General features: G+C 68.9%; 53 protein-coding genes (1 of these 53 only partly in view). 36 read left to right on the forward strand and 17 right to left on the reverse strand.

Annotated features, from left to right (window positions below):
• Window positions 1–160: 160 nt before the first annotated feature.
• Window positions 161–295: a hypothetical protein gene (locus B5F84_RS09740; RefSeq protein WP_255375233.1), complete on the reverse strand. Its 135-nt coding sequence runs from the start codon at window positions 293–295 to the stop codon at window positions 161–163.
• Window positions 296–445: 150 nt separating this feature from the next.
• Window positions 446–1,198 carry a tRNA threonylcarbamoyladenosine dehydratase gene (locus B5F84_RS04370; RefSeq protein ID WP_087321272.1) on the reverse strand — a complete coding sequence of 251 codons (753 nt, stop codon included), beginning with the start codon at window positions 1,196–1,198 and terminating at the stop codon, window positions 446–448.
• 195 nt (window positions 1,199–1,393) lie between these two features.
• Between B5F84_RS04370 and B5F84_RS04375 the strand changes: the two genes are divergently transcribed.
• The 3 genes from B5F84_RS04375 to B5F84_RS04385 all read left to right on the forward strand — a co-directional run bounded on the left by B5F84_RS04375 (window position 1,394) and on the right by B5F84_RS04385 (window position 5,997).
• Window positions 1,394–2,689 (forward strand): substrate-binding domain-containing protein, encoded by a 1,296-nt coding sequence (locus B5F84_RS04375; RefSeq protein WP_087321274.1) that lies wholly within the window; start codon window positions 1,394–1,396, stop codon window positions 2,687–2,689.
• A 140-nt stretch (window positions 2,690–2,829) separates the two neighbouring features.
• Window positions 2,830–4,338 (forward strand): sugar ABC transporter ATP-binding protein, encoded by a 1,509-nt coding sequence (locus B5F84_RS04380; RefSeq protein ID WP_087321276.1) that lies wholly within the window; start codon window positions 2,830–2,832, stop codon window positions 4,336–4,338.
• A 12-nt stretch (window positions 4,339–4,350) separates the two neighbouring features.
• On the forward strand, window positions 4,351–5,997 hold the full coding sequence (locus tag B5F84_RS04385) for a galactoside ABC transporter permease (protein WP_087321277.1): 1,647 nt from the start codon (window positions 4,351–4,353) through the stop codon (window positions 5,995–5,997).
• Window positions 5,998–6,282: 285 nt separating this feature from the next.
• Here the strand turns inward: B5F84_RS04385 and B5F84_RS04390 are convergent, their stop codons facing one another.
• Complete coding sequence (locus B5F84_RS04390) at window positions 6,283–7,365, reverse strand: aldose epimerase family protein (protein ID WP_087321279.1); 1,083 nt, start codon at window positions 7,363–7,365, stop codon at window positions 6,283–6,285.
• Window positions 7,366–7,532: 167 nt separating this feature from the next.
• On the opposite strand from B5F84_RS04390, the gene B5F84_RS04395 reads away from it, so the two are divergent.
• The 13 genes from B5F84_RS04395 (at window position 7,533) to B5F84_RS04455 (ending at window position 22,035) form a co-directional block, all read left to right on the forward strand.
• On the forward strand, window positions 7,533–8,561 hold the full coding sequence (locus B5F84_RS04395; protein WP_239378249.1) for a LacI family DNA-binding transcriptional regulator: 1,029 nt from the start codon (window positions 7,533–7,535) through the stop codon (window positions 8,559–8,561).
• A gap of 75 nt (window positions 8,562–8,636) precedes the next feature.
• Window positions 8,637–10,310 (forward strand): formate--tetrahydrofolate ligase, encoded by a 1,674-nt coding sequence (locus B5F84_RS04400; RefSeq protein WP_087321281.1) that lies wholly within the window; start codon window positions 8,637–8,639, stop codon window positions 10,308–10,310.
• A 16-nt stretch (window positions 10,311–10,326) separates the two neighbouring features.
• Window positions 10,327–10,968, forward strand: a complete 642-nt coding sequence (locus tag B5F84_RS04405; protein ID WP_087321283.1) for a cyclodeaminase/cyclohydrolase family protein — start codon at window positions 10,327–10,329, stop codon at window positions 10,966–10,968.
• The gene (locus B5F84_RS04410; RefSeq protein ID WP_087321285.1) at window positions 10,961–11,815 is read left to right on the forward strand and encodes a bifunctional 5,10-methylenetetrahydrofolate dehydrogenase/5,10-methenyltetrahydrofolate cyclohydrolase; all 855 of its coding nucleotides are present in this window, start codon (window positions 10,961–10,963) and stop codon (window positions 11,813–11,815) included. The genes B5F84_RS04405 and B5F84_RS04410 overlap by 8 nt, the downstream gene beginning before the upstream one ends.
• Window positions 11,812–12,645 (forward strand): formate/nitrite transporter family protein, encoded by an 834-nt coding sequence (locus B5F84_RS04415; RefSeq protein ID WP_087321287.1) that lies wholly within the window; start codon window positions 11,812–11,814, stop codon window positions 12,643–12,645. Before B5F84_RS04410 ends, B5F84_RS04415 begins: the two co-directional genes overlap by 4 nt.
• Before the next feature lie 3 nt (window positions 12,646–12,648).
• A complete protein-coding gene (gene folE / locus B5F84_RS04420; protein ID WP_087321289.1) occupies window positions 12,649–13,248 on the forward strand; it encodes a GTP cyclohydrolase I FolE in 600 nt (199 codons plus the stop codon).
• Window positions 13,249–13,286: 38 nt separating this feature from the next.
• Window positions 13,287–14,693: a Mur ligase family protein gene (locus B5F84_RS04425; RefSeq protein ID WP_087321291.1), complete on the forward strand. Its 1,407-nt coding sequence runs from the start codon at window positions 13,287–13,289 to the stop codon at window positions 14,691–14,693.
• A gap of 65 nt (window positions 14,694–14,758) precedes the next feature.
• On the forward strand, window positions 14,759–15,190 hold the full coding sequence (locus B5F84_RS04430) for a zinc ribbon domain-containing protein (RefSeq protein ID WP_075280274.1): 432 nt from the start codon (window positions 14,759–14,761) through the stop codon (window positions 15,188–15,190).
• Between the two features lie 323 nt (window positions 15,191–15,513).
• Window positions 15,514–17,277: a threonine--tRNA ligase gene (thrS, locus tag B5F84_RS04435; protein WP_087321293.1), complete on the forward strand. Its 1,764-nt coding sequence runs from the start codon at window positions 15,514–15,516 to the stop codon at window positions 17,275–17,277.
• A gap of 2 nt (window positions 17,278–17,279) precedes the next feature.
• On the forward strand, window positions 17,280–17,657 hold the full coding sequence (locus tag B5F84_RS04440) for a PLP-dependent transferase (protein ID WP_087321295.1): 378 nt from the start codon (window positions 17,280–17,282) through the stop codon (window positions 17,655–17,657).
• Between the two features lie 189 nt (window positions 17,658–17,846).
• Entirely contained in the window at window positions 17,847–20,468 is a 2,622-nt protein-coding gene (gene adhE / locus B5F84_RS04445) for a bifunctional acetaldehyde-CoA/alcohol dehydrogenase (protein WP_087321297.1), read from the forward strand.
• A 42-nt stretch (window positions 20,469–20,510) separates the two neighbouring features.
• Complete coding sequence (locus B5F84_RS04450) at window positions 20,511–21,284, forward strand: aminoglycoside phosphotransferase family protein (protein WP_087321299.1); 774 nt, start codon at window positions 20,511–20,513, stop codon at window positions 21,282–21,284.
• 115 nt (window positions 21,285–21,399) lie between these two features.
• On the forward strand, window positions 21,400–22,035 hold the full coding sequence (locus B5F84_RS04455; RefSeq protein ID WP_087321301.1) for a hypothetical protein: 636 nt from the start codon (window positions 21,400–21,402) through the stop codon (window positions 22,033–22,035).
• Here the strand turns inward: B5F84_RS04455 and B5F84_RS04460 are convergent.
• From B5F84_RS04460 to B5F84_RS04475, 4 genes are all read right to left on the reverse strand, one after another.
• Window positions 22,032–22,532, reverse strand: a complete 501-nt coding sequence (locus B5F84_RS04460) for a dihydrofolate reductase (RefSeq protein ID WP_204205502.1) — start codon at window positions 22,530–22,532, stop codon at window positions 22,032–22,034. The two genes, B5F84_RS04455 and B5F84_RS04460, sit on opposite strands and share 4 nt — an antisense overlap.
• 129 nt (window positions 22,533–22,661) lie before the next feature.
• The gene (gene thyA / locus B5F84_RS04465) at window positions 22,662–23,510 is read right to left on the reverse strand and encodes a thymidylate synthase (RefSeq protein WP_087321303.1); all 849 of its coding nucleotides are present in this window, start codon (window positions 23,508–23,510) and stop codon (window positions 22,662–22,664) included.
• A gap of 28 nt (window positions 23,511–23,538) precedes the next feature.
• Window positions 23,539–23,973 (reverse strand): (deoxy)nucleoside triphosphate pyrophosphohydrolase, encoded by a 435-nt coding sequence (locus tag B5F84_RS04470; protein WP_087321305.1) that lies wholly within the window; start codon window positions 23,971–23,973, stop codon window positions 23,539–23,541.
• Between the two features lie 9 nt (window positions 23,974–23,982).
• Window positions 23,983–24,699 carry an acyl-ACP thioesterase domain-containing protein gene (locus B5F84_RS04475; RefSeq protein ID WP_087321307.1) on the reverse strand — a complete coding sequence of 239 codons (717 nt, stop codon included), beginning with the start codon at window positions 24,697–24,699 and terminating at the stop codon, window positions 23,983–23,985.
• 208 nt (window positions 24,700–24,907) lie between these two features.
• On the opposite strand from B5F84_RS04475, the gene B5F84_RS04480 reads away from it, so the two are divergent.
• The 3 genes from B5F84_RS04480 to B5F84_RS04490 are packed head-to-tail and all read left to right on the forward strand — an operon-like array spanning window position 24,908 to window position 26,960.
• Complete coding sequence (locus tag B5F84_RS04480; protein ID WP_143786052.1) at window positions 24,908–25,963, forward strand: Gfo/Idh/MocA family oxidoreductase; 1,056 nt, start codon at window positions 24,908–24,910, stop codon at window positions 25,961–25,963.
• The gene (locus B5F84_RS04485; RefSeq protein WP_087321311.1) at window positions 25,960–26,655 is read left to right on the forward strand and encodes an AzlC family ABC transporter permease; all 696 of its coding nucleotides are present in this window, start codon (window positions 25,960–25,962) and stop codon (window positions 26,653–26,655) included. The genes B5F84_RS04480 and B5F84_RS04485 overlap by 4 nt, the downstream gene beginning before the upstream one ends.
• Window positions 26,652–26,960, forward strand: coding sequence for an AzlD domain-containing protein (locus B5F84_RS04490; RefSeq protein WP_087321313.1), 309 nt, complete (start codon window positions 26,652–26,654; stop codon window positions 26,958–26,960). The genes B5F84_RS04485 and B5F84_RS04490 overlap by 4 nt, the downstream gene beginning before the upstream one ends.
• A 63-nt stretch (window positions 26,961–27,023) precedes the next feature.
• On the opposite strand, the gene B5F84_RS04495 is transcribed toward B5F84_RS04490, so the two are convergent.
• Entirely contained in the window at window positions 27,024–27,995 is a 972-nt protein-coding gene (locus tag B5F84_RS04495; protein ID WP_087321315.1) for a diacylglycerol kinase family protein, read from the reverse strand.
• Window positions 27,996–28,108: 113 nt separating this feature from the next.
• Here B5F84_RS04495 and rnd point away from each other — a divergent pair, with 113 nt between their 5' ends.
• From rnd to B5F84_RS04550, 11 genes are all read left to right on the forward strand, one after another.
• The gene (gene rnd / locus B5F84_RS04500; RefSeq protein ID WP_087321317.1) at window positions 28,109–29,239 is read left to right on the forward strand and encodes a ribonuclease D; all 1,131 of its coding nucleotides are present in this window, start codon (window positions 28,109–28,111) and stop codon (window positions 29,237–29,239) included.
• An 87-nt stretch (window positions 29,240–29,326) separates the two neighbouring features.
• Window positions 29,327–30,031 (forward strand): zinc metallopeptidase, encoded by a 705-nt coding sequence (locus B5F84_RS04505; RefSeq protein ID WP_087321319.1) that lies wholly within the window; start codon window positions 29,327–29,329, stop codon window positions 30,029–30,031.
• Between the two features lie 2 nt (window positions 30,032–30,033).
• On the forward strand, window positions 30,034–31,434 hold the full coding sequence (gene xseA / locus B5F84_RS04510; RefSeq protein WP_087321320.1) for an exodeoxyribonuclease VII large subunit: 1,401 nt from the start codon (window positions 30,034–30,036) through the stop codon (window positions 31,432–31,434).
• Window positions 31,412–31,684, forward strand: coding sequence for an exodeoxyribonuclease VII small subunit (gene xseB, locus B5F84_RS04515; protein ID WP_087321322.1), 273 nt, complete (start codon window positions 31,412–31,414; stop codon window positions 31,682–31,684). The genes xseA and xseB overlap by 23 nt, the downstream gene beginning before the upstream one ends.
• Window positions 31,685–31,714: 30 nt before the next feature.
• Window positions 31,715–32,059 carry a histidine triad nucleotide-binding protein gene (locus tag B5F84_RS04520; protein ID WP_087321324.1) on the forward strand — a complete coding sequence of 115 codons (345 nt, stop codon included), beginning with the start codon at window positions 31,715–31,717 and terminating at the stop codon, window positions 32,057–32,059.
• A gap of 100 nt (window positions 32,060–32,159) precedes the next feature.
• Window positions 32,160–33,329: an acetate kinase gene (locus B5F84_RS04525; RefSeq protein ID WP_087321326.1), complete on the forward strand. Its 1,170-nt coding sequence runs from the start codon at window positions 32,160–32,162 to the stop codon at window positions 33,327–33,329.
• Between the two features lie 168 nt (window positions 33,330–33,497).
• Complete coding sequence (locus B5F84_RS04530; RefSeq protein ID WP_087321328.1) at window positions 33,498–34,466, forward strand: glutamate ABC transporter substrate-binding protein; 969 nt, start codon at window positions 33,498–33,500, stop codon at window positions 34,464–34,466.
• 37 nt (window positions 34,467–34,503) lie between these two features.
• Window positions 34,504–35,163, forward strand: a complete 660-nt coding sequence (locus B5F84_RS04535; protein ID WP_087321330.1) for an amino acid ABC transporter permease — start codon at window positions 34,504–34,506, stop codon at window positions 35,161–35,163.
• Window positions 35,160–35,993: an amino acid ABC transporter permease gene (locus B5F84_RS04540; protein ID WP_087321331.1), complete on the forward strand. Its 834-nt coding sequence runs from the start codon at window positions 35,160–35,162 to the stop codon at window positions 35,991–35,993. The genes B5F84_RS04535 and B5F84_RS04540 overlap by 4 nt, the downstream gene beginning before the upstream one ends.
• 14 nt (window positions 35,994–36,007) lie before the next feature.
• Complete coding sequence (locus tag B5F84_RS04545) at window positions 36,008–36,781, forward strand: amino acid ABC transporter ATP-binding protein (RefSeq protein ID WP_087321334.1); 774 nt, start codon at window positions 36,008–36,010, stop codon at window positions 36,779–36,781.
• Window positions 36,782–36,783: 2 nt separating this feature from the next.
• The gene (locus B5F84_RS04550) at window positions 36,784–37,548 is read left to right on the forward strand and encodes a gamma-glutamyl-gamma-aminobutyrate hydrolase family protein (RefSeq protein WP_087321335.1); all 765 of its coding nucleotides are present in this window, start codon (window positions 36,784–36,786) and stop codon (window positions 37,546–37,548) included.
• Between the two features lie 311 nt (window positions 37,549–37,859).
• Here B5F84_RS04550 and B5F84_RS04555 read toward each other — a convergent pair whose 3' ends face one another.
• The gene (locus tag B5F84_RS04555) at window positions 37,860–38,351 is read right to left on the reverse strand and encodes a GNAT family N-acetyltransferase (protein WP_087321337.1); all 492 of its coding nucleotides are present in this window, start codon (window positions 38,349–38,351) and stop codon (window positions 37,860–37,862) included.
• Between the two features lies 1 nt (window position 38,352).
• On the reverse strand, window positions 38,353–39,237 hold the full coding sequence (locus B5F84_RS04560; RefSeq protein ID WP_087321339.1) for an aldose 1-epimerase family protein: 885 nt from the start codon (window positions 39,235–39,237) through the stop codon (window positions 38,353–38,355).
• Window positions 39,238–39,481: 244 nt separating this feature from the next.
• Here B5F84_RS04560 and pckA point away from each other — a divergent pair, with 244 nt between their 5' ends.
• A complete protein-coding gene (gene pckA, locus B5F84_RS04565) occupies window positions 39,482–41,086 on the forward strand; it encodes a phosphoenolpyruvate carboxykinase (ATP) (protein WP_204205503.1) in 1,605 nt (534 codons plus the stop codon).
• A gap of 253 nt (window positions 41,087–41,339) precedes the next feature.
• Here pckA and pta read toward each other — a convergent pair whose 3' ends face one another.
• Window positions 41,340–42,326, reverse strand: a complete 987-nt coding sequence (gene pta, locus B5F84_RS04570; protein ID WP_087321341.1) for a phosphate acetyltransferase — start codon at window positions 42,324–42,326, stop codon at window positions 41,340–41,342.
• Window positions 42,327–42,525: 199 nt separating this feature from the next.
• Between pta and glf the strand changes: the two genes are divergently transcribed.
• Both glf and B5F84_RS04580 read left to right on the forward strand, forming a co-directional pair.
• Window positions 42,526–43,728 (forward strand): UDP-galactopyranose mutase, encoded by a 1,203-nt coding sequence (gene glf / locus B5F84_RS04575; RefSeq protein WP_087321343.1) that lies wholly within the window; start codon window positions 42,526–42,528, stop codon window positions 43,726–43,728.
• Between the two features lie 61 nt (window positions 43,729–43,789).
• Window positions 43,790–44,824 (forward strand): glycosyltransferase family 2 protein, encoded by a 1,035-nt coding sequence (locus B5F84_RS04580; protein WP_087321345.1) that lies wholly within the window; start codon window positions 43,790–43,792, stop codon window positions 44,822–44,824.
• Window positions 44,825–44,974: 150 nt separating this feature from the next.
• Here B5F84_RS04580 and B5F84_RS04585 read toward each other — a convergent pair whose 3' ends face one another.
• The 5 genes from B5F84_RS04585 to ppk1 all read right to left on the reverse strand — a co-directional run bounded on the left by B5F84_RS04585 (window position 44,975) and on the right by ppk1 (window position 51,228).
• Entirely contained in the window at window positions 44,975–45,982 is a 1,008-nt protein-coding gene (locus B5F84_RS04585) for a P1 family peptidase (RefSeq protein ID WP_087321348.1), read from the reverse strand.
• Window positions 45,975–46,607 (reverse strand): Maf family protein, encoded by a 633-nt coding sequence (locus B5F84_RS04590; protein WP_087321349.1) that lies wholly within the window; start codon window positions 46,605–46,607, stop codon window positions 45,975–45,977. The genes B5F84_RS04585 and B5F84_RS04590 overlap by 8 nt, the downstream gene beginning before the upstream one ends.
• Before the next feature lie 70 nt (window positions 46,608–46,677).
• On the reverse strand, window positions 46,678–46,863 hold the full coding sequence (locus B5F84_RS04595; RefSeq protein WP_087225315.1) for a ferredoxin: 186 nt from the start codon (window positions 46,861–46,863) through the stop codon (window positions 46,678–46,680).
• 535 nt (window positions 46,864–47,398) lie between these two features.
• Complete coding sequence (rlmD, locus tag B5F84_RS04600) at window positions 47,399–48,727, reverse strand: 23S rRNA (uracil(1939)-C(5))-methyltransferase RlmD (protein WP_255375234.1); 1,329 nt, start codon at window positions 48,725–48,727, stop codon at window positions 47,399–47,401.
• Complete coding sequence (ppk1, locus tag B5F84_RS04605) at window positions 48,724–51,228, reverse strand: polyphosphate kinase 1 (RefSeq protein WP_087321351.1); 2,505 nt, start codon at window positions 51,226–51,228, stop codon at window positions 48,724–48,726. Before ppk1 ends, rlmD begins: the two co-directional genes overlap by 4 nt.
• A 145-nt stretch (window positions 51,229–51,373) precedes the next feature.
• On the opposite strand from ppk1, the gene argF reads away from it, so the two are divergent.
• Entirely contained in the window at window positions 51,374–52,372 is a 999-nt protein-coding gene (gene argF / locus B5F84_RS04610; RefSeq protein ID WP_087321353.1) for an ornithine carbamoyltransferase, read from the forward strand.
• Window positions 52,373–52,883: 511 nt separating this feature from the next.
• Window positions 52,884–53,984, forward strand: a complete 1,101-nt coding sequence (locus B5F84_RS04615; RefSeq protein ID WP_087321355.1) for a hypothetical protein — start codon at window positions 52,884–52,886, stop codon at window positions 53,982–53,984.
• A gap of 456 nt (window positions 53,985–54,440) precedes the next feature.
• Here B5F84_RS04615 and trpS read toward each other — a convergent pair whose 3' ends face one another.
• Window positions 54,441–55,490: a tryptophan--tRNA ligase gene (gene trpS / locus B5F84_RS04620; protein ID WP_087321357.1), complete on the reverse strand. Its 1,050-nt coding sequence runs from the start codon at window positions 55,488–55,490 to the stop codon at window positions 54,441–54,443.
• Between the two features lie 141 nt (window positions 55,491–55,631).
• Here trpS and B5F84_RS04625 point away from each other — a divergent pair, with 141 nt between their 5' ends.
• Window positions 55,632–55,890, forward strand: the 5' end (the start) of a protein-coding gene (locus B5F84_RS04625; protein WP_087321359.1) for a 5-formyltetrahydrofolate cyclo-ligase. 344 nt of this gene lie beyond the right edge of the window; the window shows 259 of its 603 coding nt (coding positions 1–259); the start codon lies at window positions 55,632–55,634; its stop codon lies beyond the right edge, outside the window.

Raw genomic sequence — 55,890 nt, forward strand, 5'->3', positions numbered from 1 at the left:
CCATCGGGAAGACCATCATCGTGCTGATGGCCAGCGTGATGGCAAGGCGGCTGCTCTTGCCCGGCGTCACCAGGAAGCGGAACGCAAACCACTTGGCAAACCGGCTGGCGAGAAGAACGTCCAGCAGAATCGCCACCACGTAGGCCGGCGGGAAGCCGAGTCATGCGTCGGCCAGCGTTCCGGAGCCGAAGCTCCAGCCATGCACGCGAGCGACGTTGTAGACGGACATCCAGAGCACCATGCAGAAGCACATGATGATCGTAAAGATGAGGCTCTCGCGTTTGTTGGTGGGCATGGGGGCAGACCTTTCTCGACGGGACCCGCAGGGCGGGCGAATGCGAGGAGCTACCCTACCAACTTTCCACGTCGCGCGTAAGCGGTGATTTTGTGGCGGACGCCCCTGCGCGACAGATGCCCCGGAGGGTTCTGTCGCACGCGGCTTGCGTCACGCCCACCCCAGGAGGTCGCGAATCACGCGGCTGGCGAGCATCTGGCCCATGATGGGTGGCAGGTAGCTCATCGTCCCGAGAAGCGAGCCCTCGCGCAACCACTGCTCGTCGGAGATGGCCTCCATGCGTATGGGCTCCTCGTCCGAGAAGAGCACCCGCAGTCCACGGATGCCGCGGCGCCGGCACTCCTTGCGCATGACGCGCGCGAGCGGGCAGTTGATGGTGTCCTCGATGTGCGCGAACCGCAGGCGGCACGGGTCGAGCTTGTTGGCGCCACCCATTGCGGAGAGCTCGGGCACGCCGCGCTCGGCGCACCAGGCGGCAAGGCGGAGCTTCTGCGCCACGGTGTCGATGGCGTCCACCACGTAGTCGAGCGGCCCCAGCGCCTCCATCTGCTCGGGCAGCGCGTCCTTGTCCAGGAACGCGGTCACGGCGCGGACGTCCGCCTCCGGGTTGATGTCGAGCGCCATGGCGCACATGACCTCGGCCTTGGGCCGTCCGAGCGTGCTCGTGAACGCGAGCGCCTGCCGGTTGATGTTGCTTGGCGCCACCACGTCACGGTCGAGCAGCACGAGGTGCCCCACGCCGCCGCGCGCGAGCGCCTCGGCGCACGACGACCCCACGCCGCCAAGGCCGATCACGGCGACGCGCGCCTCCGAGAGCCGCTCGAGCCCCTCGTCGCCGAGGATGAGCCGCAGCCGGTCCTTTGCCGTCTCCGGCCTGTCCCGCCCCTCGTCAAGACCCTCCATCGAGCCCTCCTCGTCCGGTGGTTGACGCCGCCCGCGGGCGGCTCCCTCGCGCAACCGCTCATGCGGGCAAACCCTACCGTTTGCGGAGCGGCCTCGGATGCGCGGAACAGCGTTGGGACATGATGTTAACGTACTCATCAGGGTAAGGGCGTACGCCGACACGCGGCGTACGAAATAGGGAAAGGATACCGCACCATGGATATGTCACGTCGTAAGTTCCTGCAGGTCTGCGGCCTTGGTGTCATGGGCGTCGCGGGCGCGGGCGTGCTCGCCGGCTGCGACAACGGCGGTGAGACGACCCCGGCCGATGACTCCAACACCAGCGAGCCCACGGCCAACAACGAGAAGCCGGTCATCTTCTTCAACCGTCAGCCGTCCAACTCCACCACGGGCGAGCTCGACATGGCCACGCTCAACTACAACGACAACACCTACTACGTCGGCTTTGACGCCACGCAGGGCGGCGACCTCCAGGGCGAGATGGTCCTCACCTACATCAAGGCCCACGCCGCCGAGCTCGACCGCAACGGCGACGGCATCATCGGCTACGTCCTCGCCGTCGGTGACATCGGCCACAACGACTCCATCGCCCGTACCCGCGGCACCCGCAAGTCCCTGGGCACCGGCGTCGAGGTCGACGGCGCAATCAACTCCGAGCCCGTCGGCACCAACACCGACGGCTCCTCCACCATCGTCCAGGACGCCAAGATTACCGCTGACGACGGCAAGGAGTACACGGTCCGCGAGCTCGCCTCGCAGGAGATGAAGAACCAGGCCGGCGCCACGTGGGACGCCGCCACGGCGGGCAACGCCCTCACCTCCTGGGCCTCCTCCTTCGGCGACCAGATCGACGTCGTCGTCTCCAACAACGACGGCATGGGCATGTCCATGTTCAACGCCTGGTCCAAGGACAACAACGTCCCGACCTTCGGCTACGACGCCAACTCCGACGCCGTCGCGGCCATCGCCGAGGGCTATGCCGGCACGATCTCCCAGAACCCGGCCGTCCAGGCCTACCTCACGCTGCGCCTGATCCGCAACATCCTCGACGGCGTCGACATCAACACCGGCATCGCCACCGAGGACGAGGCGGGCAACGTCATCTCCGCCGACGACTACGTCTACAGCGAGGACGAGCGCTCCTACTACGCCATGAACCTCGCGGTCACCGCCGACAACTACCAGGACTTCATGGACTCCACCACCCTCTACGCCACCGCGCAGAGCCAGCTCGACGAGTCCTCGAGCCCCAACAAGAAGGTCTGGCTGGACATCTACAACGCGGCGGACAACTTCCTGTCCTCCACCTACCAGCCGCTTCTCGAGAAGTACGACGACCTGCTCAACCTCACGGTGGAGTACATCGGCGGCGACGGCCAGACCGAGTCCAACATCACCAACCGTCTCGGCAACCCGGGCGAGTACGACGCCTTCGCGATCAACATGGTGAAGACGGACAACGGCGCGTCCTACACCTCGCTGCTCGGCTAAGCCGTCCGATGCGGTCAATCCGCTGACAGAACGCCTTCGCAGGAGGGAGGAGGCTTTTCTCCTCCCTCCTGTCACGTACCTACGGCGTCGCGCGGTTCTTCCGCTGCGCGCCCCTCCGTTTGCAGTAAGGGGTGATACATTTGGCTGACAAGCAAGACGACATCATCCTCTCGATTCAAGGCATGAGCAAGTCGTTCGGACGCAACCGGGTCCTCAACCACATCGACCTCAACGTTCGCCGCGGCACCGTGATGGGCCTCATGGGCGAGAACGGCGCCGGCAAGTCGACCATGATGAACTGCCTGTTCGGCACCTACCAGAAGGACGAGGGCACCATCCTCCTCGACGGCCACGAGGTTGCCTTCTCCGGGCCCAAGGACGCGCTCGAGAACGGCATCGCGATGGTTCACCAGGAGCTCAACCAGTGCCTGGACCGCAATGTCGTCGACAACCTGTTCCTGGGCCGCTTTCCCACCAACGCGCTCGGCATCATCGACGAGGGCCGCATGCGCAAGGAGGCCTCCGACCTCTTCCGTCGCCTCGGCATGACGGTGAACCTCACCCAGCCGATGCGCAAGATGTCGGTCTCCGAGCGCCAGATGTGCGAAATCGCCAAGGCGATCTCCTACAACGCAAAGGTCATCGTCCTCGACGAGCCCACCTCCTCCCTCATGAGCCAGGAGGTCGACAAGCTCTTCGAGATGATGCGCATGCTCAAGAGCCAGGGGATCTCGCTCATCTACATCTCCCACAAGATGGACGAGATCTTCGAGATCTGCGACGACATCTCGGTGCTGCGCGACGGCGAGCTCGTCATGACCAAGCGCACCGAGGACACCAACATGAACGAGCTCATCTCGGCCATGGTCGGTCGCTCCCTCGACAACCGCTTCCCGCCGGTCGACAACACCCCCGGCGAGCCGATCCTCTCCATCCAGCACCTCTCCACCAAGTACGCGCCCAACCTCCAGGACATCACCTTCGACGTTCGCAAGGGCGAGATCTTCGGCCTCTACGGCCTGGTGGGCGCCGGGCGCACGGAGCTGCTCGAGACGATCTTCGGCATCCGCACGCGCGCGGCCGGCCGCGTCTACTTCCGCGACCACCTCATGAACTTCAAGAACGCCCGCGAGGCCATGGACTACGGCTTTGCCCTCATCACCGAGGAGCGCAAGGCCAACGGCCTCTTCCTCAAGGGTGACCTGACGTTCAACACCACGATCACCAACCTGGGCCAGTACAAGTCCGGCCCCTCGCTCTCGCGCCCCAAGATGGTCAACGCCACCAACTCCGAGATCAAGACCATGCACACCAAGTGCATGAGCCCCGACGACCTGATCTCGTCTCTCTCGGGCGGCAACCAGCAGAAGGTCATCTTTGGCAAGTGGCTCGAGCGCGGCCCGCAGGTCTTCCTCATGGACGAGCCCACGCGCGGCATCGACGTCGGCGCCAAGTACGAGATCTACGAGCTCATCATCAAGATGGCCAAGGAGGGTAAGACCATCATCGTGGTCTCCTCCGAGATGCCCGAGATCTTGGGCATCACCAACCGCATCGGCGTCATGTCCAACGGCCGCCTCTCCGGCATCGTCAACACCAAGGAGACGAACCAGGAAGAGCTCCTGCGCCTGAGCGCAAAGTATCTGTAAGGGGGATCACACATGCCTAACGCAATTCTTACCGTTGAGGAGGAGCTGGCGCTGCGCAAGCCCATCGACGACTACGTCGGCGGCATCCAGGCCAAGGTCGACGCCCTCCGCGAGAACGGCACCACCCGCGTCGTCGCCCTCCAGGGCGAGATCGAGGCCACCAAGCGCGACAAGATCCTGACCAAGGCTGAGCGCGACCGCGCCATCTCCGGCTACCAGAAGGAGCTCTCCGAGGCCAAGGCCGTCGAGTCCAAGAACAAGGCCCAGGTCGACGGGCTCATCAAGGATGCCGTCACCTACCTTGGCGCCCACTATGACAAGGACTACCTCTCCCGCGTGAAGGCCTCCTGCGCCCAGGAGCGCGTGGTCGCCAAGGAGAAGTACGAGAAGAACCTCGCGCGCCTCGAGAAGGAGCACCAGTCCAACCTCTCCGGCCTCACGGACCACGCGGAGATCAAGGACGAGAACTACGTCTACAAGAACCGTCGCTTCGACGCCAAGGTCGAGTACCAGAAGGACCTCCAGGCGGCCAAGGACCGCGAGCACGAGGCGTTCAGCTACCGCTATCACCTCATCGACATGCTGCGCCTCTCCAAGTTCACCCTCGGCGAGTCCCAGGCCCAGCGCTGGGAGAACTACAAGTACACCTTCAACACCCGTCAGTTCCTGCTGCGCAACGGCCTCTACATCGCGATCCTCGCGGTGTTCATCGCGCTGTGCATCGCGGCGCCGATCGTGAAGGGCACCCAGCTCCTCACGCCCGCCAACGTCCTCAACATCCTTCAGCAGGCCTCGCCGCGCATGTTCCTCGCGCTCGGCGTCGCCGGCCTCATCCTCCAGACGGGCACCGACCTCTCGATCGGCCGTATGGTCGGCATGGGCATGACCGCCTCCACGATCATCATGCACCAGGGCGTCAACACCGGCACCGTCTTCGGCGTCGCCTTTGACTTCACCTCCGTGCCCATCGTCGGCCGCATCATCCTGGCCCTGCTCGTCTGCGTGGTCCTGTGCGTCTTCTTTGCCACCATCGCCGGCTTCTTCACGGCCAAGTTCAAGATGCACTGGTTCATCTCCACGATGGCCAACATGCTGATCATCTTCGGCCTGCTGACGTACGCGACCAAGGGCGTCTCCTTCGGCTCCATCGAGCCCGCGATTCCCAACATGATCATCCCCAAGGTCAACGGCTTCCCGACGATCATCCTCTGGGCCGTCGCCGCGATCGCCGTCGTCTGGTTCATCTGGAACAAGACCACCTTCGGCAAGAACATGTACGCCGTCGGCGGCAACCAGGAGGCCGCGGCCGTCTCCGGCATCAACGTCTTCTGGGTCATGCTCGCCACGTTCATGATGGCCGGCGTCCTCTACGGCTTCGGCTCCTGGCTCGAGTGCATGCGCATGGTCGGTTCCGGCTCGGCCGCCTACGGCCAGGGCTGGGAGACCGACGCCATCGCGGCCTGCGTCGTGGGCGGCGTCTCCTTCACGGGCGGCATCGGCAAGATCTCGGGCGTCACGATCGGCGTGCTCATCTTCACCGCGCTGACCTACTCGCTCACCATCCTCGGCGTCGACACGAACCTCCAGTTCGTCTTCTCCGGCGTCATCATCCTGCTCGCCGTCACGCTCGACTGCCTCAAGTACATCCAGAAGAAGTAGTCGCCGCGAGTCCCCCTCCCTCCCGGGCGCCCGCCCGGGAGGGCCCCCATGCTTCTCCGCGCCGTCCCAAGCCTTCCTTTCCCTCGTTGCACACGGCGGGGTCTTTCCCGCAGAGCCCATGGAGGGACGGCGCCCGCGGGGCCCTTGCCACACTGGCAAGGGCCCCGCTCCCATGCGTCGCGGGGATGGCGCTTGGCATGAAAGGGCCCGGGCGGCGGCGAGAAGGGCGAGGGTCCTTCTCGCCGCCGCCCGGGCGCGCTTGCGAGGGGGCTGGCTGCCGCGGGACTACTCCCAGGGGCGGCCCGTGCCGAAGCGGTAGACGATCGTCGAGCGGTAGGGCACCTCGGGCGTGCAGACGGGCTGCGGCCAGTCGGGGTGGTGCACGCAGTCGGGGTAGAACTCGGGCTCGAAGGCAAAGCCCTGGCGCGGGCCGTACGTGGCGCCGTCCTTGGCGTCCTCGTCGGAGAGCCAGTTGCCGGTGTAGAGGTGCGCGCCGGGCGTGGTGACGAGAATCTGGAGGCTGCGGCCGCTCGAGGGGTCGTAGGCCGAGAGGCCGAGGCGCGGGGCCCCGCCGGGCTCAAAGCCGCGGACGCAGAAGCAGTGGTCGTAGCCACGGGCGCGGTGGAGCTGCACGTCGTCGGCGAGGATGTCCGTGCCGAGGCGTTTTGGCGAGCGGAAGTCGAAGGGCGTGCCCGCAACTGCAACGGGGTCGCCCTCGGAGACGGAGTCGGCACGGACCGGGATGAAGCGGTCGGCCTCAAGGAGCGCCTCCTGGCTCAGCACGACGGCGCGGTCGTGGCCCTCGAGGTTGAAGTAGCTGTGGTTCGTCATGTTGACAAAGGTCGGGGCGTCCGTCTCGCACCCGTACTCCACGGTGAGCTCTGCCGCGCCGTCGTGGCTCGCGAGCGCGTAGCGGGCGGAGAAGGTGCGGTTGCCGGGAAGCCCGAGCTCGCCGTCCGCAAGGGTGGTGGTCATGAGGACGGCGCACGCGGCCTCGTCGACCTGGGCGTCCCAGACGCGCTTGTGGAGGCCGTGGTCGAGGTCCGAGTGGAGGTTGTTTCGGCCGTCGGGACCGTCGTTTCCGGGGAGGTGGCAGACGGTGCCCCCCAGGGGCACCTCGGCGCGGTCGGTGCGGTTGGCGACGGGGCCGATGGTGGCGCCGTAGCAGGCGGGGTCGTCGAGGTAGCCCGCAAGCGAGCCAAAGCCGAGGACCACGTCGGCGGTGCGGCCCCAGAGGTCTGGGACCTCGACCCCCAGGAGCGTCGCGCCGAAGTCGGTGACGCACACGCGGGCACCGCCCGCCTCGAGCGCATAGGTGCTGACGGCGGAGCCCCCCGGGGCGCTGCCAAAGGAAGCCTTCACGACCACGGCGTGCCTCCCTTTCGTAGACGGGACGAAACGCGGCCGTTCGCCGTCGGTGGGCGAACGTGCGCAGAAATAATGTTAACGTACACATTGCTGGTGCTCGTCAGAACGCGGCGTTTCCCGTCATCGGCGGGAAATGCCATGCGAGTGGTCGGAAGGGAGGTGGCCCCATGGGAGCTCCGACGCTTCGCAGCCCCTCGTCCCGGCCCGTCTCCATGGCCGAGGTGGCCAAGGCGGCCGGCGTCTCGCAGCAGACCGTCTCCCGTGTGGTCAACGACCTGCCCAACGTGCGCGACGCCACGCGAGAGCGCGTCCGGCGCGCCATGGACGAGCTCGGCTTTCGGCCAAACTACTCGGGCCGCGCCCTGAGGTGCGGACGCTACAACTCCATCGGCCTCTCGCTCTACAACGTTGCGCAGTACGGCAACCTCGCCACGTTCAAGGGCATCCTCTCCGCTGCGCGCGAGCATCACTACGCCATCAACGTCGTGGAGCTCGGGACCGACGCGCCCGTCTCGCTCGCCGACGTCACGAGGCGGATGATGGGGCTTCCCGTGGACGGCCTCATCGTGAGCATGAGCATCCGGGCGAGCGACTTCGACGAGTTCCGCCCGCACCCGCGCCTGAGCACGGTCCTGCTCACCATGTACGACCACCCGCTCTGCACGACGGTCGACTCCGACCAGTACGCCTGCTCGGAGCTCGTCATGGATTACCTGCTCTCCCGCGGGCACCGGCAGATCAGGTTTGTGAGCGGTCCCGTCTACGTGGTCGACTCCATCTTCCGCGAGCGCGGGTGGCGCGACGCCCTCGAGGCGCATGGCATCCCCGTGGTCGAGCCCCTGCGCGGGGACTGGTCGGCGCGCAGCGGCTACGAGGCCGGCGCCCGGCTCGCCTCCGACCGCGAGATGACGGCCGTCTACGCCGCCAACGACCAGATGGCCGTGGGCGTCATCGAGGCGCTGCGCGACGCGGGACGACGGGTTCCCGAGGACGTGAGCGTGGTCGGCGTGGACGACTCCCTTGCCGAGACCCTTCCCTTCAGCAGCCTCACCACGGTGCGCTTTGACCTCTTCGAGCGGGGGAGGCGCGCCTTCGAGCAGGCCCTTCTCGGCTCGGCGCCGGGGCATCGTCCCGAGCGCATACGGATCGCCCCCACGCTCGTGGAGCGCGACTCCGTGCGCGACGCCCGTCTCTGAGCACCCCGTCGACCCGCCCTCCCGGCTCGCGGTATAGTAGAGGTCCGTGAAGCTCCGTGGAGGGGATGGCTGCCCATGGCCGACTACAAGTCCGACATCGAGATCGCCCAGGAAGCGAGCATGCTGCCCATCGTCGAGGTCGCCGAGAGGGCCGGCATCTCCGCCGACCTGCTCGAGCCCTACGGCCGCACCAAGGCGAAGGTCGACATCCACGCCCTGGCCAACCGCCCCGCGCGCGGCAAGGTCGTCCTCGTGACCGCCATCAACCCCACGCCCGCGGGCGAGGGCAAGACCACCACGTCCGTGGGACTTGCCGACGCCATGAACCGCCTGGGGCACCAGACGATGCTCTGCCTGCGCGAGCCCTCCCTGGGCCCGGTCTTCGGCGTCAAGGGCGGCGCGGCCGGCGGCGGCTACGCCCAGGTCGTTCCCATGGAGGACATCAACCTTCACTTCACCGGCGACTTCCATGCCATCGGCGCGGCCAACAACCTCTGCGCCGCCATGCTGGACAACCACATCAAGCAGGGCAACGCCCTTGGCATCGACCCGCGCCGCATCGTCTGGAAGCGCTGCGTCGACATGAACGACCGCCAGCTCAGAAACGTCGTGGACGGCCTTGGCGGCATCGCGGACGGATGCCCCCGCCAGGACGGCTTCGACATCACCGTGGCCTCCGAGGTCATGGCGGTGTTCTGCCTCGCCACCGACCTCGCCGACCTCAAGGAGCGCCTCGCGCGCATGGTGATCGCCTACACCTACGACCGTCGCCCCGTCACCGTGGCCGACATCCATGCCGAGGGCGCCATGACGGCGCTTCTCAAGGACGCCATCAAGCCCAACCTCGTCCAGACGCTCGAGGGCAACCCCGCCTTCGTGCACGGCGGCCCCTTCGCCAACATCGCGCACGGCTGCAACTCGGTGATGGCCACCACCACGGCCATGCGCCTCGCCGACTACGTGGTGACCGAGGCGGGCTTTGGCGCCGACCTCGGCGCGGAGAAGTTCCTCGACATCAAGTGCCGCGCCACGGGCATCGAGCCCGCCGCGGTGGTCCTCGTGGCCACGGTGCGCGCGCTCAAGTACAACGGCGGCGTGCCCAAGGCCGAGCTCACCTCCGAGAACCTCGAGGCCCTCGAGGCGGGCCTGCCCAACCTCCTGCGCCACGTCTCCAACATCAAGGACGTCTGGGGCCTCCCCGTCGTCGTGGCCATCAACGCCTTCCCCACGGACACCGCCGCCGAGCTCGAGCTCGTGGAGCGCCGCGTCCGCGAGCTCGGCGTGAACGTGGCCCTCTCCGAGGTCTGGGCCAAGGGCGGCGAGGGCGGGGAGGCGCTCGCCCGCGAGGTCGTCCGCCTCTGCGACGAGCCCTCGGACTTCCGCTTTGCCTACGAGCTCGACGGCGGTATCGCCGAGAAGATCGAGGCCATCGCCACGAGGGTCTACCATGCTGATGGCGTCGACCTCACCGCCCCCGCGCGGCGCCAGCTCGCGCAGCTCGAGGAGCAGGGCTTCGGGGGGCTGCCCGTCTGCATGGCCAAGACCCAGTACTCCTTCACCGACGACCAGACCAGGCTCGGCGCCCCGGAGGGCTTCCGCATCACGGTGAGGAACCTCCGCGTCTCGGCCGGCGTCGGCTTCATCGTGGCCCTCACGGGGGACATCATGACGATGCCGGGCCTTCCCAAGGTCCCGGCCGCCGAGAAGATCGACGTCACGCCCGACGGCCGCATCGTCGGCCTGTTCTAGCCGGCGGGGGGCCCACGTGAACGAGAGACTTACCGAGCTGGGGTGCGAGGAGTTCACCGAGCGCCTCGCGGCCCGCGAGAGCGTGCCGGGCGGCGGCGGGGCGGCCGCCCTTGCGGGCGCGCTCGCGGCCGCCCTGTGTTCCATGGCCGGCAACTTCACCCTCGGCAACCCGCGCTTCGCCGACGTCGCCGATGACGTCCGCCGCATCCTCGAGGACGCGGACGACGTCCGCTACCGCCTGCTCGAGCTCGTCGAGGAGGACGCCGAGGGCTTCGCGCCGCTCGCGGCGGCCTACGCGCTCCCGCGCGACGACCCCCGCCGGCACGAGCAGATCCAGCGCGCGACCAAGGGCGCCTGCATGGCACCGCTCGCGATGATGGGGGAGTGCTGCCGGGCCATCGTCCTTCTCGAGCAGATGGGGGAGCGCTGCTCCCGGCTGCTCGAGTCCGACGTGGCGTCGGGCGCGATGCTCGTCGGGGGCGCGCTCGCGTGCGCGAGCGTCAACGTCTTCGTCAACACCGCCGCGCTCGACGACCGCGTGATCGCCGGGCGCATCGAGGCCACGGCCGAGGAGCTCCTCTCGGAGTTCTCCCCGCGCGCCGAGCGCCTGGCCGCTCGCATGGTCGGCCGTGTCCGCGGGGAGGAGGCCCATGGCTGAGCTGCTGCGCGGGGCGCCCGTGGCCCGCGAGCTCGTCGCGTCCCTCGCGCCGCGCGTCGCCGCCCTCGCCGAGCGCGGGGTGACGCCCCGGCTCGCCCTCGTGCGCGTGGGCGAGCGCGAGGACGACCTCGCCTACGAGCGCGCGGCCGAGAAGCGCTGCCTGGCGGCGGGGCTTGCCGTGGAGCGCGTCGGACTGCCCGCCACCTGCCGTCAGGAGGAGCTCGTGCGCGCGCTCTCGGAGCTCGGCGCGCGTGCCGACGTGCATGCCGTCCTGCTCTTCCGCCCGCTCCCGGCGCATCTCGACGAGGCCGCCGCCTGCGCCGCCATCCCGCCCGAGAAAGACGTCGACGCCGCGACGGGCGCCTCGCTGCTCTCCACGCTCTCGGGCGCCGGCGCGGGCTTTGCCCCCTGCACGGCCGAGGCGGTCGTCGCCCTCCTCGACCACTACGGCGTCGCGCTCGACGGCGCCGAGGCCACGGTCGTCGGGCGCTCGCTCGTGATCGGCCGGCCGGTCGCCTCCCTGCTGCTTGCGCGCGACGCCACGGTCACGACCTGTCACACCCACACGCGCGACCTCGCCGCCTCATGCCGGCGCGCCGACGTGCTCGTGGTCGCCGCGGGGCACGCGGGCGCCGTCGGCGCCGCCTGCTGCCGCGAGGGGCAGGTCGTCGTCGACGTGGGCATCAACTGGGACGAGGAGGCCGCTCGCCTTGTGGGCGACGTCGCCTTTGACGAGGTTGCCCCCCTCGTCCGCGCCATCACGCCGGTGCCGGGCGGCATCGGCGCCATCACCACCGCCGTCCTGGCCCGGCACGTCGTCGAGGCCGCAGAGAGGAGCCGCCCATGAGGGTGACCGAGAAGCCGTCCTCTTCCTACAGCGGGGCAATGACCCCCGCCTCCATGGAGCTCAAGACCGAGCGCGTGGCCGAGACCAAGGCGGGGACCGACGCCGCGAGCGCCTTCGTGCTGGCCCTTCTCGCCGGCGCCTTCATCTCGCTCGGGGCCACCTTCATGCTCGTCGTGAAGTCTGACGGGTCGCTCCCCTTTGCCGCCTCCCAGCTTCTGGGCGGCTTCTCGTTCTGCGTGGGCCTCTTCCTCGTGCTCTCGGCGGGCGCCGAGCTCTTCACCGGCAACTGCCTCATGGTGCTGGGCCCGCTCTCCGGGCGCTTCTCGTGGGGGAGGCTCCTTGCGAGCTGGGGCATCGTGCTCGCGGGCAACCTGCTCGGGTCGCTTGCCATGGCCGCGCTCATCTTTGCCGCCGACGCGGGGTCTGCCAACGGCGGGGCCGTGGCTCAGGCGGCCCTCACCGTGGCCGAGGGCAAGGTCGCGCTCGACTGGGGCGTCGCCTTTGCCCGCGGGGTCCTCTGCAACGTGCTCGTGTGTCTTGCCGTCTGGGTGGGGCACGCCGCCACCTCGGTCACCGACAAGTTCTTCTCGGCGCTCCTGCCCGTCATGGCGTTCATGGCCAGCGGCTTCGAGCACTGCGTCGCCAACATGTTCTTCCTGCCCTACGCGCTCATGCTCGAGGCGTCCGGGCGCGTTGCGGGGTCGGTCGACCTGGCGGGCGTCCTCTCCAACCTCTCCGCCGCCACCTTGGGCAACCTCGTGGGCGGCGTGCTCCTCGTGGGCGTGTCGTACTGGTTCGTCTACGGGCGCGCCCGCGCCGGGAGGGAGTAGCCCATGTCATCGGCGGACGAGAGGAACGGCCAGGGCTTCGGGCCCATCGACAAGCCCCGCGTCGAGGCCGCCGTGCGCGAGCTCCTGCTCGCGATCGGCGAGGACCCCGACCGCCCGGGCCTTCTGGGCACGCCCGACCGGGTGGCCCGCGCCTGCGAGGAGGTTCTGGGCGGGATGCGCGAGGACCCGGGCGCGCACCTGCGGCGCCAGTTCCACGAGCCCGGCAACCAGGAGATGGTGATCGTCAAGGACATCCCGTTCTCCTCGCTCTGCGAGCACCACATCCTGCCCTTCACCGGGAGGGCGCACGTCTGCTACATCCCGCGCGACGGCCGCATCACGGGCCTCTCCAAGATCGCGCGCTGCGTCTCGGGGTACGCGCGGCGTCTCCAGGTTCAGGAGCGCCTCACCTCGCAGGTGGCCGACGCCATGGTGCGCGAGCTCGACCCGCTCGGCGTCCTCGTGGTGATGGAGGCCGAGCACACCTGCATGACCATGCGCGGCATCCGGGCCGCGGGCGCCCTCACCACCACCTCGGCCGTGCGCGGCTGCATGCGCGACCTCAAGACCCGCGAGGAGGCCCTGCGTCTGCTCGGCCTCTAGGCCGACCCAGGAGCCGCCCGCCCAAAGGAGCGAGAAGAATGTACCAGTTGCCCTTCGCCGTCCCTACGATCAGCTATGAGGAGGCCCTCGCCATCGTGCGCGGCGCCCTGCGCTTTGGGATCGAGCCCCTGCTCGAGACCGTCGAGGACATGCTCGCCGAGCTCGGTGACCCCGACCTCGCCTTCGACTGCGTCCAGATTGCGGGGACCAACGGAAAGACCTCGACCTCGCGCTTCTGCGCCGCCGCGCTCGCCGGCGAGGGGCTCTCCGTTGCCCTCTACACCTCCCCTGAGCTCGTGAGCTACACCGAGCGCATGGAGGTGGGCGGCGCGCCCGTCTCCGAGGAGGCCTTCGCGCGCGGCGTCTCCGCGGCCCATGTGGCCGGCGAGCGCGTGAACGCGCGCCGGCGCGCCGAGGGGCTGCGCCCCTATGACGTCACTGAGTTCGACACGCTCACGGTGGCCGCGATGGTCGTCTTTGCCGAGGCCGGTGTGGACGTGGCCGTGCTCGAGTGCGGCCTGGGCGGCCGCTGGGACGCGACGTCTGCCGCCAAGTCCATCCGCGCCGTCGCCGTGACGGGCGTTGGGCTCGACCACACGCGCATACTCGGGGACACGCTCGAGGCCATCGCGGGGGAGAAGGCCGCCATCATCGCCCCGGGGCGCGCCTGCGTGCTCGGCGTTGGCACCGCCACGCCGGCGAGCGTGGAGGACGTCTTCCTTGCGCGTGCGCGCGAGGCGGGCGTCGAGCCGGTGCTCTTGCGCCCGGAGGTGCCCTCGGACGCGGCGGGGGAGATGCACGAGGGGACGGTCCGCGAGCATCCGGGGCTTCCCCGCGCGTCCTATCGCATCACCCGCCGTCCCGAGCGCCTGGGAGGGCCGCTCGAGCTCACCGTGAGCACCCCGCGCGCCACCTACCCCGAGCTCGCGGCGCTCAAGCCTGCCTACCAGGCGGCCAACATCGCCTGCGCGGTCGCGCTTGCCGAGGCGTACCTCGGGCGCGCGCTCGACGCGGACGCCCTCTTCACCTCCGTCGTGCGCTGCCCCACGCCGGGCCGCTTCCAGCTGCTGCGCCCCGAGCCCCCCGTGCTCATTGACGCCTGTCACAACCCGCAGTCCGTCGCCGCGTTTCTCACGGCCGTCGACGCCGTGGCCCCGGCGCGCGCCGAGCGCCCGGTCCTTCTTGCCGCGGTGCTCGCTGACAAGGACGTGCGCGGGATCGTGGGGCTTCTCGCGGGCGCCTTCCCGCGCGTGGCCGTGACGCAGACGGCGAGCGCGCGGGCGCTTCCCGCGGCCGAGCTTGCCGCTCTGTTTGAGGCCGAGGGGTCCGAGGTGGTGGGGGTGTATCCGACGGTTGAGGCCGCGACGTCCTCATTGTGTGGAGAATCCTTCGTCGCCTGCGGTTCCATCACACTGGCCGGAGAGCTTTCGGCACTCATGCGCTAGCTTTTGGTATGATTGTTCGCTGACTCTGGCCCAGCCAAGACACGCGCGATTACTAAGGAGTCCCCATGCAAGAACTCTTCGACCAGCTCATCACCCCCGAGGTCCGCATGGTCCTCTACCTCATGGTCGTCTGCGTCGTCATGCTCTACATCCTCTCGATCGTCTACGTCATCCGTGACGCCCAGCGCCGTGGCGCCGAGCCCTGGTGGATGTGGGCCATCATCTCCGTCATCCCCATCGTGGGCCTGCTCGCCTACGTCATCCTGCGCCCGAGCTCCTACCTCATCGACCGCGAGGAGCAGGACCTCGACATCGCCCTGCGCGAGCACCAGCTCTCCCACTACGGCATCTGCCCCAAGTGCGGTGCGCCCATCGACCGCGACTTCGTGGTCTGCCCGATCTGCAACACGCAGGTCAGGAACGTCTGCCCCACCTGCCACCGGCCGCTGAACGCTGACTGGAAGGTGTGCCCGTACTGCCGCACCCGCATCCAGTAGCGGCCCGCAGGTTCTTCTCGGCACGCACGGCCCCGCCCAGGCGGGGCCTTTTTCGTCTGGCGGGCGCGCAGATGCTGCGAATCTGTTTCCCCGTGCATAGACGCGGCCCACTTGTGGTAAACCTATGGGCAGGCAATGACGAAAGGCGTGTCCTTGATGCAGCGCATCCTTGCACATAGCGCTCGAACGCAGACTATCTAGGCGTCTGTCCCTTCCCCGGGCCGGCAGGCCCCGGACAGGCGCCGCATATCGCTCGACGCTGCCAGATGGCGGCGTGCGGGCGTTTTTCATGTTCGGACACCATGCCAGAGAAAGGTATTCCCATGAAGGTCCTGTACAACGACGGCCACATCGACGAGTGCTCCGCCGACGAGGTCACCCACGTCGTCCGTCACAGCGCCGCCCACATCATGGCGCAGGCCGTGAAGCGCCTCTACCCCGAGGCCGACTTCGCCTACGGCCCCGCCACGGACAACGGCTTCTACTACGACATCGACCTGCCCGAGGGCCAGAAGATCTCCGAGGAGGACTTCCCGGCCATCGAGGCGGAGATGAAGAAGATCGTGAAGGAGAACCTCAAGTTCACCGTCTTCGAGCTCCCGCGCGCCGAGGCCATCGCGCTCATGGAGGAGCGCGGCGAGAAGTACAAGGTCGAGCACATCGGCGACCTTGACCCCGACGCCCGCATCACCTTCTACCAGCAGGGCGAGTACATCGACATGTGCGTGGGCCCGCACCTCACCTACACCAAGGCGCTCAAGGCCTTCAAGCTCACGGGCGTCTCCGGCGCCTACTGGAAGGGCGACAAGGCCAACAAGATGCTCACGCGCGTGAACGGCACCGCGTTTGCCACCAAGGACGAGCTCGACGAGCACCTGCGCCTGCTCGAGGAGGCCAAGAAGCGCGACCACCGCAGGATCGGCCGCGAGATGGACATCTTCATGATGCGCGACGAGGCCCCCGGCTTCCCGTTCTTCCTGCCCAACGGCATGACGCTCAAGAACGAGCTGCTCAGCTACTGGCGCGAGATCCACCGCGCCGCCGGCTACGTGGAGATCTCCACGCCCATGATCATGAGCAAGGAGCTCTGGAAGACCTCCGGCCACTGGGATCACTACAAGGACAACATGTACTCCACGATCATCGACGACGAGGAGTACTGCGTGAAGCCCATGAACTGCCCGGGCGGCGTGCTCGTGTACTCCTCCAAGCCTCACAGCTACCGCGAGCTCCCCATCCGCGCCGGTGAGATCGGCCTGGTCCACCGCCACGAGATGCGCGGCGCCCTGCACGGCCTCTTCCGCGTGCGCTGCTTCAACCAGGACGACGCCCACCTCTTCGTGCGCCCGGACCAGCTCACGGACGAGATCGTGGGCGTGGTGAACCTCATCGACTCGGTGTACGAGAAGTTCGGCTTCACCTACCACCTCGAGCTCTCCACGCGCCCCGACGACTCCATGGGCTCTGACGAGGACTGGGAGCGCGCCGAGTCCGCCCTGCGCGTGGCCCTCGAGAAGCTCGGCAAGGACTACGTGGTCAACGAGGGCGACGGTGCCTTCTACGGCCCCAAGATCGACTTCCACCTGGAGGACTCGCTCGGTCGCACCTGGCAGTGCGGCACGGTGCAGCTGGACTTCCAGATGCCGCTCAACTTTGACCTCGAGTACACGGACGCCGACGGCTCCAAGAAGCGCCCGATCATGCTGCACCGCGTGTGCTTTGGCTCCATCGAGCGCTTCATCGGCATCCTGATCGAGCACTTCGCCGGCAAGTTCCCCACGTGGCTCGCGCCCTGCCAGGTGAAGGTCCTGCCCGTCTCCGAGAAGAGCCGCGACTACGCGCGCGCCGTCACCGAGCGCCTGGAGGCCGCCGGCATCCGCGCCGTCCTCGACGAGCGTGACGAGAAGATCGGCTACAAGATCCGCGAGGCCCGCTCCGTGGACCGCCCTCCCTACATGCTCATCCTCGGCGAGAAGGAGGTCGAGGCCGGGACCATCTCCGTCCGCGACCGCTCCAACGAGACCGTATCCCGCTCGCTGGACGACTTCATCGCCGACGTCTGCGCCGAGATCGCCGAGCGTCGCTAGCGGTGGGCAAGACGAACCATACCCTTCGGAGGGCGTCCGCGGCTGAGGCTGCGGACGCCCTCTCCCTTGACGGCCTGGCGGTCCTCTCGCGCGCGCTCGGCCATGCGCGCTGGCGGGCGGTCTCCGACGCCGCGCAGGCCGTGGCGTGCTACCTCGCCTGCCACCCGCGCGTGGCCGCGGTGCGCTACCCGGGACTCAGGGCGGACCCCGACTTCGAGCATGCCGCAGGCACGCTCGAGAGCGGCTTCGGCCCGCGGGTGGCGCTACGTCTGGCCGGGGCGCCGGCAGGGGAGTGGGCCCTCTGGGAGGCCGATGGGCGCGACGCTCGCGAGCAGGCCCTTGAGCTCGAGGTTCTTCTCGCCGGGGGCGCCCGCACGTGAGGATTGCCGTCACGGGGGCGCCTCCTGCGGGCCTGCTTTCAGCTAACTTCCCGCATGACCTTGCGCCCTCATCTGGTCTGCTATACTTTCCAATGATTGGTGCGACCCTGTACCAAGGCGTTACGTGTCTTCTGTACGGTCGCGCTCCCCAACGGACGGGTGCGCGGCCTAAGGGAATAGGAGGAACGCATGGCAAAGAAGGTCCCGACCACGATCGACAGCGTCGAGGCGCTGCAGGCTCGCATCCAGGAGATGCGCGCCGCACAGGCTGAGTTCGCTACGTTCACCCAGGAGCAGGTGGACAAGATCTTCTACGCGGCCGCCATGGCCGCCAACAAGGCGCGCATCCCGCTCGCCAAGATGGCCGTCGAGGAGACCGGCTACGGCATCATGGAGGACAAGGTCATCAAGAACCACTACGCCTCCGAGTACATCTACAACAAGTACAAGGACATGAAGACCTGCGACGTCATCTCTGACGACAAGGCCTTCGGCTACAAGCAGGTCGCCGAGCCCATCGGCCTCGTGGCCGCCGTCATCCCGACGACCAACCCCACGTCGACGGCCATCTTCAAGACGCTCATCTGCCTGAAGACCAGGAACGCGATCCTCATTTCCCCGCACCCCCGCGCCAAGGAGTGCACCGCCGAGGCCGCCCGCATCGTCCGTGACGCCGCCGAGGCCGCCGGCTGCCCCAAGGGCATCATCGACTGGATCGACGCCCCCTCCCTCGAGATGACCAACGAGCTCATGCGCTCCGCCGACATCATCCTGGCCACCGGTGGCCCCGGCATGGTCAGCGCCGCCTACTCCTCCGGCAAGCCCGCCCTGGGCGTTGGCCCCGGCAACAACCCTGCCATCATCGATGACACCGCCGACGTTGAGCTCTCCGTCAACTCGATCATCCACTCCAAGACCTTCGACAACGGCATGATCTGCGCCACCGAGCAGAACGTGATCGTTCTCGACAAGATCTACGACAAGGTCAAGGCCGAGTTCCAGAAGCGCGGCTGCTACTTCCTCCAGGGCGACGAGGTCGCCAAGGTCGGCAACACCGTCATCATCAACGGCGGCGTCAACGCCAAGATGGTCGGCCAGCCCGCCCCCAAGATCGCCGAGGCCGCCGGCGTCTCCGTCCCCGCCAGCACCAAGGTGCTCATCGGCGAGGTCAGCTCCGTCGAGCCCTCCGAGCCCTGGGCCCACGAGAAGCTCACCACCATCCTCGGCATGTATCGCGCCACGGACTGGGAGGACGCCCTCTCCAAGGCCGAGCGCCTCATCGCCGACGGCGGCTACGGCCACACGAGCTCGCTGTTCATTGACACGCGCGAGACCGAGAAGATGGCCGAGCACGCCAAGCGCATGAAGACCTGCCGCATCCTCATCAACACCCCGGCTGCCCAGGGCGGCATCGGCGACATCTACAACTTCAAGATGGCCCCGTCCCTCACCCTTGGCTGCGGCTCCTGGGGCGGCAACTCCGTCTCCGGCAACGTTGGCCCCCAGCACCTGCTGAACATCAAGTCCGTCGCAGAGAGGCGTGAGAACATGCTGTGGTTCCGTGTGCCCGAGAAGGTCTTCTTCAAGAAGGGCTGCATGCCCGTTGCCCTGCGCGAGCTCTCCGAGGTCTACGGCAAGAAGCGCGCCTTCATCGTCACCGACTCCTTCCTCTACAAGAGCGGCTTCACCAAGAAGATCGAGGAGTCCCTCGACGAGCAGGGCATCTGCTACTCCAGCTTCTGGTCGATCTCCCCTGACCCCAAGCTCCAGGACTGCGAGCGCGGCCTCGAGCAGGTCAAGGCCTTCGAGCCCGACTGCATCATCGCCATCGGCGGAGGCTCCGCGATGGACGCCGGCAAGATTATGTGGATGATGTACGAGCACCCCGAGGCCAAGTTCGAGGACATGGCCATGGACTTCATGGACATCCGCAAGCGCATCTACACGTTCCCCGAGATGGGCCAGAAGGCCTTCTTCGTGGCCATCCCGACCTCCTCGGGCACGGGCTCCGAGGTGACGCCGTTCTCGATCATCACCGACGCCACCACCGGCACCAAGTGGCCGATCGCCGACTACCAGCTCCTGCCCAACATGGCCATCGTCGACACCGACAACATGATGACCCAGCCCAAGGGCCTGACCGCCGCCTCCGGCGTCGACGTGCTCACGCACGCCCTCGAGGCCTACGTCTCCATCATGGCGTCCGACTACACCGACGGCCTTGCGCTGCGCGCCATGAAGCTCGTGCTCACCTATCTTGAGCGCGCCTATGACGACGGTACCGACGTCGAGGCCCGTGACCACATGGCCAACGCGTCCTGCCTCGCCGGCATGGCCTTCGCCAACGCCTTCCTCGGCGTGAACCACTCCATGGCCCACAAGCTCGGCGCCTACCACCACATCGCGCACGGCCTGGCCAACGCCGTCATCCTCACCCGCGTCATGCGCTACAACGCGGCCGAGCGTCCGGTCAAGATGGGCACCTTCCCGCAGTACGACCACCCCAAGACCCTGGCTCGCTACGCCGAGGCCGGCCGCTTCTGCGGCATCCAGGGCAAGGACGACCGCGAGGTCTTCGAGAACTTCGTGAAGCGCATCGAGGAGCTCAAGGCTCACGTGGGCGTGCCCGAGACGATCGCCGGCTTTGGCGTCACCGAGGAGGACTTCCTCGCCACCATCGACGAGATGTCCGAGAACGCGTTCAACGACCAGTGCACCGGCGCCAACCCGCGCTACCCGCTCATCTCCGAGATCAAGGAGCTCTACCTCGACGCCTTCTATGGTCGCGAGGCCAGCTCCTACGAGGACTAGTCAGCACAGGAAACGTTCTTCTCGTTGCCGAAGGAGGCAGCAATGGAACTCTCTGACAGCAAGCAGGTCATCGTCGAGCGTCACAACAAGGTCGTCTACGTGGACGGCGACCGCATCGTGAAGGTGTTCAAGGCCGAGAAGCCGGCCTCCGACATCTTCAACGAGGCGCTGAACATCGCCCGCGTCATCGAGGCCGGCGTGCGCGTTCCCAAGGTCCTCGAGGTCTCCCAGGTCGCCGACGGTTCCTGGGCCCTCTCGACGGAGTACGTCCCGGGCGTCACCATGCGCTCGCTCATGGACGCCGCCGAGGGCACCCCTGAGTACGACAAGCTGCTCGAGCAGTTCGTCGACTTCCAGATCGAGGTCCAGAACACGCCCGCCCCGGAGCTGCTGAAGGACCAGAAGACCAAGATCGCCGGCATGGTGGGCAAGGTCAAGGACCTTGACCCGTCCGTGCGCTACGACCTCCAGATGCGCGCCGACCGCATGGCCCCGGGCCGCGCGATCTGCCACTGCGACTTCAACCCCTCCAACGTGATCGTGACCGAGGACGGCACGCTCTACGCGTGTGACTGGACCCACGTCACCCGTGGCCTCCCCGAGGCCGACGCTGCGATGACCTACATCCTCTTCAAGATGTATCACCCGGGTCACGCCGAGGGCTATCTCGACCTCTTCTCCAAGAAGGCCGACGTCGCCAAGCAGAAGGTGCACTACTGGGTGCCCGTCATGGCCGCCGCCGAGCTCTCCCGCAACCGCAAGGACGCCGAGGAGTTCCTCCGCAGCCAGGTGGACGCCGCCGTCGACACTGACTAGCGCCGCGACCGCGGACGTGACGTCCTGGGCCCGTCAACCAAGGTTGGCGGGCCCTTTTCCGTCCCGGCGCCCTGCGCTAAGCTAGGCGAGAAGAACATCGAGCGGGGGAGTGCCCATGGACAGACGCACGTTTCTGAGGCTTTCGGCCGGCGCCGTGGCGGCGCTCGCGATGCCGGTGGGGCTCGTGGGGTGCGCCTCCGAGGGCTCTCGGGCGGCCGAGGCCGTGAGGGCGCTTCTCACCTCCTACGTGGTCCCCGCCGAGGAGGGGGCCGAGGACGCCCCCGAGAGCACGTGGCCCGCCGCGGACTACGGTGACGCCGAGACCATGGAGCGGCTCGAGACCTACGCCGTCAATCCGGACGAGTGGCACCGCCACTGCTTCGCTCACTTCACCTTTGAGGTCGGCGAGGGCACGGTCGACGAGGAGACGGGCGAGGCCTCCGTCGCCGCCAACCTCACCAACGCCTGCCTTGCGACCGCGCTCGAGGGGGCCGGTCAGGACTACGCGGCCTGGTCGGAGACCCAGGAGGCGGAGGACGCCTATGCCGCGGGCGGGAAGGCCGCCCTCTTCGCTCAGCTCGTGAGCTACGTCTACGCGCGCCTCGACGCCGACGAGAGCCCCGTGACGACCACGGTCCAGGTAAGGTGCGAGAAGGGGGACGACGGCTCCTGGGCGCCCCAGGTGGCCGACGACGAGGCGTTCTTCTCGGCGCTCTACGGCGGCACGAGCGTGGCGGTGCCGACCCTTTAGGCGCGACGCCGATAGGTCACGAAGTCAAACGAGACACCCTCGGGCGTGACTCCGCCGGGGCGCACCTCGGCGACCTCCCACTCCGGGTCCGCGTCGAGGTCGGGGAAGCGCGTGTCGCAGGGCCGCACGCAGTGGTTGCGCGTGACGACGGCCTCGGCGCAATGGGGGAGAAGCTGCTCGTAGACCTGCCCGCCGCCGATGACCCAGACCTCGTCCTCGCCCGCAACCGCGGCCAGCGCCTCCTCCAGCGTGTGGACGACCTCCACGCCCTCGGGCGAGAAGGACGCGTCGCGCGTGAGCACGATGTTGCGCCGGTTCCTGAGCGGACGGCCCCCCGGAAAGCTCTCGAGCGTCCGGCGCCCCATGATGACGGGATGCCCCGTCGTGCAGGCCACAAAGTGCCGCATGTCTTCGCGGTTCTCGACGACCATCCCGCCGTCAAGTCCAATTCCCCAGTCGTCGCACACCGCCACGATCGCACTCAGCTTGCAGCTCATCTGTCATTCCTTTCCGCACGGCCAGGGCTCGGCGCATTGCCCCGCGCAGTTCTGCAGGCGCGCTCTTTGCGCCGAAGCTGTTTGAGCACGGGGCATTACCCCCGACCTTCTCGCCCACCCGCCGGACGGTCACACCGCGATCGGGATGTTCTTCACCTGCGGGCCGTGCTCGTAGTTCTCGACGATCAGGTCGTCGGTCGTGAAGTCGTAGAAGTTCGTGACCTCGGGGTTGAGGCGCACCGTCGGTGCCGGGAACGTGGGGCGCGAGATGAGCTCGCGAATGACGTCCACGTGGCGGTCGTAGATGTGGGCGTCGGCGATCATGTGGACGAGCTCGCCGGCGTTCATGTTGCTGACCTGCGCCACCATCATGAGCAAGATCGCGTACTGGCACACGTTCCAGTTGTTGGCCGCGAGCACGTCCTGGCTGCGCTGGACGAGCACCATGTTGAGCGTGGGGCGCTCCTCGCCCGGCTCCTGCGTCACGTTGTAGATCGCGTTGTAGGCGCAGGGGTAGAGGTTCATCTCGGAGAGGTCGGCAAAAGTGTAGAGGTTCGTCATGATGCGGCGCGAGTAGGGGTTCTCGCGCAGGTCCTTGAGGACGCGGTCCATCTGGTCGAAGTCGCCGTCGGGGTAGTGCGAGACCTGGCCCACCTGGTAGCCGTAGGCCTTGCCGATCGAGCCCGTCTCGTCGGCCCACTCGTCCCAGATGTGGGGCTTCAGGTCATGGACGTTGTTCGACTTGCGCTGGTAGATCCAGAGGACCTCGTCCATCGCGGACTTGAGCGCCGTGCGCCGAAGCGTGAGCGCCGGGAACTCCTCGCGCAGGTCGTAGCGGTTGCACACGCCAAAGCGCTTGATCGTGTAGGCGGGGGTGCCGTCCTCCCAGCGCGGGCGGACCTTCTGGCCCTCGGTGGTGGTGCCGTGCTCGATGATGTCGGTGCACATGGAGATGAAAAGGTCGTCGGCCCTGCTCATGGGGGTCCTTTCTGACGTGTGTGCGGCGCTAGAGGAGCTGGTCGGCGAGCGCCTCGTCCCAGTAGTAGACGAGGCCGCGCGCGAGCTCGACGTCTGCGGGCAGCCACGCGACGTCCATGAGCTCGTCGCGCGAGAGCCAGCGGAGCTCGTCGTGCACGCCCGGGCGGCAGGCGGGCTCGGCGCCCGCGCCGAGCCTCGTCACGAAGCAGTCCATGGTGAGGTGGAAGTCGGGGTAGTCGTGCTCGACGGTGTCGTAGAGCCAGGCGGAGCCAAGCTCGCAGCCGAGCTCCTCGGAGAGCTCGCGGCGCAGGGCCTCGACGGGCGCCTCGCCCTCCTCGACCTTTCCGCCGGGCAGCTCCCAGCCGCCCTCGTAGGCGCCGTCCGCGCGATGCGCCGCGAGGACGCGGCCGTCCCGGTGGACGATGCCCGCCGCCACGTGGACCGTTCTTCTTGCTGAATCCATGTGCTGCTCCTATCTGTCCCGGAGCCTGACGAGCGCAAAGCTCGCGCCGTCGGGCGCCGCAAGGTCGACGACCCATCCGGGGCCGTCCGGGTAGACGACGGGCGCGATGGCGTCGCCGAGCCGCGCCATGGCGCGGTAGCTCACGTCGACGCGGCCCGTGGGGACGCGCAGGCCGAGGGCCTCGAGGGCGAGCTCGGCGAAGAGGACGTACTGCGCGTTGTTGACGTGTCCGTTGGTGTCGATGCTCTGCGCGCGGACCACGAGCTCGGGGCAGGGCGTGCCCGTGCCCTCAGGGCGCAGCCGGCGCTCGGGCGCGCCGAGGTCGAGCGGCTCCTCGCCCGTGCAGTAGACGAGCTGGTCAGCGGGGACGCGGACGGCGCGGCCGCGGGCGGTGTCGAAGACCGCCCAGCGCGAGTCGGCACGCGCGAGGGTGCGCCCCTCGGCGGTCGCGAGCCGGAAGTTCCGGCAGGCGTGCGCCCGGGTCATCTCGTAGCACCACGTGGAGACGGTGACGGGCGTGCCGAAGGCGGGAAGCTCGTCGACCTCGATGTGCCAGGAGGTGAGCGCCCAGGCGAGGCCGCGGGGCGAAAGCGAGGCGAGGCCGCGGCCGAGCTCCTGCGACTGGAAGGTCGAGCAGTCCTGGAAGTAGTCGATCAGGGAGACGAGCGACAGACGGCCGGAGCCGTCGCACTCGCTGTAGCGCACCCTCGAGTCGAACGCGTACATCCCCACCCCGCTCTGATGACAAAGGCTGACAAAGGTGACAGGGCAAGCTGTCACGTTTTCCGTGGACAAGGTGGCGGGGCGGACATCTGGCCTCCGCCGCGACCCTGCGCGCAACGCACCAGACAAGACCTTAGCAGCTTCTCGCGCTCACCCACGAGAAAAGCACGGCGCTACAATCGAGAGACGATGTCGGGCGAGAGGGGGAGCCGTGGGCGAGCTGAGGTTTGCGACCGTGGGGACGAGCGCCATCTGCGAGCGGTTCCTCGAGGCGCTCGCCACGCTTCCGGACGCCCGTCACGTCGCGGCCTGCTCGCGCTCCATCGAGCGCGCCCGCGCGCTCGCGGCGAGGAGCGGCGCCGTGCTCTCGTTCGCCAGCCTCCGCGACCTCGCCCGCTGCGACGAGGTCGACGCCGTCTACCTCGCCACGCCCAACGGCCTTCACGCCGCCCAGGCGCTCGAGCTCGTGGAGGCCGGCAAGCACGTCCTCGTTGAGAAGCCGCTCGCCGCCAACGAGCGCGAGGCGCGGGAGGTCTTCTCGGCCGCCCGCCGCCGGGGCGTCGTCGTCCTCGAGGGGCTCCGCAGCCTCCACGTCCCTGCCTTCTCCGCCATCGAGCGGGTCGTCGCCGAGGAACTCGGCGCGGTCCGGCTCGTCACGCTGCGCTTCTCAAAGGTGACCTCGCGCATGGCGCGCCTGCGCGCCGGGGAGCGGGTCAACGTCTTCGACCCCGAGCTCGCGGGCGGCGCCCTCATGGACATCGGCGTCTACTGCGTGGAGCCCGCCGTCGCGCTCTTCGGCGCGCCCGACGAGGTGCGCGCGCTTGCCGTGACGGTGCCCGCCCCCGGGTGCGGCGCGCCCGTCGACCTGGCAGGGGAGGCCCTGCTCGGCTATGGGGACAAGGTGGTGAGCCTCTCCTTCGGGAAGACGAGCGACGACCTTGCCCCCTGCGAGGTGCAGGGGGAGCGCGCGACCCTGCTCTGGGACCACGTCTCCTGCCCCGCGCGCCTGCGCGTGTGCGCCCACGAGGGGACGGGCGGGCTCGCCTTCCGGCCCGAGACGGGCGCCCCCGTCGAGCTCCCAGTCGAGGAGCCCGCCGACGACATGGCCTGCGAGGTCCGCGACTTCGTGGACGCGGTGCGCGGGGTCCCCGCCGCCGTCGCGCTGAGGGAGCGCCTCGAGGGGGTCACCCTGGCGTCGCTTCGCGTCATGGACGAGATCCGCCGTCAGATCGGCGTGAGGTTCCCGGCCGACGAGGGGCGCGCATGAGGGCCCTCGAAGACCTCCGGGCGGCGCTCCCCGTCGCCCTTCCCGTCATGCTCGGCTACGTTGCCATTGGCATCCCCTGCGGCGTGCTGTCCGCCGAGGCGGGCGTGTCCGCGCCCTGGGCGTTCCTCATATCGGCGACCTACTACTCGGGCGCTGGGCAGTTCATGATGGCCTCGCTTGCCCTCTCGGGGACGCCGCTTGCGGCGATGGTGGCGAGCGTGGCCCTCGTGGGAACGCGCCAGCTGCTGTACTCGGCCGCGCTCGCGCCCTACCTCGAGCGCGCCCCGCGCCCCCTCGCTGCGCTCTTCGCCGCCACGGTGACCGACGAGAGCTTCGGCGTGAACCTCGAGCGCCTCGTCTCCGACCGCTCGTGGACGCCCGGGCGCGCCACGGCCGTGAACCTGTCGTGCATGCTCTCGTGGGCCGCCGCCAACGCGCTCGGCGCCGCGGTCGGCCCCGCGCTCTCCCTGCCCACGGAGGTCATGTCCTTTGCCATGACCTCCATCTTCATCTGCCTGCTCGCCACGCAGCGCTGGACGCCCCGGGCCGCCGTCGCGGCCGGCGTCGCGGCGTGCGGGGTCGTCACCCTCAAGCTCGCGGGCGCGGGGTCGCTCGCGGTTCTTCTCGGCGCGCTCGCGGGCGTGGCGGGCGGCATGGCGCTGCCGCTTGGGGCAGGGGGTGGGAAGCGATGAGCGGGTCGGACCTCGCCGTCTTCTACGGCTGCGTGCTCGCGTCGATCCTGGCCTGTCGCTGCGTGCCGATGCTCGCTCTGAGGGGCCGGCCCCTCTCGCCGCGCGTGGGCGAGGCGCTCGGCCTCATCCCGGCCGCGGCGTTTTCGGCGCTCGTGGCAAACGACCTCTTCGACCCGGCCGCAGGGGTCTCGGTCCCCGCGCTCGTCTCGGCGGCGGCGGTGGTGCTCGTCGCGCGCAGGACGGGCTCGCTCATCTGGTGCGCCCTTGCGGGGATGGCCTCGTTCGCGCTGCTCGGGGCGATCTAGCCGCGTCGGCGCCGCCGTCGGTGGCCGCAGGGCCGCGTTGGGGGGCTGTCCGGGGCTCGCCCCCTAGCGGGGGTAGGCGATGACGTCGGAGTCGCCGAAGCGGCTCGAGCCGTCGTCCTCCGAGCCGTAGGGGCTCATGGCGTCCACCACGATCCGCGCCGCGCCCGGGAGCACCCGGGCCTCGTAGGCGCGCACGAGGCCCGGGACCACGTCGCCGTCGACCTCAAAGGGCACGGGCTCGCTCACCTCGACGCGTATCTCGCGCCCGGTGAAGGCCTCGAGGTGCGGCCGGCCGAGGGCGCGGCCCGTTCGGTCCACGAGGCCGAGGGCGAGCGGGGCAAGGAGGTGGGCGGCGTCCGAGGTCTTGACCATGATGACGTCGAGCAGGCCGTCGTCCATGCGGCACCCGGGGACGAGCTCGATGTCCGCCTGGATCATCGCGTTGTTGGCCACGAGGCACGTGATGCCCTCGCGCTCGTGCGTGACGCCGTCGACGGTGATCGTGAAGCGCTCGACGGCGGGGCGCGGGTGCGCGATCGCCGCGGCGAAGTAGGCGGCCTGGCCCATCACGGCCTTCCTGGGAAGCGCCGCCTGCATGATCTGCGCGTCGAAGCCGGTGCCGGACATGAGGGCGAAGCCGCGCGTGTGGCGCTGGCCGCGCTCGTCGTCCCAGGAGACCTCGCCCAGGTCGAGGTCGTCGGTCTTTCCCACGCGGCAGGCGCGCGCGAGCGCCGAGGGCTCGGGGGCGTTGCCGATGTTCGCGGCGAGGAGGTTGGCCGTGCCGGAGGGGAAGACGCAGACGGGCGTGCCCGTCCCGCGCAGGGCGTAGAGCAGGGACGCCACGGTGCCGTCACCGCCCGAGACGACCACCATGTCAAAGTCGGCGACGTCCGCGCAGGCCGCCCGCGCGTCGAACTCCTCGGAGAGCATGCGCAGGACGCACTCGTCCCCGCCGTGGACGAGCGCGCGCTCGAACTGGAACACCGCGTCGGAGCCAAAGCCCGACCTCGGATTGTGGATGATGAGGGTGCGCACCGCTGTCCTCCCAGGGCCCCGCCGTCGTTTGGGTATCATGTTTCGTTGGCCGAGCCGCGGGGCTGCCGGCCAGACCCCATGTTACCCAATCCCCGCCGACAGAATCGAGCGCCGTGTACCTCTCCACCCAATCCGAGCTTGAGGCCTTCTGCGAGCTCGCCTCAGACGCCAAGGTCCTCGCCGTCGACACCGAGTTCCTTCGCGAGAAGACCTACTACCCGCGCCTCTGCCTCGTGCAGGTGGCGGCCGGCGAGCACGTGGCGGCCGTCGACCCCATCCTCATCGAGGACCTCTCGCCCCTGGCGGCCCTGCTCGAGGACCCGTCCGTGACCAAGGTCCTCCACGCGTGCACCCAGGACGTCGAGGTTCTTCTCGACGGCATGGGGTGCGCCTGCGCCCCCGTCTTCGACACGCAGCTCGCCGCCGCCTTCCTGGGGATGCGCCAGCAGGTGAGCTACGGCTCGCTCGTGGAGGCCTACTGCGGGGTGCGCCTGCCCAAGGCCGAGTCGCTCACGGACTGGTCGCGCCGGCCGCTCGACCCCGAGCAGCTCGCCTACGCCGAGGACGACGTCCGCTACCTCCCGGGGATCTACGAGCGCATGATGTCGCAGCTCGTCGAGGCAGACCGCCTCTCCTGGGTCGTGCCGGAGATGGCGGCGCTCGCCGACCCCTCCCGCGTGCGCCGGGACCCGCGAGAGGCCTACCTGCGCCTCAAGCGCTCGGGCTCGCTCACGCGCCGGCAGCTCGCGGTGGCGCGCGAGGTCTGCGCCTGGCGCGAGGCCGTGGCGGCGCGCCGGGACGTGCCGCGCAAGTGGGTGCTCTCCGACGAGGTGGTCGTGGAGGTCTGCAAGCGCGCGCCCACCTCCCCGGAGCGCCTGCGCCGCGTCCGGGGGACCGAGCAGCTCGGGGAGCGCGACGCCGCGACGCTGCTCGAGGCGGTCGAGGCCGGGCGCGCCTGCCCGGCCGACGAGTGCCCGCGCGTGACGAGGCACGCGCGCCCCTCGGCCGAGACCGAGGGGGTCGTCGACCTCATGAACGCGGTGCTGCGCCTCGTGTCCGAGCGCAGCGGCGTTGCCGCCCAGCTCATCGCGACCCGCGACGACCTCATGGACTTCCTCCAGGACCGCCCGGCCTCGCGCCTCTCGCGGTCCTGGCGCCACGAGCTCGCCGGAATCCCCCTGGGTCGGCTCCTGGACGGGGAGGTCGGCCTCACCGTCAAGGAGGGCCGGATCGAGCTGCTCTAGGCCCGTTCCGCGCCCCGGGGGCGACGCGCGAATTTGTGTCCGGTCAGGTGGGTAGAATGGACTCGTCCGCTCAGGAGGGAGTCAGGGATGCTGTACCCATACTACGGGTTCTACGGGTTTGACACGGGCTATCTCATCGTCGTGCTCGTGGCCCTCGCGCTCGGCGGCCTCACGCAGGCCTACATCAGAAGCACCTACCGCAAGTGGTCCCAGGTGGACGCCCACGTCCCCGGCACGGGCGCCGACGTCGCCCGGCGCATGCTCGACGAGGGCGGCGCCTCGCAGGTGGGGATCACGAGGGTCGCGGGCACCCTCACGGACCACTACGACCCGCGCGACAACCGCCTGCACCTCTCCGACGACAACTACCGCGGCGCCTCGGTGGCGTCGGTCGCCGTGGCCTGCCACGAGGCGGGCCACGCCGTCCAGGCCGCGCGCGGCTTCTGGTTCTACCGCCTGCGCACGGCGCTCGTCCCGGCGGTGAACTTTGCCCAGGGCTCCTGGACCCTCATCCTGCTCCTCGGCGTGGTGCTCAACTTCGCGGGGCTCGTCCAGGCGGCGATCGTGCTCTTCGCCGTCTCCGTGGTCTTCCAGCTCGTGACCCTGCCCGTGGAGATCGACGCCTCCCGCAGGGCCGTGGCCTACCTCTCCGCCCGCGGCTCGGGGCTTGACGAGAAGGGCGCGCGCGAGGTGCTCGTCGCCGCGGCCCTCACCTACGTGGCCGGCGCGCTCACCTCCATCGTGCAGCTCCTCTACCTCCTGGGCCGCTACGGCGGCCGCGGGGAGGAGTAGCCGTGTCCGCCGAGTCCTCCGAGCGCGCGCCGCTCTCCGTCTCCGACGCCGTCGCCCTTGCCAAGGGCGCCGTCTCCGCATGGCCCCGACTCGTGGTCACGGGCGAGGTGTCGGGCTTCCGCGGCCCCAACGCACGCTCGGGGCACTGCTACTTCGACGTCAAGGACGACGGCGCCTCGATGAGCGTCATCGTGTGGCGGGGGACCGCGGCCAAGATGGGCTTTGAGCTTCGCGACGGGCTCACCGTGCAGCTGACGGGCAAGTTCGACGTCTACCAGGCCTCGGGCCGGCTCTCCTTCGTGGCGAGCGCGGTCGAGGCCGCGGGCGAGGGGCTCCTGCGCCAGCAGGTCGCCGAGCTCGCGCGCGCCCTCGAGCGCGAGGGCCTCATGGCCCCAGAGCGCAAGCGCAGGATACCGGCGTTCTGCTCGCGCGTCTGCGTGGTGACGTCGCTCTCCGGCAGCGTCATCGACGACGTCAAGCGCACCCTCGCGCGCAGGAACCCCCTCGTCGAGGTCGACGTGGTGGGCTGCTCCGTCCAGGGGGCCGCGGCGCCGCCCACCATCGTCCGGGCGCTCCGCGTGGCCGCCGCCGCGCGGCCGGACGCCATCCTCCTCGTGCGCGGCGGAGGCTCCTTCGAGGACCTCATGTGCTTCAACGACGAGTCCGTCGCGCGCGCGATCGCCTCCTGCCCCGTCCCGGTGGTGACCGGCATCGGGCACGAGCCGGACACCTCCATCGCGGACATGGTCGCGGACCGGCGCGCCTCCACGCCCACCGCGGCCGCGGAGTCGGTGGCCCCCGCCATCGACGACGTGGAGCGCCAGATGCTCCAGCGGCAGGTCAGGCTTGGCCGCGCCATGTCCGCCGCGCTCGAGGTGCGCCGCCAGCGCGCCGACGCCGCGGCCCGGCTCATGGCGCGCGCCGTCGAGGCCGACCTCGCGCGCAGGGGCGTGGCTCTCGAGGCCCTGGGCAGCCGGCGCTGCCTCACGGACCCCTTCGCGCCCGTGAGGGACCGCCTCTCAGACCTCAACCAGACCGAGGAGCGCCTCGCGGAGGCCCTCCCGCGCTCCGTCGCGCGCCGGCGGGACGAGCTCGCGGTGCGCGCGTCACGTCTCGCCTCGCTCGGCCCCCGGCTCGTGAGGCCCGCCGAGACCACGCTCGCGCGCCTCGCCGCCTCGCTCGACGCGCTCTCCCCGCTCTCCGTCCTCGCCCGCGGCTACGCGATCGCGCGCGACGCGGGCGGGCGCGTCGTCAAGGACGCGCGCGAGCTTGCCGTGGGCGACGAGCTCTCCGTCCTTCTCGGGACGGGCTCGGTCTCCGCGTGCGTGACAGACATCAGCACCGGTTCGATGGGCGCCTCGGCGCCGGAAGGGAAGCGACATGGCAGAGAACGCGTATCGTGACGTCGACGAGATGACCTTCAAGGAGGCTTCCATCGAGCTCGAGCAGATCGTCCGGTCGCTCGAGGCGGGCGACCTCGAGCTCGAGGACTCCCTCGAGCGCTACGGCCGCGGTGTCGAGCTCCTGCGGAGCCTGCGCGAGCGCCTTGCGAGCGCCGAGCAGCGCGTCCGCGTGCTCGTGGACGCTACGGACGAGGACGCCGCCACCACCGACACGGCCTCGGCCCCCTCGACCGCCTACCTCAACGAGTAGCGCCCCTCCGGCGCGCGAAGGGAGACCCCCATGTCCGACTGCATCTTCTGCAAGATTGCCAACGGCGAGATTCCGAGCGAGTTCCTCTACGAGGACGACCGCGTCGTCGCCTTCCGCGACCTCAACCCCCAGGCGCCCGTCCACGTGCTCGTGGTCCCCAAGGCCCACCACGAGAACTTCATCGACGGCGTGCCCGCCGAGACCCTCGCCTCAATGGAGGAGGCCGTCCGCGCCGTGGCCGAGCGCACCGGCGTCGCGGAGTCCGGCTTTCGCTGCATCATGAACACGGGTGCCGCGGCCGGGCAGACCGTCATGCACCTCCACCTGCACGTCCTCGGCGGCCGGCCGCTCGGCGAGGGCCTGCTGCCCGCCTAGGCCCCCGGCCGGGAACGTCCCCGGCACTCCGTCCCCGTCGGCGTATGATAGGGGTGTGTTCGTATGCAGAGGGTGGGGGAGTCCCCACGAGAGGAGAGCCATGAACGTTCTTGTCATCAATGCTGGTAGCTCGTCGCTCAAGTATCAGCTCCTCGACGTCGACACGCGCGAGGTCTACGCGAAGGGCAACTGCGAGCGCATCGGCATCGACGGCTCCTTCGTCGGCCATCAGGAGATGGGCGGGGAGAAGCAGAAGCTCGAGGTCGCGCTTCCCGACCACAAGACGGCCATCCGGTACGTCTTCGACATCCTCAAGACCGTCGACAAGCCCATCGGGGGCATCGGCCACCGCGTGGTCCAGGGCGGCTGGTACTTCCCCAAGTCCGCCGTCGTGACCGACGAGACGCTCGCCTGGGTCCGCGAGGTCGCCCCCCTCGCGCCGCTTCACAACTACGCCGAGGCCGACGTCATCGAGATCTGCCGTGAGATGTTCCCCGAGCTCGGCAACGTCATCGTGCCCGACACCGCCTTCCACTACAACATGCCCGAGCACGCCTGGCGCTACGCCCTTCCGCGCGACGTCGTGGACGCCTACCACGTCCGCAAGTACGGCGCCCACGGCACGAGCCACCGCTTCATCTGGCGCACCGTCCATGAGCTCATGGGCGAGAAGACCCACAAGCTCGTGAGCTGCCACCTCGGCTCCGGCGCGTCTCTGTGCGCCATCGAGGACGGGCAGTGCATGGACACGACGATGGGCCTCACGCCGCTCGACGGCCTCATCATGGGCACCCGCTGCGGCACGCTCGACCCGGCCACGGTCTTCTACCTCAACCGCGTCGCCGACATGAGCATCGACGACATCGACACCATGATGAACAAGCAGTCCGGCCTCCTCGCCGTCTCCGGCGTCTCCTCCGACTCCCGCGACATCGAGGAGGGCGCGCACGGCGGCGACAAGAACTGCGAGATGGCGCTCGAGATGTTCTACTACCGCACCGCGCAGCTCTTCGCGGAGATGGCCGCCTCCATGGAGGGCGTGGACACCATGGCCTTCACCGCCGGAATCGGCGAGAACTCCGACGAGATGCGCGCCGGCGTGGCCGCGCGCCTTGCGTGGATGGGCGTCAAGCTCGACCCGGAGCTCAACAAGGTCCGCTCCGACGAGCCGCGCGTGATCTCCACGCCCGACTCCGCCATCACGGTCCTGGTGGTTCCCACCAACGAGGAGTACATGATCGCCCTCGACGTTCAGGAGCTGCTCGGCTAGTTCTTCTCGATGTCCTGCAAGGGGGCTCGGGCACCGCCCGGGCCCCCTTTTGATGGGCCTGACAATGGTTAGCTCTTGATTAAAGGGTGGCGGCGCACGGAATAGAAATCCTAGCTCGGTGGGTACAATTAGGGGGTCACAACGGCCACTTACGGAAAGGAATCCACCATGGCCCTCGATGACCTCATGATCAACCGTCGCCAGGCCCTCGGCCTCGGCGCCGCCGCCCTTGCCTCCCTGGGCCTCGCCGCCTGCGACTCCTCCGACGCCCCCGCTCCCGCCCCCGGCGGCGAGGAGGCCTCCGAGGAGACCCAGATCGACGCGGAGGCCTACGACGCCCTGATCGCCGCGGGCTCCGTCGCCACCGACGAGCAGATCGCCGCCTCGATGTGGGCGAGCAAGGTCAAGGAGGAGGGCACCCTGCGCGTCGGCGGCGTCCAGACGTCCATGCTCTTCAGCCTCCTCAACGAGAAGGACGGGAAGACCCGCGGCTTTGACGCCGGCCTCTCCCAGCTCCTCACGCGCTACGTCCTCGGCGACGAGTCCAAGCAGGAGATCACGCAGGTGACCTCTGACACCCGCGAGTCCGTCCTTCAGAACGACCAGGTCGACGCCGTCTTTGCCACCTACTCGATCAACGACGACCGCAAGAAGGTCATCTCCTTCGCCGGCCCCTACTACACCACCCAGCAGTCTATCCTCGTCATGGCGGACAACACCGACATCAACTCCATCGAGGACCTCGCCGGCAGGAACGTGGCCGCCCAGTCCGGCTCCACGGGCCCGGGCATCCTCGAGGAGGTCGCGCCCGAGGCCAAGGTCCAGGAGTTCAAGACGGACGAGGAGGCGAGGAGCGCCCTCTCGCAGGGCCGCGTCGACGCCTACGTCATCGACACCACCATGCAGATGGGCTCGATGACGCGCAACCCCGGTCGCTACCGCCTCGCCGGCGAGCCCTTTGGCCCGGTGGACGCCTACGGCATCGGCCTGCCGCTCGACTCCGACGGCGTCGCCTTTGTGAACGACTGGCTCAGGTCGATCGAGGACGAGGGCGTCTGGGAGGACCTCTGGAAGATCTGCATCGGCGACCGCGCCGGCATCGAGGAGGTCCCCGCCCCGCCCGCGATCGAGGCGTGATGATGGGCGCGCGTCCCCGCTCGCCGGAGGAGGAAGCATGGGGCTGAGCGAGCTTCTTGGGACCTACGGCCAGAACTATCTTGACGGCCTTCTGACCACGTGGGGGATGACGGCCGTCTCCTTCGTCTTCGTGATGGCGCTCGCCGTGCTCGTCACCGTGATGCGCGTGTCGCCCCTCGCGCCTCTGCGCGCGGCGGGCGACCTCTACGTGCAGGTGTTCCGCAACATCCCGGGCGTGGCCCTGCTCATCATCATCGCCTACGCGCTGCCGAGCCTACGGGTCGTCCTCGAGTGGCGTACCTGCGTGATCGTGACCACCATCCTTCTGGGGTCGGCCTTTGGCTCGGAGAACTTCATGAGCGGCATCAACACCATCAGCGTCGGGCAGATCGAGGCGGCCCGCTCGCTCGGGCTCACCTTTGGCCAGATCCTGCGGCGCGTGGTGATTCCGCAGGCGCTGCGGACCACGGTGCTTCCCATGACGAACCTCCTCATCGCGGTCATGCTCACCACGGCGCTTGGCTCGCAGGTGCCGCTTGACCCGCAGGAGCTCACCGGCGTCGTCTCCTACGTCAACACGCGCTCCACGGGCGGCATCCTCGCGTTTCTCATCTCGGCGCTTGGGTATGCCCTGACCGCCTTTGTCATCAGCTTCGTGGGCAACCGCGTCGACCGGAGGGTGAGGATCCTACGATGAGTGCCAGAGCAGTCTCCGCACCCTCCGTGCGCGACGCCCTCTTCGAGGCGCCCGGCCCCCGCATGAGGCGAAAGATCGTCGTAGGCACGGCGGTCTCCGCCCTCCTCGTGGCCCTGGGGCTTGCCGTCGTCGTTCGGCAGTTCTACGTCACCGGCCAGCTCGACGCGCGCTACTGGTCGTTCTTCCTTGAGTGGACCACCTGGCGCTTCCTGGCCCAGGGCTTCGTCGGCACCCTCGAGGTGGCCCTCACGGCGGGCGCCATCGCGCTCGTGCTCGGCCTGGTCCTCATGCTGGGCCGGACGAGCGGCGTGCGGCCGCTCTCGGCCGTCTGCCGCGTGGTCACCGACTTCTTCCGCGGGGTCCCGAGCCTCCTGCTCATCTACTTCTTCTTCCTGGTGGTCCCGCAGTACGGCGTCAAGATGCCCGCCTTCTGGATGCTCACGCTCCCGGTGGCGCTGGCCGCCGCGGGCGTGCTCGCGGAGGTCTTTCGCGCGGGCGTGAACGCGGTGCCCAAGGGCCAGGTCGAGGCGGCGCTCTCCCTTGGCCTCTCGCCCGCCCGCACCATGTTCAAGATCGTGCTCCCGCAGGCGGTGCGCTACGTCATCCCCTCGCTCATCGCGCAGCTCGTCGTGGTGGTCAAGGACACGACGGTCGCCTACGTGGTGAGCTATCCCGACCTCATGCAGAACGCCCGCGTCCTCATCACGAGCTATGACGCGCTCGTCTCCATGTACCTCGTCATCGCGCTCATCTACATCCTTATCAACTACGCCATCAACAAGGCCTCGGTCTACGTTGCCCAGAGGACCGGCGTCAAGATCATCCGCTAGAAAGGACGGAGCCCATGAGCCAGAGAACAACCGAGGGGTCCCGTTCCGGCGAGACCCCGGTCATTGAGCTTCGTCACGTCGAGAAGCACTTCGGAGACCTTCACGTTCTGCGTGACGTGAGCCTGTCCGTCCATCGCGGCGAGGTCGTCGTGGTGATCGGACCCTCAGGCTCCGGTAAGTCCACGATGTGCCGTGCCATCAACCGCCTTGAGACCATCGACTCCGGCGAGATCCTCATCGAGGGCGAGCCCCTGCCCCAGGAGGGCCGCGAGCTCGCCCGCATGCGGGCCGAGCTCGGCATGGTCTTTCAGCAGTTCAACCTCTTCTCGCACATGAGCGTCCTCGACAACGTCACCCTGGGGCCGCGCGACGTCCTTGGGCTCAGCCGCGAGGAGGCCGAGTCCCGCGCGATGGAGCTTCTCGCCCGCGTGGGCGTGGCCGAGCAGGCCCACAAGGTCCCGGCGCAGCTCTCCGGAGGCCAGCAGCAGCGCGCCGCGATCGCCCGCTCCCTGGCCATGCGCCCCAAGGCCATGATGTTCGACGAGCCCACCTCGGCGCTCGACCCCGAGATGATCAACGAGGTCCTCGACGTCATGGTGGAGCTCGCCCGCGGCGGCATGACGATGGTCGTGGTCACGCACGAGATGAGCTTCGCCCGGCGCGTAGCCGACCGCGTGGTCTTCATGGCCGACGGCCAGATCATGGAGGAGGGCGCGCCTGACGCCTTCTTCGACCATCCTCGGACCCAGCGCGCCCGGGACTTCCTCGACTCCATCAGGGGGCACTAGACATGGCAAAGCGCAACGAGCGACCCCTCGTCCTTATCGCCCCGCGTCTCACGGAGCTGCCCCGCAGCATCTGCATGCCCGAGCCCCTCGCCCCCGAGGAGGCGATCGCGGACTGCTTCGTCGACGCCATCATGGCGGCGGGCGGCGTGCCGCTGCTCATGGCCCTCACCGATGACGACGCCGTGCTCGATTGCTATCTCGGCCTGGCCGACGGCGTGGCGATTCCCGGCGGCCAGGACGTCGACCCGCGGCTCTGGGGCGACGAGCGTCCCTACGACCAGGCGCTCCTGTGCCCCCCGCGCGACGCCTTCGAGGTGCGCCTTGTCCGTCGGGCTCTCGAGCTTGACCTCCCGCTCTTCACCACCTGCCGCGGGACCCAGGTCATGAACGTCGCCCTTGGCGGGAGCCTCTGCATGAACGTGGCCGGCCTTGAGCCGCGCGAGGGGATGGCCCTCTGGCGCCACCAGGCCGTCCTTCACGATCCCGTGCACCCGGTCGAGGTGGAGGAGGGGAGCCTCCTCTGGAGCGCGGTGGGCGGGTCCGCGCTCGTGCAGGCAAACTCGAGTCACCACTGCTGCGTGGAGCGGCTCGGCGAGGGCGTGCGGCTCTGCGGCCGGGCGACCGACGGCGTGCCCGAGGCGATCGAGGTCGAGGGGCATCGCTTCGCGCTCGGCGTCCAGTGGCACCCCGAGTACACCTGGCGCACGGTGGCGTCCGACCTCGCGCTCTGGCGCGCCTTCGTCGAGGCCTGCGCCCAGACGTGCTGACGGCACGGCGGACTGGCCCCCGAGCGGGCCTTCCGGCCGCGGTTGTGCGCCGCGGTTACGTACACTTTCGCCGGTTACGTACGCCAAATCCGGTTACGTACACTCCGGCTCGTTACGTACAAGCCATGCCAGCCTGTTTACCTGCAGAGACGAAGACCTTGACCGCTGAGGCGGCGCCATTTCGTGTACGTAACCGGCATAAGTGTACGTAACCGGATTTGGTGTACGTAGCCGGTGGGGATGCACGTACCCGGCGAGAGCGCGGCCGCGGCGGGCGGCAGGCGAGAAGGACCTCGCGGCGTGCGGTCGCCCTAGCGGGCGAGGTAGTGGTAGGCGATGCGCGGCGTCCCGTCGTCGCAGGTGATGACGCCCCGTCGGACGAAGCCCGCCCGCTCGAGGACGCGGCGCATGGGAGCGTTGTCCTCATGGGTGTCCGCACGGACGTTGTCGTGCTCGGAGCAGAGAAACGCGAGCAGCGCGCCGCCGACGCCACGGCCCGGTGTGGCCACGGCGAGGCGGTGCATGACCCAGTAGGGGTCGTCCGAGAGCCAGGGCGCGCCCTCGATGGCGGCGTAGGTGCGGTCCGGCCCGGACATGACGCTCATGCAGGCAACGGGGCCCGACCCCTCGTCCCACACCCAGAGCCAGCCGCCGGCAAGGTCGCGCTCCGCGCTCGTCCTCCCGGGGTAGCCGCCCGTCCATTGGGTCATGTTGCCCTGCGCCCGCATGAAGGCGCGCGCCGCGTCGTAGATGGCGCAGACGGCGTCGAGGTCGTCTGCGGTCGCGAGCCTAATCGGCGACATCCTAGAAGGGCCTCATGGTGAAGGACCGCTCGCAGGATGCGCCGGGCGCGAGCGTGATGGTGCCGCGCTTCTCCTCGAAGACGTCCGACTCGTCATGGGCGGTCGCGCAGCCCACCCAGGGCTCCACGGCGACGAAGGGCGCCTCGGCGCTCGCCGTCCAGACCCCGAGGTAGTCAAAGCCGTTAAAGGAGAGCTCCACGCCGTGCCCGGCCGGCCCGCAAAGCGTGGCCCGGCGCTCGGGGACGTCAAGAAGAACCACGGTGAGCAGCCGCTCGAAAAGCTCGTGCGAGAGCGGCAGGCGGTCGGAGTCGCGCATCACCTCGGTCATGTGCTGGAAGTCCTGGAGGCCGTCGGCGTCGATCGCGGGCACCTCGGCGGTCCAGGGACGCGCGAAGACGAGCTCGTAGTCGTCGAAGGCCTCCCCCTCGCAGCCGGGCGCGGGAACGTTGAACGCGGGGTGGCCGCCCAGCGTGAAGGGAAGGTCGACCGAGCCGGTGTTGGTGACGGCGAAGGTCTGGCGAAGCGCGCCGGCCTCGATCGCGTAGGTCATGTTGAGGGTGAAGTCGAAGGGATAGGCGGAACGGGTCTCCTCGCTCGAGCGGAGCTCGTAGGTGATGCTCGACTCGGTCCTGGCCACGAGCTCGTGCTCGAAGAGGCGCGCGATGCCGTGGCGGCCGAGCGTGACCTCGCCCTGCGCCGAGCTCGCTCGCCCGCCCCTGAGGCATCCGACGATGGGGAAGAGGACGGGGGCGCGACGCGGCCAGAAGGCCGGGTCCCCCTGCCAGAGGTACTCGGCGCCTCCGAGCGTGAGGCTCATGAGCTGAGCGCCGGCGGAGTCGACGGTGGCGGCAAGGGTGCCGTCCGAGATGCTGGTGAGCTCCGACATGTTTCTCCTATCTCCAAATCCCAGATACTCATAATCTTAGCCCACATCCAAACCACATCGTCACTCTCGCACGTGAACGGACAAGATACTCCGATGAGCGGCGGCGCAATATGAAATTGGTTCGGTCTTTGTTAACTTTGGCCGAGCCCGCGGCTGTTTGGGGAACAATCTAGTGGGCGCGCAAGGCCGCGCCGAACGGTTGTCTGTCACATCGCGGCGGCCCGTCCGCCCGGAGGAGGTTGGCATGATCATCGAGGAACTGCAGCGCTACGGCATTGCCCACACGGAGGAGAAGACCGTCATCGACGCGTCCCCGGCCGTCCTTATCGAGACCGCCGTCGAGCGTGGCGAGGGCGAGCTCACGAGCACCGGCTCCCTCTCCGTCATCACCGGGCAGTACACCGGTCGCTCGCCCAAGGACCGCTTCATCGTGGACACGCCCGACGTCCACGACAAGATCGCCTGGGGCAGCGTCAACGTGCCCTTCTCCGTTGAGAGCTACCAGAAGATCAAGAGCGAGGTCATCGGCCACCTCTCCGAGCGTCGTCTCTTCGTGGTGCACGGCCTTGCCGGCGCCGACCGGCGCTACTCCCGCAAGATTTGCGCCGTCTGCGAGCTTGCGAGCCAGGCGCTCTTCGTCCACCAGATGCTCGTGCGCCCGGACGAGAAGGAGCTGCGCGACTTCGGCGAGGCCGACTTCGTCGTGATGGCCGCGCCCACGCTCAAGCTCGACCCCGAGGTCCACGGCACCCACTCCGAGGCCGCCGTCCTCATCAACTTCCAGGAGAAGACGATCCTCGTGGTGGGCACCCAGTACTCCGGCGAGATCAAGAAGTCGATCTTCTCGGTCATGAACTACCTCCTGCCCGTTGAGGACCACGTGCTCCCCATGCACTGCTCCTGCAACATGAACCCGCGCTCCCACGGCACCACGGTCTTCTTTGGCCTCTCCGGCACCGGCAAGACCACGCTCTCGGCCGCCGAGGACCGCCTGCTCATCGGCGACGACGAGCACGGCTGGGCCGAGGACAAGGTCTTCAACATCGAGGGCGGCTGCTACGCCAAGACCATCGACATCACGCCCGAGACGGAGCCCCAGATCTGGAACGCCATCCGCTTTGGCTCCATGTGCGAGAACGTGGTGATCGACGACGACACGCGCGTGGCCGACTACTTTGACACCTCGCTCACCGAGAACGGCCGCGTCGCCTACCCCGTCGAGTTCGTGCCGGGCGCCGTTGCCAAGGGCCGCGCCAAGCGCACCCCCGACGTCGTGATCTTCCTCACGGCCGACGCCTTCGGCGTGCTGCCCCCGATCTCCAAGCTCGATCGCGACGCCGCCATGTACCACTTCATGACCGGCTTCACCTCCAAGGTCGCCGGCACCGAGCGCGGCATCAAGGAGCCCCAGCCCACGTTCTCCTCGCTCTTTGGCGAGCCGTTCATGCCGCTTGACCCCAACGTCTACGCCCAGATGCTCGGCGAGAAGATCGACGCCGGCGGCGTGCGCGTCTACCTCATCAACACCGGCTGGACCGGCGGACCCTACGGCACCGGCAAGCGCATGAAGCTCTCCTACACCCGCAAGATGGTCGAGGCGGCGCAGTCCGGCATCATCGACGACTGCGAGTTCGTCCACGACGAGCGCTTCAACCTCGACGTGCCCACCACCTGCCCGGGCGTGCCCTCCGAGCTCCTCAACGCCCGCAACACCTGGGAGGACCGCACGGCCTACGACGAGATGGCCGAGAAGCTCGCCCAGATGTTCGTCGACAACGCCGAGAAGCGCCTCAAGACGATGGCCCCCGAGGTCCGCGCCGCCGGCCCCAAGCCCATCATGGGGAAGTAGGGAGAGCTATAACCTGCGACGGCGGACGCCGGCCCACGCGGCCTGGGTCCGCCCTGTCGCGCACCATCACCTAAGAGCACGAAGCCCCGGGCGGAAAGCCCGGGGCTTCGCGCGTTGCCGTGTTTGGAAGGAGGACCCCGTCCGCAGAACGGACCTGTGCCCACCGGGACAAACGGGGCGTTAACAAGAAGGCCCGGCAGCTCGAGCTGCCGGGCCAACGTTGCGCTTTATTTCTTTCCCAGCGCCCCGAGCGCTACTCGGCCATCTGGGCCTGGACGGACGTGATGGCGACGACGCCCACGATGTCGTCGGCGGAGCAGCCGCGGGAGAGGTCGTTCACCGGCTTGGCGATGCCCTGGAGGATGGGGCCGTAGGCCTCGGCACGACCAAAGCGCTGGACGAGCTTGTAGCCGATGTTGCCGCACTCGAGGTTGGGGAAGACGAGCACGTTGGCCTTGCCCGCCACCTGGCTCTCAGGGGCCTTGAGCGCGGCCACCTCGGGCACGATCGCGGCGTCGAGCTGAAGGTCGCCGTCGATGGCGAGCTCCGGCGCCTTCTCCTTGGCAAACTTGGTCGCCTCCTGGACCTTCTTGGCGGTGTCGCCGCCGGCCGAGCCCATCGTGGAGTAGGAGAGCATGGCGACCCTGGGCTCAACGCCGTCCATGAACGTGCTGAAAGAGTTGGCCGAGGCGATGGCGATCTCGGAGAGCTCGTCGGAGGTCGGCGCGATGTTAAGGCCGCAGTCCGCAAAGACGAGCGTGCCGTTGACGCCGAACTCCGGGGTCTGGGTGCACATGACCATGAAGGCCGAGACGAGCTTGGTGCCCGGTGCCGTCTTGAGGATCTGGAGCGCGGGGCGCAGCGTGTTGGCGGTGGAGTGGCAGGCGCCGGAAACCAGGCCATCGGCGTCGCCCATCTTGACCATCATGGTGCCGTAGTAGGTGGCGTCCATCATCTGCGCGCGGGCCTGCTCGATGGTCACGCCCTTCTTGGCGCGCAGCTCCGCGAACTTCTGCGCGTAGGCCTCGTGCCTGGGGGCGGTGGGCGAGGTCGGGTCGATCACGGTCACGCCCTCGACGTCGATCTTGGCCGGGTCGCCCAGGATGACGAGGTCGGCCAGGTCCTCGGCCACGATCTTGCGCGCGGCCTCGATGGTGCGCGGGTCCTCGCCCTCGGGCAGGACGATCGTCTTCTTGTAGGCCTTCGCGGCGGCCTTCATCCGGTCAAGAAACTCGCTCATCTTTTCCTCTCGATTCTTCCGAAACCGCAACATTGCCCGGCGCCCGGCCCTGCTTTTGTGCCCATACGGCGGGAGAGGGGCTCCACACGGGACCATTATAGGGCCGAGGTGCTAGAATCGTTCGCACGAATGGGCGAGCGCACGCTCTTCTCGCCCGCGCCGCCGTGGCGGCCCCTGTTGGATCATCGAGAGGACGCGTATGGGTATCGAGAACGGACTGCCTGCAGGCTTCAACCCGGAGTGCTATGACGCCATCGTCGTGGGCGCGGGCTATGCGGGGGCGGTCTGCGCCCGCCGCCTCGCCGAGACGTGCGGCTTCAAGGTCGCCATCCTCGAGCGCCGCGACCACATCGCCGGCAACGCCTACGACTACACCGACGAGGCCGGCATTCTCGTGCACAAGTACGGCCCCCACATCTACCACACCATGAGCGAGCGCGTGAACCAGTTCCTCTCGCGCTTCACCGAGTGGACCGACTACCAGCACAAGGTGCTCGCCAACATCCACGGCACGCTCATGCCGGTGCCCTTCAACCACCACTCCCTCAAGCTCGCCTTTGGCGAGGAGAAGGGCGAGCGCCTCTACCAGAAGCTCGTGGCCACCTTCGGCGAGAACAAGAAGGTCCCCATCATGGAGCTTCGCGAGAAGAACGACCCGGAGCTCGCTGAGGTCGCCGACTACGTCTTCGAGAACGTCTTCCTCCACTACACCATGAAGCAGTGGGGCCAGACCCCGGACCAGATCAACCCCGCCATTACCGGCCGCGTCCCCGTCTTCGTGGGAGACGACGACCGCTACTTCCCCGGCGCCCGCTTCCAGGGCATGCCGGCCGAGGGGTACACGGCGCTCTTCGAGCACATGCTCGAGCACGACCTCATCTCCGTCTTCCTGAACGTCGACGCCCGCGACATCCTGCGCGTGAGCGAGACGAGCGTGTCTGTCTGCGGCCGTCCCTACGGCGGCGAGGTCATCTATACCGGCCCCCTCGACGAGCTCTTCGGGCTCGACCTCGGCGCGCTGCCGTACCGCACGCTCGACATGGTCTTCGAGACCCTCGACGTCGACCAGTTCCAGCCCGTGGGCACGGTGAACTACACCACGAGCGAGGACTTCACCCGCATCACCGAGTTCAAGAACATGACGGGCCAGGTGGTGCCGGGCAGGACCACCATCATGAAGGAGTACTCCAAGGCCTTCACGCCCGGCTCCGACGAGACCCCCTACTACGCAATCATCGAGGACGAGAACCTCGAGCTCTATCGCCGCTACCGCGAGCGCGTCTCCGGCCTCGTGAACTTCCACTGCGTGGGCCGTCTCGCTGAGTACCGCTACTACGACATGGACGGCGTCGTGGCCTCCGCGCTCGAGCTGTCCGACGAGATCATCTCCCAGCACAACTAGCCAAGCACCTCATCTGCGGGCGGGCCGTCGCGGCCCGCCCGCTTGGCACGAAGGGCCCTTGATGAAGAAGACCGTCACGTTTGGCATTCCCTGCTACAACTCGGCCGCGTACATGGACCACTGCGTCTCCTCAATCCTCGAGGGAACGGGCTATGCCGACGACGTCCAGATCATCATCGTGGACGATGGCTCCACCAAGGACGAGACGCCGGCCAAGGCCGACGAGTGGGAGGCGCGCTACCCCTCGATCGTGAAGGCCGTCCACCAGGAGAACGGCGGCCATGGCGCCGCGGTCATGCAGGCCGTCTCGCACGCCGAGGGCGTCTACTTCAAGAACATCGACTCGGACGACTGGGTCGACGCCGACGCCGTGCGAGAGCTCCTCGAGACGCTCCGCCGCTTCATCTCCCTCGGCGAGCGCGTGGACCTTGTCATCACCAACTACGTCTACGAGCACGTCGAGGACGACACGCGCAACGTCGTGGACTATCGCCACGTGCTGCCGCGCGGCCGCGTCTTCGACTGGTCTGACATCGGGCACTTCATGATGTGGCAGTACCTGCTCATGCACGCCCTCACGTACCGCGTCGACGTCCTGCGCGCGGCCAACCTCCAGATGCCCCCGCACACCTTCTACGTAGACAACATCTACGCCTACGTGCCGTTCCCCAAGTGCCACAGCATCTATTACCTCGACGCCGACGTCTACCGCTACTTCATCGGGCGCGAGGACCAGTCCGTGAACGACCGCGTGCTCACGAGCCGCATCGACCACTACTGGCGCGTCGCGCGCATCATGATGCACGCCTATCACGTCTACGACGAGATCGGCGTGGCCAAGCTCCGCAGCTACATGATGAACTACTTCACCATCATCATGGCGATCTGCTCGGTCTTCTCGAAGAAGAGCGACCGGCCCGACGCGATGGACGAGCTGCAGAAGCTCTGGGACGAGCTCAAGGCCTACGACAGGCGCATGTACCGGCGCGCCCGACACGGCGTGGTGGGGCTTGCCACGAACCTGCCCGGCACGGTGGGCCGCGCCCTCACGCTGGCGGGCTATCGCGCCGCGCAGAAGCTAGTGAAGTTCAACTAGCGACTATCCCGTAGGGAAGCGCCCCCGCCCCCCTCGTCCCGCTCACTGCGCTTTGCGCAGAAGTCGCTGGACGAGAGGGGCGGGGGCGCTTCAGGTTGCGACGCCGTCTCACACCGCCGGGGACTTTACTGCCAGGAGGTTGTGCGGGGGCTAGAGGTCGCGGGCGGCGGGGTAGCCGTAGGCGCTCGTCGCGCAGAGCGCGCCGTCGACGATGGCGCGGCCAAGGGCGCGCGTGGCGAGGGCGCCGACCGTGTCGACGGGAGCCTCGACCGCTCCGGTGGCCATGACGAAGACGGTGTCGCCGTCGTTTGTCGTGTGGGTGGGGGAGATGGCGTGGGCGTAGGCGTCCGATGCCATCTGAGCGACCTTGGTGGCCTGCGCCTTGGTGAGCCGGGCGTTGGTGACGACGCACGAGATCGTGGTGTTGGTGCGCTCGAGCGGCATCTGCGCCGCACCCTCGACCAGCGCCTCGACGCTGCTCGCGAGGGCGCGCCCGCCCTCTGCGAGGAGGCCGGCGACAGGAAGCCCGGTGTCAGGGTCGCGGACGTCGCCGCAGGCGTTCACGGCCGCGACGGCGGCGCAGACGAGCTCTCCCGCCCGTTCGACGTCCTCGCCGAGGCCGCCCTTCATGGCGCGCCCGGGACCGGCGAGCTTGCCCACGGTGGCCCCCGTGCCGGCGCCCACGTTGCCGCGGGCGAGGGGGGCGCCCGGCCGGTCGAGCGCGGCGCACGTGGCGGCGCGGCCGTCCTCGGCGGTCGGCCTCACGCCTGCCTCCCCGCAGGCCAGGTCGAACAGGCACGCGCCCGACACGATGGGCACGCGCGCGACGCCCACGTCGAGGCCAACGCCGCGCCGCTCGAGCTCCTCCGCGACGCCGCATGCCGCCGCGAGTCCAAAGGCGCTTCCGCCCGAGAGGACGACGGCGTGGAGGACCTCCACGGTCTCCTCGGGTCGCAGGAGGTCCGTCTCGCGCGTGGCCGGGGCGCCTCCCCGGACGTCCACGGCGCCCGTGCAGCCCGCGGGGCAGCAGATGACCGTGCAGCCCGTGCCGGCCGCCTCGTTGGTGGCGTGGCCTGCAAAGACGCCGGGAATCTGGGTAACGCTCTCAACGGGGTTTTTCTCGCCCGGGCGATCGGTGACGGTGGGGAGGCTAGGCATGGGGACCTCCGATCCTGATGGCGTTTGCGACGAGGTCGCCGCGGTCCGGTGCCAGGGCCGAGAGCTCGCGGACGAGTCGGGCGACGGGCAGTCCGACGACGTTGGCGTAGTCGCCGGCGATGCCACGCACGAGCAGGCGCCCCGTCCCCTGGATGCCGTAGGCGCCCGCCTTGTCGCACGGCTCGCCCGTGGCGACATAGGCCCTGACCTGGTCCTCAGTGAGCTCCCAGAAGGTGACGTCGGTGGTCTCCACGAAGGAGGCCTCCGCCTGCCGGCAGGCACCCTCCCCGAGCAGGAGCGCGCACACGCCCGTTGAGACGTGGTGGGTGCGCCCGGAGAGCGAGCGCAGCATCGCCGCCGCGTCCTCGTCGTCCACGGGCTTGCCGAGCGCCTCGTCGCCCATCCAGACGATCGTGTCGGCCGCAACGAGCAGGCCGTCTGCGGGCGCGCGGTCGAGCGTGGCGCGCACGGCCTCGGCCTTCTCGCGGGCGAGGCGCCCCACGAGCTCGACGGGGGTCTCGCCGGGCGTGCGCGTCTCGTCGATGTCGGCGGGGACGACCTCGAGCGCAAAGCCGGCCTGGGCGAGGAGCTCGCGGCGCCGGGGCGACTGCGAGGCAAGTATCATGGTCCCTCCCTATAGAAAAAAGGCGGGAGCCGGAGCGGCTCCCGCCAGGCGTGCGATGACGTGCGCCGAGCTACTCGACCACGATGGCGGAGACGGGGCAGTTGTCCGCAGCCTCCTGGGCGGCGTCCTCGGCGTCCTCGGGAACGTCCTCCTCGATGGCAACGGCAACGCCGTCGTCGGAGATGGAGAAGACGTCAGGGCAGGTGCCCTCGCAGAGCCCGCAGCCGATGCACTCCTCGTTAACGGTAGCCTTCATGTTGATTCCTCTCTCTTGCCTGGGCCCCCTGCCCAAGTTCATTCTGTTTTTACACGTTTCGCGCCTGGCGCGCAACCGTCACGGCTATACGGTCCAAATTGGCATACGCCCGCCTTGAGCTGCGGGTTTATTCCTAGCGTCGATGGGGGATTTCGCAGCGGGAAACACCGCGCCGACGCCGGCGCGCGTCTGGGCGCAGGGCGCGTTTCTCGCAAACTCGCTCGATGTCACGATTCTGGGCGGAAAAGCGTGACTTCCGATGAGCTTGAGGGGCAAGCTCGCTCAAAGTATCGCTTTTTCGGACGAAGCGTGACTTCTGGTGAGCTAACCAGAGCAGCTCACACAAAGTCATGGAACTGGCGCCCAGGGCGTGACTTTGTGTGAGCTAGCGAGAATAGCTCGCGCAAAGTCACGAAATCGACCGCCGAGGCGTGACTATGCGCGAGCTTGTGGTGCTGACTCACACAAACTCACGGAACGGGCGCCCATAACGTGACTTAGAGCGAGCTGGCGAGAAGCGCGGCGGGGAGTGCGCCTACGCGCGCTCGAGCAGCGTCACCGTCTCCACGTGGAAGGTCTGCGGGAAGAGGTCCACGGGCGTGACGCGAACGGGGCGGAACGTGCCGGCCTCGGCAAAGCGCGCGAGGTCGCGCGCGAGCGTCGCCGGGTCGCAGCTCACGTAGGCGATCGCGCGTGCGGGCTGCTCGGAGAGGCGGCGCACCACGTCCGCGGCGAGCCCCGCGCGCGGCGGGTCCACCACGATGACGTCGGCGTCGGTGTCGGGGAACTCGCGGCCCGCGTCGCCGCCGATGGGGTCCACGTTGTCGAGGCCGGCCTTCTCGAGGTTGCGGCGCAGGTCGCGAACAGCGGGCCCGTAGGACTCGACGGCGCTCACGAACCCCGCGTGCCGCGCGAGCGGCAGCGTGAAGGTGCCCGCGCCGCAGTAGAGGTCCATCGCCTCCTCGTGGGGCTCCGGGCGCAGCGCCTCGAGCACGAGCTCCACGAGCTTCTCGGCCCCCTTGGTGTTCACCTGGAAGAACGAGGGGGCGGACACGCGCATGCGCTCGTCGCCCACGGCCTCGCCCCAGGACCCTGCGCCCGAGAGGCACTCGACGCCCGCGATCTTGCGGGCCTTGGCGGGGCCCTTCTGCATGACGCGCACCACGGAGGTGGGGCGCAGCGCGTCGGCGAGGACCTTGGCGACCTGGGCGCGCGGGAAGGGGCCCGGCCGGTCCCAGAGAGCTACCTCGAGCTCCTTGGTCCGGCGCGAGACGCGGATTCCCACCCGCTCGAGCTCGAGCCCGTGGCCGTTGGCGATGAAGGAGAGCGCGCCGGCGACGGACCTCACCGCACCCGCGTGCGCCTTGTCGAGCAGCATGCAGCTCTTGACGCGCACGACGTCCCCCTCGCCCGCGCCGTGCATGCCCAGGGCGAGCCTGTCCCCCGTGCGGGCCACGGCGAGCTCCACCTTGTTGCGGTAGCCCCAGGGCTCGCTCGGGGAGACGATGGGGGCAACGAGCCCCTCGGCCGTCTCGGCGCCCAGCCGCCCGATGCGCGCGAGCGCGTCGACGACCCCCGCGCGCTTGGCGCTCGCCTGCGCGGGGTAGGAGAGCGCCGCCCAGGGGCAGCCCCCGCAGACGGAGGCGAAGGGGCAGGGGGGCGTCACGCGGTCGGGCGAGGCGAGAAGGACCTCGCTCGCGCGCGCGTGCGCCCAGCGCTCCTCCTCGCGGTCAACGACGGCGCGGACGCGGTCGCCGGCGACGGCGCCGCTCACGAAGACGGTCTTGCCGTCGGCGTCGCGCCCGACCGCGTCGGGCCCGTAGGACATGCGCTCGACGTCGACCTCGACCTCGCGCCCGATCACCGGCCGTCACCCCCGAAGAGGGCGCCGAACGCCTGGCCAAAGAGATCGAGAGCGCGGGCGATCCGGCCGCGACGGTCGGATGTCGGGGCGGGCGCGGGCCTCGTGGGGGCAGCGGCCGCCCCGGCAGGGGAGACGGGAGCGTCCGTCGGCTCCTCGCCGGCGACGCCTGCGGCCCGAGGGGCCCCGGACGTCCCGGCCTGGCCGTCGGGCGCCGGCGCGCCCTCGTTCTTCTCGCCCGTAGGCTCGCTCGGCTCGGCAGGGGCGGGCGGCTCGACGCTCGCGAGGTCGGGGGCCGCCTCGGGCTCGGGGGCGGGCCGGTCCTCGTGCCGCGCGGCGGCGCGCTCGGACTCGGCGGCGCGGGCGCGCTCGTAGGCCTCGCGCAGGAGCACCTCCTGGCAGTTGATGCGCGGCGCGTCGTCGGGGGGGTCGAGGGGGACCCAGGTCCCCTCGGCGGTGAGCTGGCGCGCCTTCACGTTGTCGGAGAGCTGGAGGCGGATGAAGTGGCGGACGATCTCGGAGCACGCGGGGTCGCGCACGGGGTAGGCGATCTCCACGCGGCGCTCCGTGTTTCTCGTCATCATGTCGGCGCTCGAGAGGTAGATCGTGTCCATGTACTCGCCGAAGGCGTAGATGCGCGCGTGCTCGAGGAAGCGGCCGGCGATCTGGCGCACGACGAGCCCGTCGGTCCTGCCGGGGACGCCGGCCTTGATGCAGCAGATGCCGCGCACGATCATGACGACCTTGACGCCGGCCTCGCAGGCCTCGGAGATCTTGTCGATGACGTCGCGGTCGGTGAGGGAGTTCATCTTGAGGAAGACGCGCGCCGGGGCGCCCTCGCGGGCGCGGGAGATCTCGCGGTCAAGGCCGCGCATCACGAGCGGCTTCAGGCTCACGGGCGCCACGCCAAGGTGGCGGTAGGTGCCGCGGAGGTTGCCGAGGGAGAGGTTGCGGAAGAAGGTGTTGCCGTCCGCGCCGATTCCCTCGTCGGCCGTGAGCAGCATGAAGTCGGAGTAGAGCTTGGCCGTCTTCTCGTTGAAGTTGCCCGTGCCGAGGCACGTGATCCGGCTGATGCCGTCGCGGTCGTGATAGGTGATCTGGCAGATCTTGGAGTGGCACTTGAAGCCCTCGGAGCCGTAGATGACGGTGCACCCGGCGTCCTCGAGGCGCTCGGCCCAGGCGATGTTGTTGGCCTCGTCAAAGCGGGCGCGCAGCTCCATGAGGACGGTCACGTCCTTGCCCGCCTCGGCGGCCGAGATGAGGCTCTCGCAGAGGTGCGAGCTCTTGGCGACGCGGTAGAGCGTGATCTTGATGGAGATGCAGGCGTCGTCGGCCGAGGCCTCGCGCACGAGGCGCAGGAGCGGCGTCATGGACTCGTACGGGTAGGTGAGCAGGACGTCGTGGTCCTCGACCTGGCCGCGCATGGGGCGCGAGAGGTCGACCATGGGCGAGATCTGCGGCTCGAAGGGCCTGAAGACGCAGCTCGAGTGCACGTGGTCGGGGATGTGGGACTCGAGCCCGTAGACGTAGCCCAGCCCGATCGGGCGCGAGAAGCGGAAGATGCGGCGCGGCTCCAGGGAGAGCTCGTCGGCGATGAGCCCCTCGAGCGTCTTGCCGAGCTTGCCGCGGATCTCAAGGCGCACGGGCTGGAGGCGCTGGCGGAGCTTGAGGACCTTCTTCATGTGCTGGCGGTAGTCCTCCTCCTCCTCGACGCCCTCGCCGTCCGGGTCGATGTCGGCGTTGCGCGTGACGCGCAGGACGGCCGAGCGCTTGGGGACGTACTCGCCGAAGCACTGGTCGAGGCAGGTCTCGAGCACGTCCTCGAGGAGCGTGTAGCGCCAGGCCTTGGGCGAGGAGGGCAGCGGCACCACGCGCTGCTCGGTGGCGGGGACCTCGATGATGCCGAGCAGGCCCGACTCGTCCTCGCCGTCGAGCGAGCACGCCACGAAGAGCCGGCCGTTCCTCAGGTTGGGGAAGGGGTGGCGCGGGTCCACGATGAGGGGGGAGATGATGGGGGCCAGGCGCCGGTCGAAGTGGCGCTCCACGGCGGCGCGGTCCGCGTCGGTGTAGTCGGCAGGGGAGACGCGCTGGAGCCCGCACTGGGCGAGCGCGGCCTCGACCTCGGCGAGCGCGCGCTCGTGGCGCTCCGCGAGGGGAGGCAGCGCCTCGAAGATGGCGTCGAGCTGCTCGGCGGGCGTCTCGTTGGACTTGTTGTCCTTGGGCTGGTTCTTGAGGGAGGCGAGGTCGGAGAGGCCGCCCACGCGGATCATGAACCACTCGTCCATGTTGGACTCGACGATCTCGCAGAACTTGAGGCGCTCGAAGATCGGCACGGCCGGGTCGTAGGCCTCGTCGAGGATGCGGTCGTCAAAGCGCAGCCAGCTGATCTCTCGGTTCTGGGTGTAGGAGAAGTCGCGCTCGGGGGCCTTGGCGCCCTTTTCGCCCCTCTCCGCCCTGGGGCCCTTCTCGAGCCTCTCGTTCTTCTCGCCCGCGGCCTTTGCCATCGTATTTCCCTTCGCTCGGGCCCCTCTCGGGGCCGCATCTAACCGTGTACCATCATAGCTCAGGCGGGGTACGGCCACGGTGCCTCGACTGCGTTATCGTTGTGCAAAGAAATCGCGTTTGGGACACGTCTGAAGGGAGACCGCCATGACCCCCTGCCTCTCCGGTCGCAGCTTCCTCAAGCTCCTCGACTTCACGCCCGAGGAGATCCGCCACCTCATCGACCTCTCGGCCGAGCTCAAGGCCAAGAAGCGCGCGGGGGAGCCCCACCGCTACCTGGAGGGCAAGAACGTCGCCCTCATCTTTGAGAAGACCTCCACGCGCACGCGCTGCGCCTTTGAGGTGGGCGCGGCGGACCTCGGCATGCACGCGGTCTACCTGGACCCCTCGGCCTCCCAGATCGGCAAGAAGGAGTCCATCGCGGACACCGCGCGCGTGCTGGGGCGCATGTTCGACGGCATCGAGTACCGCGGCTTCGGCCAGGAGCGCGTGGAAGAGCTCGCGGAGTGCGCGGGCGTGCCCGTGTGGAACGGCCTCACCACCGAGTTCCACCCCACGCAGATGCTCGCCGACGTCCTCACGATGGAGGAGGAGTTCGGCCGCGACGGCATGCGCGGGCGCAAGGTGACCTTCATGGGCGACGCGGGCAACAACGTGGGCAACTCGCTCATGGTCGTGTGCGCCAAGATGGGCATCGACTTCTGCGCGTGCGGGCCGGCCGAGCAGATGCCCTCGGCGGAGCTCGTGGAGACGTGCCGCGCGATCGCGGCTGAGACCGGCTCCGCGATCGCCCTCACGGACGACGTGGCCGAGGGCGCGCGCGGCGCGAGCGTCATCTACACCGACATCTGGGTCTCCATGGGCGAGTCGGCCGACCTCTGGGGCGAGCGCATCCGCCTGCTCTCCCCCTACCAGGTGAACGCCGAGCTCATGGCCATGGCCGAGCCTGACGCGATCTTCATGCACTGCCTGCCGAGCTTCCACGACCGCAACACCACGGTCGGCGAGGAGGTCTACCAGAAGTTCGGCCTCGCGGAGCTCGAGGTGACCGACGAGGTCTTCGAGGGGCCGCGCTCGCGCGTCTTTGAGGAGGCCGAGAACCGCCTGCACTCGATCAAGGCCGTGATGCTCGCCACGCTGCGCTAGCAGGCGGCGGGGCCGCGCGCGGAGGGCTCCCGCGGAGGGCGGGGCCGCTGATGTGCGCGAGAGAGTTCCATATATTGCGCCGAGTGCGGGGGCTCCACATATTGCGCCGAGTGCGCGCCGAGGACGGTCTGTCGGCGCGCACTCGGCGCGAATTGTGTCCGGACGGACAAGATATTTGTCCGCTGCGCGTTTTCGAGCGCGCATACGACGGGTTTTCTGGCAAGGCATTTTCTGGCAAGGCAGACGAAAAGTTTTCTGGCAAGGCAGGCGAGAAGAACCGCGCGGCACGCGAGCCCCCTCGTCCGAGCGCACAGGTCGTGGACGTCCTGAGGTCGCTTGCGGAGTCGCACCAACGGGCCGTCGCGGCCGATGCGCCCGTTACGCGCCCTCCCCTCTGCGGGTTCGGGCCGGGCCGGAAGAGGCGCGTCCACGGGTGGGGAGAACGGCGCCCGCGCGACGGAAGCGCGGCGCATGCCCTCCCTGCTACCTTGTCCATGGAAGGGAGGCGTCCATGGACGAGAGGAGAATCTGCCTGGCGGGCGACGACGCACTGCGAATGCTGCGCCACGCCCGGAGGAGCGACGGGCTGACGCTTGTCCCCGCGGGAGGCCGGGCGCTTCGCGACGCTGAGGAGCGCATCGACCCCGAGGTCCTTCTCGCCGCGCTGCCCGGCGAGGTGTTCGAGCCGAGCGCGCGCCCCGTTCTGCTGCGCTTTGACGACGCTCCCGCGCGGAGCCGCTGCTCGCTCGTGCGAGCGCGCTCGGGGCTGCGCCGCGTGCCGGACGCGGGCTTCCTTGAGGTCCGCACCCGCTCGGGAAACCCGCTTGGCCTGCTTCGCGGGACTTTGGCGCACGTCTTCGTAGAGTCCCCTGGCCTTGCGCTCGCGAGCGCGGGCGCCGTGCTCGCAGCCGAAACGGCGTCTGGTCGGGTCTCGCGGAACGGCGCCCTCGTCAGGCTGGTCGGGCTCGCCATGGAGCTCTGCGGCATATACGCGCGCGACCCCGTCAGTCCGCTTGCGGGAACCGTGGCGCATGACCTGGAGCCGATCGGGCGCGTGGCGGACGCCTGCGCCCTCCTGTCGGCGCTTCACGGGTGGAGGGGCGTCGCGCGGGCGCGGCACGCCCTCTCGCTTGCCAACGACGGCTCGGGCTCCGTCATGGAGACCCTCTGGTACGCCCTCTTCTGCCTGCCGCCGCGCCTGGGGGGCGTCCACCTAGAGCGACCGCTCCAGAACGAGGCCCTTGTGTGGCCGAGGGGCGTGCCCGAGCTGGCGGCGCACGAGCTGATGCGCCCGGACTTCCACTGGCCGCGATACCGGACCGCCTGCGAGTACCAGGGCGGGGACCACACCGACGAGGCCTCGCTTGCCGAGGACAGCCGAAGGGCGCGGGACTACGAGCTCTGCGACATCCACTATCTGCCCCTCACGAAGCGGGACTCGCTCAAGGAGCCGGACGTGCAGGCGGTCCTCTCGCAGCTCTTCGAGGTGATCGCCCCGTACGAGGGCGCCGCATTCAGACGAAAGGCCCGGCGGCTGCTCAACGACCCCGCCGTTCGCGCCGCACGCAGGGTTCTCATGGGGCAGCTGCTCCCGCCGCAGATGCGCTGGTGAGCGTCAGGGCCTCGCGTGAGGGCGTCCCAGGCCGGGCGGAGTGGTGCCCTGCCGTCACAAACGGCTCCCGGTGCGCGTTTCGAGGCGCGCACCGGGAGCCGTTTGTGTCCGAACGGACGAGAAGAACGTCGGGTGCGCGCATATCCCTCGACGGGCACGCGCACTCGACGCGATTCCTGGGCCCGCACTTCATGGACCACCGCCACGACCCGTGAACCTTTGCAACCGCCGTTGAGTCCTTGGGCCGGGAGCAAAAATGGGTCGAGTGCGCGCACCAAGGCGCGCACGGAACGCGTTTCTTGTCCGAACGGACGAGAAGAACGTCGGGTGCGCGCCATACCGCGTACACCCGACGTCGTTTTTGTCCTGCACTACAGGATGCCCGAAAAGAGGGGATGGCCGAGAAGGACTACGACCCAGAGAGAAGACAGCCGAGAAGAACCTCGTCCCGCGGCGCTAGTAGACCATGCCCATGGCCTCGCGCACCTCGTCGAGGGTCGCCGCGGCGATCTCGCGGGCGCGGCGGTTGCCCTCGTGCAGGACGTCGGCCACGTAGCCCATGTCCTGGGCGATCTTCTCGCGGCGCTCGCGGATGGGGGCGAAGTAGCCGTTCACGGCCTCCGTGACCACGCGCTTGAGCTGGCCGGCGCCGCCCATGCCAATCTCCTCGGCGATCTCGCGCGGGTCGCGGCCAGTGCAGATGCCGGCCGTGGTGAGAAGCCCCGAGACCTCGGGGCGCCCCTCGGGGTCAAAGGTGATCATGCGCTCGGAGTCGCTCCTGGACTTCTTGATGAGGCGCGCCGTCTCCTCGGCGGTCATGGAGATGGAGATCGCGTTGCCGTAGGACTTGCTCATCTTGCGCCCGTCGAGGCCCGGCAGCAGCGGCGTCGAGGTGAGAAGCCCCGTCACCTCGGGAAAGACCCGGCCGTAGCGCTCGTTGAAGCGGCGGGCGATCTTGGAGGTGATCTCGATGTGCGGCAGCTGGTCGCGGCCCACCGGCACGATGTTGCCCTTGCAGAAGAGGATGTCGCAGGCCTGGTGGACAGGGTAGGTGAGGAGGAGCCCCGTGAGCGCGTGACCGGAGGCCTCCTGCTCGGCCTTGACCGTGGGGTTGCGCTCCATCTCGGCCTCGGTCACGAGGGAGAGGAAGGGGAGCATGAGCTGGTTGAGCTCCGGCACGGCGGAGTGCGTGAAGATCATCGTCTTCTCGGGGTCGAGGCCGCACGCCAGGTAGTCGATCACCATGTTGTAGACGTTGTCGCGGATGTGCTCGGTGGTGTCGCGGTCGGTGATGACCTGGTAGTCGGCGATGATGACGTTGGTGCGGACGCCCATCTCCTGCAGGCGCACGCGGTCCACGAGCGTGCCGAAGTAGTGGCCCAGGTGAAGCCGGCCCGTCGGGCGGTCGCCCGTGAGCATGGTGTAGTTCTCGGGGTGGACGAGAAGGTCGGCGTGGACCTCGTCGCTCCTGCGCTTGGCCGCCTCGTAGCTGCCCTCGTTCGGCATGGTGCCTCCAATCCTCGCGCGCGCACCGCGCGCCCGTGCTCTTGTCCGGCCATCTATGGTACGTCATCCTCGCGCCCGAGGGACGGGTCGCGGCGAAAGCCTGCTAGAATGGTCGGGTAGGTCCTGCAGAGAGGGGGAGCGTTGCCGAGTTCATACGGTACGGACGCCGACAAGAGCTCCCTGCGGAGCAACTACCTCATGGCGCGCCGGCACGTCCCCGCGCGCTCCCGGATCGAGTCCGACGCCTCCATCCGCTCGGCGCTCGAGGCCTTCCCGCTCTTTGCGGAGGCCCCGCTCGTCCTCACCTACGTGTCGCGCGCGGGCGAGGTCGACACCCGCGACCTCATCGAGGCGCTCCTCGCGCGCGGACGGCGCGTGGCCGTGCCGCGGGTCGACCTCG

This window comes from Olsenella sp. An290, from assembly GCF_002159535.1.
Classification (GTDB): domain Bacteria; phylum Actinomycetota; class Coriobacteriia; order Coriobacteriales; family Atopobiaceae; genus Thermophilibacter.

Bases quoted from the DNA above. Each gene is read 5' to 3' on its own strand.
- B5F84_RS04455 (WP_087321301.1), top strand. From the start codon at position 21,400: ATGGACAGACGCACGTTTCTGAGGCTTTCGGCCGGCGCCGTGGCGGCG.
- B5F84_RS04425 (WP_087321291.1), top strand. From the start codon at position 13,287: ATGTACCAGTTGCCCTTCGCCGTCCCTACGATCAGCTATGAGGAGGCC.
- B5F84_RS04615 (WP_087321355.1), top strand. From the start codon at position 52,884: ATGGACGAGAGGAGAATCTGCCTGGCGGGCGACGACGCACTGCGAATG.
- B5F84_RS04540 (WP_087321331.1), top strand. From the start codon at position 35,160: ATGAGTGCCAGAGCAGTCTCCGCACCCTCCGTGCGCGACGCCCTCTTC.
- thyA (WP_087321303.1), bottom strand. From the start codon at position 23,510: ATGAGCAGGGCCGACGACCTTTTCATCTCCATGTGCACCGACATCATC.
- B5F84_RS04580 (WP_087321345.1), top strand. From the start codon at position 43,790: ATGAAGAAGACCGTCACGTTTGGCATTCCCTGCTACAACTCGGCCGCG.
- B5F84_RS04490 (WP_087321313.1), top strand. From the start codon at position 26,652: ATGAGCGGGTCGGACCTCGCCGTCTTCTACGGCTGCGTGCTCGCGTCG.
- B5F84_RS04460 (WP_204205502.1), bottom strand. From the start codon at position 22,532: ATGAGCTGCAAGCTGAGTGCGATCGTGGCGGTGTGCGACGACTGGGGA.
- B5F84_RS04505 (WP_087321319.1), top strand. From the start codon at position 29,327: ATGCTGTACCCATACTACGGGTTCTACGGGTTTGACACGGGCTATCTC.
- B5F84_RS04525 (WP_087321326.1), top strand. From the start codon at position 32,160: ATGAACGTTCTTGTCATCAATGCTGGTAGCTCGTCGCTCAAGTATCAG.
- argF (WP_087321353.1), top strand. From the start codon at position 51,374: ATGACCCCCTGCCTCTCCGGTCGCAGCTTCCTCAAGCTCCTCGACTTC.
- B5F84_RS04430 (WP_075280274.1), top strand. From the start codon at position 14,759: ATGCAAGAACTCTTCGACCAGCTCATCACCCCCGAGGTCCGCATGGTC.
- B5F84_RS04470 (WP_087321305.1), bottom strand. From the start codon at position 23,973: ATGGATTCAGCAAGAAGAACGGTCCACGTGGCGGCGGGCATCGTCCAC.
- glf (WP_087321343.1), top strand. From the start codon at position 42,526: ATGGGTATCGAGAACGGACTGCCTGCAGGCTTCAACCCGGAGTGCTAT.
- B5F84_RS04450 (WP_087321299.1), top strand. From the start codon at position 20,511: ATGGAACTCTCTGACAGCAAGCAGGTCATCGTCGAGCGTCACAACAAG.
- B5F84_RS04410 (WP_087321285.1), top strand. From the start codon at position 10,961: ATGGCTGAGCTGCTGCGCGGGGCGCCCGTGGCCCGCGAGCTCGTCGCG.
- B5F84_RS04385 (WP_087321277.1), top strand. From the start codon at position 4,351: ATGCCTAACGCAATTCTTACCGTTGAGGAGGAGCTGGCGCTGCGCAAG.
- B5F84_RS04595 (WP_087225315.1), bottom strand. From the start codon at position 46,863: ATGAAGGCTACCGTTAACGAGGAGTGCATCGGCTGCGGGCTCTGCGAG.
- adhE (WP_087321297.1), top strand. From the start codon at position 17,847: ATGGCAAAGAAGGTCCCGACCACGATCGACAGCGTCGAGGCGCTGCAG.
- B5F84_RS04400 (WP_087321281.1), top strand. From the start codon at position 8,637: ATGGCCGACTACAAGTCCGACATCGAGATCGCCCAGGAAGCGAGCATG.
- B5F84_RS04415 (WP_087321287.1), top strand. From the start codon at position 11,812: ATGAGGGTGACCGAGAAGCCGTCCTCTTCCTACAGCGGGGCAATGACC.
- trpS (WP_087321357.1), bottom strand. From the start codon at position 55,490: ATGCCGAACGAGGGCAGCTACGAGGCGGCCAAGCGCAGGAGCGACGAG.
- B5F84_RS04530 (WP_087321328.1), top strand. From the start codon at position 33,498: ATGGCCCTCGATGACCTCATGATCAACCGTCGCCAGGCCCTCGGCCTC.
- B5F84_RS04585 (WP_087321348.1), bottom strand. From the start codon at position 45,982: ATGCCTAGCCTCCCCACCGTCACCGATCGCCCGGGCGAGAAAAACCCC.
- B5F84_RS04545 (WP_087321334.1), top strand. From the start codon at position 36,008: ATGAGCCAGAGAACAACCGAGGGGTCCCGTTCCGGCGAGACCCCGGTC.
- pckA (WP_204205503.1), top strand. From the start codon at position 39,482: ATGATCATCGAGGAACTGCAGCGCTACGGCATTGCCCACACGGAGGAG.
- B5F84_RS04550 (WP_087321335.1), top strand. From the start codon at position 36,784: ATGGCAAAGCGCAACGAGCGACCCCTCGTCCTTATCGCCCCGCGTCTC.
- B5F84_RS09740 (WP_255375233.1), bottom strand. From the start codon at position 295: ATGCCCACCAACAAACGCGAGAGCCTCATCTTTACGATCATCATGTGC.
- B5F84_RS04395 (WP_239378249.1), top strand. From the start codon at position 7,533: ATGGGAGCTCCGACGCTTCGCAGCCCCTCGTCCCGGCCCGTCTCCATG.
- B5F84_RS04485 (WP_087321311.1), top strand. From the start codon at position 25,960: ATGAGGGCCCTCGAAGACCTCCGGGCGGCGCTCCCCGTCGCCCTTCCC.
- pta (WP_087321341.1), bottom strand. From the start codon at position 42,326: ATGAGCGAGTTTCTTGACCGGATGAAGGCCGCCGCGAAGGCCTACAAG.
- B5F84_RS04370 (WP_087321272.1), bottom strand. From the start codon at position 1,198: ATGGAGGGTCTTGACGAGGGGCGGGACAGGCCGGAGACGGCAAAGGAC.
- B5F84_RS04520 (WP_087321324.1), top strand. From the start codon at position 31,715: ATGTCCGACTGCATCTTCTGCAAGATTGCCAACGGCGAGATTCCGAGC.
- ppk1 (WP_087321351.1), bottom strand. From the start codon at position 51,228: ATGGCAAAGGCCGCGGGCGAGAAGAACGAGAGGCTCGAGAAGGGCCCC.
- B5F84_RS04590 (WP_087321349.1), bottom strand. From the start codon at position 46,607: ATGATACTTGCCTCGCAGTCGCCCCGGCGCCGCGAGCTCCTCGCCCAG.
- B5F84_RS04535 (WP_087321330.1), top strand. From the start codon at position 34,504: ATGGGGCTGAGCGAGCTTCTTGGGACCTACGGCCAGAACTATCTTGAC.
- B5F84_RS04375 (WP_087321274.1), top strand. From the start codon at position 1,394: ATGGATATGTCACGTCGTAAGTTCCTGCAGGTCTGCGGCCTTGGTGTC.
- B5F84_RS04555 (WP_087321337.1), bottom strand. From the start codon at position 38,351: ATGTCGCCGATTAGGCTCGCGACCGCAGACGACCTCGACGCCGTCTGC.
- thrS (WP_087321293.1), top strand. From the start codon at position 15,514: ATGAAGGTCCTGTACAACGACGGCCACATCGACGAGTGCTCCGCCGAC.
- folE (WP_087321289.1), top strand. From the start codon at position 12,649: ATGTCATCGGCGGACGAGAGGAACGGCCAGGGCTTCGGGCCCATCGAC.
- B5F84_RS04475 (WP_087321307.1), bottom strand. From the start codon at position 24,699: ATGTACGCGTTCGACTCGAGGGTGCGCTACAGCGAGTGCGACGGCTCC.
- xseB (WP_087321322.1), top strand. From the start codon at position 31,412: ATGGCAGAGAACGCGTATCGTGACGTCGACGAGATGACCTTCAAGGAG.
- B5F84_RS04560 (WP_087321339.1), bottom strand. From the start codon at position 39,237: ATGTCGGAGCTCACCAGCATCTCGGACGGCACCCTTGCCGCCACCGTC.